This window comes from Pseudomonas sp. NFACC56-3 (genome assembly GCF_900100025.1).
Classification (GTDB): Bacteria; Pseudomonadota; Gammaproteobacteria; order Pseudomonadales; family Pseudomonadaceae; genus Aquipseudomonas; species Aquipseudomonas fluorescens_AA.
Map to the genome: position 1 here is coordinate 277,685 of NZ_FMTK01000004.1, position 57,067 is coordinate 334,751.

Genomic DNA, 57,067 nt, shown 5'->3' on the forward strand with positions numbered 1-57,067 from the left:
GTCGGTGTCGGGGTTTACCCTGCCGGCCGCACCTGTGGCGGATGAGGACAAGGAGTGACTGGCCGCACTTTCCTGGCCGCAGAGATCTTCTGTGGCGAGGGGATTTATCCCCGCTGGGGCGCGAAGCGGCCCCTAGCAATGCAGAACCCAATCTCTATGTACCAGGCTGGCTATTTTGGGACTGCTTTGCAGTCCAGCGGGGATAAATCCCCTCGCCACAGGTTGATTTGGAGTGGTTATGGGTGATCGGCACGACTACGTGGCCCTGGAATGGGTCAAGGGCGAGATTGCCGAAACGCTGAAGCAGGCCCATCTGGCCCTCAACCGCCTGGTGGACGATCCCCAGGCGTCGGACGCCCTCGGGCAATGCCTGGCCTGCATTCACCAGGTCCACGGCGGCCTGCAGATGGTCGAGTTCTACGGTGCGGCGTTGCTGGCCGAGGAGATGGAGCAGCTATGCGCCGCCCTGCAGGACAACCGCGTCACCCATCGCGATGAAGCCATCAGCCTGTTGAGCCAGGCCCTGGGGCAGTTGCCGATCTACCTGGACCGCATACAAGGCGCCCGCCGCGACCTGCCGCTGGTGGTACTGCCCCTGATCAATGACCTGCGCAGTGCCCGGGGCGAGAGCCTGTTGTCGGAAACCAGCCTGTTCAGTCCCGAATTGCCCGATATTGCGCCGCTCAGCGACGAGGCCTTGCAGCGCCTCGAACCCGCTGACCTGCCGAACACCTTGCGCAAATGGCGCCAGACCCTGCAAATGGCCTTGGTGGGCCTGCTGCGCGAACAGGATGACGCGACGCACCTCGGTTACCTGGCCAAGGTTTTCCAGCGCCTGGAAACGTTGTGTGCCGGGGCGCCGCTCAATGCCTTATGGCAAGTGGCCTCAGCGCTGGTCGAAGGCATGCGTGACGGGCGCATCGCCAACAGCCCGGCGTTGCGCAGCCTGTTCAAGGAAGCCGACAAGGAGCTCAAGCGCCTGCTGGACCAAGGCATGCCTGGCATCAATCAACCGGCACCGCCCCACCTGCTCAAGAGCTTGTTGTTCTATATTGCCAAGGCCGAACATCCCAGCGGGCAGATGCAGATCATGAAAGAACGCTACTCACTGGACGACGCGCTGCCCGACAGCGCCATGGTCGACGAAGAACGCGCGCGCCTGGCCGGGCCTGACCGCGATGCCATGCGCTCGGTGCTCGCCGCGCTGTGCGAGGAGTTGGTACGGGTCAAGGAACGCCTGGACCTGTTCGTGCGCAGCGATCGCCAGCACGCCTCGGAACTGGACAGCCTGCTGGCGCCGTTGCGGCAGATCGCCGACACCTTGGCGGTGCTGGGTTTCGGCCAGCCGCGCAAGGTCATCATCGATCAACTGGCCGTGGTCCTGAGCCTCGCCCAGGGCCAGCGCGAGCCGGATGACGCGACCCTCATGGACGTAGCCGGGGCCTTGCTCTATGTCGAGGCGACCCTGGCCGGCATGGTCGGCACCGTCGAGCCCGAGAGCCGCGAAGACACGCACCTGCCCACCACCGACCTGACCCAGATCCACCAGATCGTCATCAAGGAAGCCCACACCTGCCTGCAACAGGCCAAGGATATGATCGTCGACTACATCGACGCGGACTGGAACAGCGAGCAACTGCAACCGTTGCCGGCGCTACTGACCCAGGTGCGCGGTGCGCTGGCGATGATCCCCCTGAGCCGTGCCGCCAGCCTGGTGGAGGCCTGCAACGCGTTCATCCGTGACCATTTGTTGCTGGAGCGGGCCCAGCCGGGTTGGGAAGAGCTCGATCATTTGGCCGACGTGATCACCGGTCTCGAATACTACCTGGAGCGCTTGAGCGAGGACCCGGAAACCCCTGGCGAGCCCTTGCTCGATGGGGTCGAACGGAGCCTGGCCGCGCTCGGTTATTACCCTGACGAAGCGCGGGTACCGGTGCTTGACGATGTGTTGAGTCCCAACGAAGCCCAAGTCATGCAGGACTTGCAGGAACTGGATGACCCGCAGACGGTGCAGTCCTTGGCACAGGTGCTGGCCAGTCCGGTTTCGGCGGTCAATCCACCGGCCAGGAGCACCCCAGGCAGCCTGTTGCCCCCACCACTGGACGAGAGCCCGGTGGACGACGAGTTGCGTGAGGTCTTCCTCGAGGAAACCGCCGAGGTGCTCGACGTCCTGCGTGAATACTTGCCGCGCTGGAGTGCGCATCCCGACGACCACGGCGCCCTGAGCGAACTGCGCCGGGCCTTCCACACCCTCAAGGGCAGTGGTCGGATGGTGCGGGCGCTGGTGCTGGGTGAACTGGCCTGGGCCGTGGAAAACCTGCTCAACCGGGTACTGGAGCGCAGCGTCGAGCCGCAGGCGTCGGTCCGTCAGTTGATCGAAGACACGGTGCCGTTGTTGCCAGCCCTGGTGGCCGAATTCGCGGCCAGTCGGCAGCGCCAGCGCGATGACGTCGACCGCCTGGCCGCCCGCGCCCATGCCCTGGCCAAGGGCGGCGATGAAGACGATGAAGACGACGAGCAGGACGTGGCCGCCCTCGATCCGCTGTTGTTGAAGATCTTCGACAACGAAGCCCAGGGCCACCTCGCCAGTCTCAATCGTTTTCTCGACCAGGCGGCCGACCACCTGCCGTTGCAGGCCAGCGATGAATTGCAGCGGGCTTTGCACACCCTCAAGGGCAGCGCTTCGATGGCCGGCGTGCTACCCATCGCCGAGTTGGCCGGTGCGATGGATGAACTGGCCCGGGAGTACCGGGCGCACCTGATTGCCCTCGACCTGGATGAGGTGGAGTTGCTGCTGGAGGCCGAAGGGCTGTTGCGCCGCGGCCTGCGCCAGTTGCACAGCGAGCCGCTGGCGCCGATCCCCGGCGCCGGGGATCTGATCCAGCGCGCCCAGGCCCTGCTGGCCGAGCGTCTGCATGCCGCCAACAGTGCGCCCGACAAAGCGATGCGGACCAAGCGCGATCCACAGCTGATCAACAACTTCCTCGCCCAGGGCATGGACATCCTGCTGGACGCCGAAAGCCTCTTGCAGCGCTGGCAGCAGCATCCCGGCGAAGGCCAGGAACTGAGTGCGCTGCTGGATGAACTGACGACCCTCGGCGAAGGCGCGCACCTGGCCGACCTGCACCCGGTGGACGAACTCTGCGAAGCGTTGCTGGATCTCTACGGCGCGGTGGAAGAAAGCAGCCTGGCGGTCAGCGATGAATTTTTCCAGCAGGCGCAGCTCGCCCATGAGGCGCTGATCGACATGCTCGATGAGCTGGCGGCCGGGCAGCACGTGCGTCCGCGGCCTGAGCGGGTAGCGGCCCTGCGTCGCCTGCTTCAGGAGAGCCTCGACCCGTCGGCCACTGGCCTGATCCGTAGCGACGGCAGCCGCACGCTGAGTATCCACGAACTGGGCCACGTGACGGCGGAAATGGCACGCGACGCGCCCGCCGAGACCTCGATGGACGATGACCTTGCGTCGATTTTCCTCGAAGAGGCCCAGGACATCCTCGAAAGTGCCGCCCAGGCCTTGCAGCGCTGGTTGGCCGATCCGGACAACGGTGCGCCGCTGTCCTCGCTGCAACGCGACTTGCACACCCTCAAGGGCGGCGCGCGGATGGCCGACATCCGGCCGGTGAGCGACCTGGCCCAGGAGCTGGAAAACCTTTACGAAGGGCTGGTGGACCGGCGCTACAGCTACAGCGAGGAACTGGCGCAACTGCTCGGCAGCAGCCACGAACGCCTCGACCTGTTGCTCGGGCAGTTGCAACAGGGCCAACCGTTGGGCGATCCCGTTGCGCTGATCGACGCTATCCGAAGGTTCCGCCAGGACAAGCCGAATGCCATCGAGACGAGTGCAGCGGCCCAGGCCGACGGTGCCGGCCACGATCCCGAGTTGTTGGAAATCTTCCTTGAAGAAGGCTTCGACATCCTCGACAGCTCAGGCGCGGCGCTGCTGCGCTGGCAGGAAGAACCGTCGAATCGCCAGGCCGTGGAAACCCTGCTGCGGGATTTGCACACCCTCAAGGGCGGTGCGCGGATGGTGGAAATCGTCCCTATCGGCGACCTGGCCCATGAGCTGGAAAACCTCTACGAAGGCCTGTCGGCGGGCCTGCTCCAGCCGACCCCGGCATTGTTTGCCTTGCTGCAAAGCAGTCATGACCGACTGGCGCAGATGCTCGATGCGGTGCGCGCCGGCCATCCGTGCCCGCTGGCCGATCGGCTGATCGCGCAGATCCAGGCGGTGAATCATCCCCAGGCAAGTGCGGTGTCCCAGGCTGCCCCGGCGCCGGAGCCGATCACGCCCCCCATCGCAAGTCCGCCCGCGGCGCCCGCCAGACAAGACCCCGGTGCAGCGGGCGACGGGGCAGACATGGTCAAGGTCTCCGCCGAACTGCTCGACGACCTGGTGAACCTGGCGGGGGAAACGTCGATTTTCCGTGGGCGCATCGAACAACAGGTCAACGACGCACACGTGGCCCTGAGCGAAATGGAAACCACCATCGAGCGCATGCGCGACCAGTTGCGGCGCCTGGATACCGAAACCCAGGGGCGGATTCTCAGTCGTCAACAAGTGGAGGCCGAGCGCCTGGGCTACGAAGAGTTCGACCCGCTGGAGATGGATCGGCATTCCCAGTTGCAGCAGCTGTCCCGGGCGCTGTTCGAGTCTGCCTCGGACTTGCTCGAACTCAAGGAAACCCTGGATCGCAGCAATCACGATGCCGAACTCCTGCTGCAACAGCAGGGGCGGATCAACACCGAGCTCCAGGAAGGCCTGATGCGCACGCGCATGGTGCCGTTCGAGCGCATGCTGCCGCGGCTCAAGCGCATCGTCCGGCAAGTGGCGCAGGAATTGGGCAAGGACGTGGAGTTCGTGGTGGGCAATGCCGACGGCGAGATGGACCGCAACGTCCTGGAACGTATGGCCGCGCCCCTGGAGCACATGCTGCGCAACGCCGTCGACCACGGCCTGGAACCGGCCGATGTGCGCGTCGCCGCTGGCAAGCCGGCGCGAGGACGCATCAGCCTCGACCTGTCGCGGGAAGGCGGCGACATCATTTTCGACATCCGCGACGACGGTGCCGGCGTGCCGCTGGAGGCGGTGCGGACCAAGGCGATCAAGCGGGGCCTGCTGGCGCCGGACAGCGATATCAGCGACCGCGACGTGCTGCAGTTCATCCTGCAGCCGGGGTTTTCCACGGCGGAAAAAATCACCCAGATCTCCGGGCGTGGCGTGGGCATGGACGTGGTCCACGAAGAGGTGCGGCAGTTGGGCGGCAGCATGACCATCGATTCCACGCCGGGGCAGGGCGTGCATTTCCGCATTCGCCTGCCGTTTACCGTGGCGATGAACCGGGCGTTGATGGTGCATTGTCACGAAGACCAGTACGCGATCCCGCTGAACGCCATCGAAAGCATTGTCCGGGTGTTGCCGGCCGAACTGGACGGCTACTACCAACTCGACCCGCCGACCTACACCTACGCCGGACAACGCTATGAACTGTGCTACCTGGGCGAGCTGCTGAAAACCGGCCCCCGGCCGAAGCTGCTGGGCCAGAGCCAGCCGTTGCCGGTGCTGCTGGTGCAGTGCAACGAGCGGCACGTGGCCGTGCAGGTCGACGCTATCGCCGGGACCCGGGAGATCGTGGTCAAGAGCCTTGGCCCGCAATTCTCGGCGGTGCAGGGCCTGTCCGGGGCGACGATCCTGGGGGATGGCCGGGTGGTGTTGATTCTCGACCTGCTGGCGCCGATCCGCGCCTTGCCCCACCAGGTCCCGCGCCGCCAGGTGCCGGCGGAAGGCGAGGGTGAGCCGCAACGGCCACTGCTGGTGCTGGTGGTGGATGACTCGGTGACGGTGCGCAAGGTCACCAGCCGCCTGCTGGAGCGCCATGGCATGCACGTCCTGACCGCCAAGGACGGCGTGGACGCCATGGCGCTGCTGTCCGAGCACGCGCCTGACCTGATGCTGCTGGACATCGAGATGCCGCGCATGGACGGCTTCGAAGTGGCCACGCAAGTGCGCAACGACCCACGCCTGGCGCATCTGCCGATCATCATGATCACCTCCCGCACCGGTCAGAAACACCGCGACCGCGCCATGGCCATCGGTGTCAACGACTACCTGGGCAAGCCGTACCAGGAATCGGTGCTGCTCGACAGCATCGCCCACTGGAGCAGAAGCCATGCATGACCTGCATCACTCACGCGCCAGCCACCTCACTGGCCTGCTGCTGCCACTGGCCGACCGCCACCTGATCCTGCCCAACGTGGCGGTGGCCGAACTGATCGACTACCAGAGCAGCGCCTTCGATATGGACACCCCGCCTTGGTTCCTGGGCTGGGTGAGCTGGCGCGAACGGCAAATCCCGCTACTGAGCTTCGAATCGGCCTGCGGCCAGAAAACCGTGATCGGCGAGCGAGCACGCATCGTCATCCTCAACGCCCTGGGTGGCCGACCGGAGCTGCGCTTCATTGCATTGCTGGTGCAAGGGATCCCGCGGTCCTACAAGCTCGACAGCCAGTTGAGCTACGTTGACGTGCCGCTGTGCGGGCTGGAGCAGGCGGCGGTGCAAGTGGGGGAACATGTGGCGAAAGTGCCGGACTTGCTGGCGTTGGAGGAGTTGGTGGCGGCGGCCGGGTTGGTTCAGCAGCACAAATCCTGAAGTCTATGCAGCGCCCATGTGGGAGCGAGCTTGCTCGCGATAGCGGAGTGTCCGCCGGCTCAGTGTTGACTGATCCACCGTCATCGCGAGCAAGCTCGGCTCCCACAGGGGACTGGGTTCGTTTTTCTCACCATTACTCCAACCGTAACGATCCGCCGCTGAGCTTGATTGATGCACCTGCCACGACACTCCTAAGGTAACCCCCACGACAGCGAACCCGTGGAGTGGTCATGACAACAACAATATCCCCCGACTCGCGCTGGACGCGGCGGCGTAGCGAAAAGCAGCGGCGTCTCGAACGGGTGAAGGGGCTTGCCGACGGTGTGGTGTTGCCCACCGACAAGATCGTCGCGGCGCTGGAGGCGTTGATCCTGCCGGGCGACCGTGTGGTGCTGGAAGGCAATAACCAGAAGCAGGCGGATTTTCTCTCGCGCTCCCTGGTGAAAGCCGATCCGTCGAAGCTCCACGATTTGCACATGATCATGCCCAGTGTCGGTCGTTCCGAACATCTGGACCTGTTCGAACGCGGTATCGCTCGCAAGTTGGATTTTTCCTTCGCCGGCACCCAGAGCCTGCGCATCAGCCAGTTGCTCGAAGACGGCCTGCTGGAAGTTGGGGCGATCCACACCTACATCGAGCTCTACGCCCGGCTGGTGGTGGACCTGATTCCCAACGTGGTGCTCTCGGCCGGTTTCATGGCCGACCGCGCCGGCAACATCTACACCGGCCCCAGCACCGAGGACACGCCGGCGCTGATCGAGCCGGCGGCTTTCAGCGACGGCATCGTCATTGTCCAGGTCAACCAGTTGGTGGACGACGTCAGCGACCTGCCACGGGTGGACATTCCGGCATCCTGGGTGGACTTCGTGGTGGTGGCCGACAAGCCGTTCTACATCGAGCCGCTGTTCACCCGCGACCCGCGCCACATCAAGCCTGTGCACGTGTTGATGGCGATGATGGCGATCCGTGGGATCTACGAAAAGCACAACGTCCAGTCCCTCAACCACGGCATCGGTTTCAACACCGCCGCCATCGAATTGATCCTGCCGACCTACGGCGAATCCCTCGGCCTGAAGGGCAAGATCTGCCGTAACTGGACCCTCAATCCGCACCCAACCCTGATCCCGGCCATCGAAAGCGGCTGGGTCGAAAGCGTGCATTGCTTTGGCACCGAGTTGGGCATGGAAAACTACATCGCCGCCCGCCCCGACGTGTTCTTCACCGGTCACGACGGCTCGCTGCGCTCCAACCGCATGGTCTGCCAACTGGCCGGGCAGTACGCGGTGGACCTATTCATCGGCGCCACCCTGCAAGTGGACGGTGACGGCCATTCCTCCACGGTGACCCGTGGCCGCTTGGCCGGCTTCGGCGGTGCGCCGAACATGGGCCACGACCCACGCGGTCGCCGTCATGGCACGCCAGCCTGGCTCGACATGCGCCATGGCGATGGCGAGGCGCCGTTGCTCGAACGCGGCAAGAAGCTGGTGGTGCAGATGGTCGAGACGTTCCAGGAGGGCGGCAAACCGACCTTCGTCGAGACCCTCGATGCGGTGGACGTGGCGAAGAAAGCCGGCATGCCCCTGGCGCCGATCATGATCTACGGCGACGACGTCACCCACCTGCTGACCGAAGAGGGCATCGCCTACCTGTACAAGGCTCGTTCCCTGGAAGAACGCCAGGCGATGATCGCCGCCGTGGCCGGGGTCACCGCCATCGGTTTGCGCCATGATCCGAAAGACACCGCGCGCATGCGTCGCGAAGGGCTGATCGCCTTGCCCGAAGACCTCGGCATCCGTCGCACCGACGCCACCCGCGAGCTGCTCGCGGCCAAGAGCGTGGCCGATCTGGTGGAATGGTCCGGTGGCCTCTACAACCCGCCCGCCAAGTTCAGGAGCTGGTAAATGCACGCCTTCAACCTGCAACCGAAAAAACTGTCCTTGGCCGAACGTCTGGCGGACATGGCGGTGGATGCGCTGATCGACGAAGCCGACCTGTCGCCTAAACCGGCCTTGGTGGACCGTCGCGGCAATGGCGCCCACACCGACCTGCACCTGGGCCTGATGCATGCGTCGGCGCTGTCGCTGTGGCCGGCGTTCAAGGAAATGGCCGAGGCCGCGCTTGAATGCGGCGAAATCGGCCTGCCGTTGCGCGAAGCCCTTGGGCGGATCGGCCGTGAGGGGGAAGCGGCGATGCTCGCCACCACCGGCGGGGTAAACACCCATCGTGGCGCGATCTGGGCCTTGGGCCTGTTGGTCGCTGCAGCGGCGCTGGCACCTGAATCCAGTGTCGCCAGCGCCGTTACTTTGCGCGCTGCCCGCCTGGCTTTGCTCAACGACCGTCATGCGCCCCAACCCTTGAGCCACGGTGCCCAGGTCGCCCAGCGCTACGGCGTGCGCGGTGCCCGGGAAGAAGCGCAACTGGCGTTTCCGGCGGTGACTGGCCTGGGCCTGCCGCAACTCAAGCGCAGCCGCGCGGCGGGGGCGGGCGAGCAGAACGCCCGACTCGATGCCTTGCTGGCGATCATGACTCGCCTGGCCGACACCTGCGTGCTCTACCGGGCCGGCGAAGCGGGGTTACAGGCCATGCAACAAGGCGCCAGAGCGGTGCTCGATGCCGGTGGCAGTGCGAGCCTGGGCGGTCGTCGCCAATTGCACGCGCTGGACCAACAACTGATTGCCTTGAACGCCTCGCCCGGCGGCGCTGCCGACCTGCTCGCCGCCTGCCTGTTCCTCGATCGTATCGAGCGCGGCGATGGCCTCTTCCCTGGAGTGTGCTGATGGAAACCCTATCTTTTGAATTTCCCGCCGGGCAGCCGCCACGGGGCCGTGCACTGGTGGGCTGCGTCGGCTCGGGCGACCTGGAAGTGCTGATCGAACCTGGCCTGGCGGGCAAGCTGACCATTCAGGTGCAGACCTCGGTCAATGGCAGCGAGCAACGCTGGCAACATCTGTTCGCCCGCATGTTCGACGGCCAGACGCCACCGGCCCTGTCCATCGACATCCATGATTTCGGCGCCACCCCCGGCGTGGTGCGCTTGCGACTGGAGCAAGGTTTCGAGGAGATCGGCCATGACTGACAGCGCAGCGTTGCTCAACAAGCACAGCTTCGTCGAACTCGGCGCCCGGCAGCGGGCCAGGGCCTTGCTCGATGACGGCACTTTCCGTGAATTGCTCGACCCGTTCCAGCGGGTCATGTCGCCGTGGTTGTTGCGTCAGGGCGTGGTGCCGCAAAGCGACGACGGCGTGGTGATCGCCAAAGGCTCGCTCGATGGCCTGCCCGTGGTGATCGCCGCCATCGAAGGCGCGTTCCAGGGCGGCAGCCTCGGCGAAGTCGGCGGGGCGAAGATTGCCGGTGCGCTGGAGCTGGCCGCCGAGGACAACCGCAAAGGCATTCCGACCCGCGCCGTGCTGCTGCTGGAAACCGGTGGCGTGCGGTTGCAGGAGGCCAACCTGGGGCTGGCGGCGATTGCCGAGATTCATTCGGCGATTGTCGATTTGCGTCAGTACCAGCCGGTGGTTGGTGTGGTGGCTGGCAGCGTCGGTTGCTTTGGCGGCATGTCCATCGCCGCCGGGCTGTGCAGTTATCTGCTGGTGACCCGGGAAGCGCGGCTGGGCCTGAACGGTCCACAAGTGATCGAACAGGAAGCCGGCCTCGACGAATACGACTCCCGTGACCGGCCGTTCATCTGGAGCCTGACCGGCGGCGAACAACGTTTCGCCACCGGCCTGGTGGATCGTTACGTCGCCGATGACGTGGCGCGGATCCGCCAGCAGGTCAGCCAATTGCTGCACCTGGGCGTTCCCGTCGAACACCGCAGCGGCCAGGCCGAGCTGTTCTTGCAGCGGCTGGCGCGATTGGATACCGAAGTGCAAATCGAACCGGCCACGGTTCGCCAGCTGTATCAGGGAGAACGCCCATGAGCTCGTATTCATTGAGAGGCTTGCGCTGGTTCGAGGCCTTGAGTGACGGCGCCAAACCATTGGAAGGATTGCCTGCTTCGTTGAAAGTCGCTGACGTCGCGCTGGGCGGGCAACACGTGCGCCTGCTGGCGGTGGTGGCGGATCCCGACAGTCGCTTTCCCCGTGCTCGTAACGGCGAGGTGGGTTTGCTCGAGGGTTGGGGCCTGGCCAAAGCCGTGGACGATACCATTGATGCCGACCGCGATGTCCCCCACAAGCGTGCGTTGATCGCTATTGTCGATGTACCGAGCCAGGCCTATGGCCGGCGCGAAGAAGCCCTGGGCATTCATCAGGCCTTGGCCGGTGCGGCGGACAGCTATGCCCGTGCGCGGCTGGCCGGGCACCCGGTGATTGGCTTGCTGGTGGGCAAGGCGATGTCGGGGGCGTTCCTGGCCCACGGCTACCAGGCCAACCGGCTCATCGCCCTGCGCGACCCGGGGGTGATGGTCCACGCCATGGGCAAGGCCTCGGCGGCGCGGGTGACCTTGCGCAGTGTCGAAGAGCTTGAAGCCTTGGCCGCCAGCGTGCCGCCGATGGCTTACGACATCGACAGTTTTGCCAGCCTGGGGTTGTTGTGGGAAACCTTGTCGGTGGAGCAGATCGAACAACCGACGGCGGCTGATCTGGCCCGGGTGACCGATTGCCTGCAACAAGCGATCAACGATGTTGCCGGTGCACCTCGAGACCTGAGCAGCCGCCTCGGTGCGGCCCATCGGGCAGCCTCCAGCACTGTTCGCCAATTGTTGAGCGCGCAGTGGTGAACGGGTTGCTGGCCCATGACCTGCTCTGGGGAATGACGCCGGAGCACTTGCCGGCGGATGCGCCAGGCTGGGCCGTCGAGAGCCTCGGCCTTGGCCAACCGGTGGTGGTGCGCCGGGCGCTGACCTCGCCCGGGGATGTCGCGGTGGGCGTGCGCGGTCGCGCCAGGGAGCAGCGTTACGCCACGTCGATGCCGGTGGCTGCGGTCCAGCGCAGGGTGCGCCCGGAGGACCTGTGCCAGGTCGAATCGCCGCGCGACCTGCCGGCCCTGCACGCGTTGTCCCGGCTGCGTCCGCTGCTCGATGGCAGTGGCTGGACCTGGGGCGTCAGCGGCAGCGCCGGGTTCGAACTCGCCAGCGGTTTCGAGGCCCTGCACGAACGCAGTGACCTGGATTTGATTCTGCGCACACCGCACGGTCTGGATCGTCTCCAGGCCAGGGATTTGCTGGTGCTACTGGATGCTTCGGTATGCGCCGTGGACATGCAGTTGCAAACGCCTTGCGGCGCCGTGGCCCTGCGCGAATGGGCGGGTTCGTCGCCTCGGGTCTTGCTCAAGGATGACGTCCAGGCCCGGCTGGTGAGCGATCCTTGGCAGCCTTGCGTGGAGCAGGTCGCGTGAGCAGTCTCTTCGTTTTTCCCGGCCAGGGTGCACAGCGCGTGGGCATGCTCCATGGGCTGGCGCCGCTGGTCCTGGACGAGGCGGGGGATGTACTCGGTGAAGACGTCTTGCGGCTGGACAGCGCCGAGGCGTTGCAATCGACCCGCGCCGTGCAGCTATGCCTGTTGATCGCCGGCGTGGCGGCGGCCCGCCGATTGCTGGAGCAAGCTCCGGCGCCGGATTATGTGGCAGGGTTGTCCATCGGTGCGTATCCGGCGGCGGTCGTTGCCGGGGCGCTGGGCTTCGAGGATGCGCTGCGGCTGGTCAGCCTGCGCGGTGAACTGATGCAGCAGGCGTATCCGCACGGCTACGGCATGAGCGCGATCATCGGCCTGGATCTGGCGGCAGTGGAAGCCTTGCTGGAGCAGGTGCACGGTGAAGCAACGCCGGTCTACCTGGCCAATATCAACGCCGATAACCAAGTGGTCATCGCCGGCAGCGACGAAGCCATGGGCCTGGTCGCCGAAAAGGCTCGGCGCCAAGGCGCTGGCAAAGCCTGTCGGTTGGCGGTGAGCGTGCCGTCCCATTGCCCGTTGCTGGAGGCTCCGGCGCGGACATTGGCCCAGGCGTTTGCCGGGGTGCCGTTGAAAGCCCCCACACTGGCCTATCTCAGCGGCAGCCGCGCCCGGCCGGTGATCAGCATTGAGGCCCTGCGCGACGACCTGGCCTTCAACATGTGCCGCGTCGTTGATTGGCGTGGCACCGTGCAAAGCGCCTACGAGCGTGGCGTGCGGCTACAGATCGAACTGCCGCCCGGCGCGGTACTCACCGGGCTGGCGCGCCGGGTGTTCGAGCAGGGCACCGTCATTGCCTTCGACGGTGCCCGGCTCGATACCTTGCAGGCGCTGTTGCGTGAGGAGGGAAACCGCCAACCCTAGACACCGACTCAAGCTGGCGAAGCACAAAAACAACAACTTCGACGATGCACTTTGAGGACTACGACAATGATTATTTACGGTGTGGCGCTGTTGGCGATCTGTACGCTGACAGGGGTGATCCTGGGCGACATGCTCGGCGTGTTGCTGGGCGTCAAATCCAACGTGGGCGGGGTCGGCATTGCGATGATCCTGCTGATCTGCGCACGGCTGTGGACGCAAAAACGTGGCGGCATGACCAAGGACTGTGAGATGGGCGTCGCCTTCTGGGGCGCCATGTACATTCCGGTGGTGGTGGCGATGGCCGCGCAGCAGAACGTGGTTACGGCCCTGCACGGTGGCCCGGTGGCGGTGTTGGCGGCCATCGGTTCGGTGGTGCTCTGTGGTTGTACCATTGCGCTGATCAGCCGGACCCACAAAGGCGAGCCATTGCCCGATGAGCCGGCGGAACTGACCCCGCTGGGCACACCGGCAGGAGGCCGCTGATATGTGGGATCTCATCGAGAAAGGCCTGGAGCATAACGGTCTGATCACGGCATTCGCGTTCGTGGGCGTGATCATGTGGGTGTCAGTGGTGCTGTCCAAGCGCCTGACGTATGGCCGGGTCCACGGTTCGGCGATCGCCATTGTCATCGGCCTGGTGCTGGCTTGGGTGGGTGGCACCATGACTGGCGGGCAGAAAGGCCTGGCGGACCTGTCGCTGTTTTCGGGTATCGGCTTGATGGGCGGCGCCATGTTGCGTGACTTCGCCATCGTTGCCACGGCATTCGAAGTGCAGGCTACCGAAGCGAAGAAGGCCGGGATGATCGGGGCCGTCGCGTTGCTGCTGGGCACGATCCTGCCGTTCATCGTCGGCGCGAGCATTGCCTGGCTGTTCGGTTATCGCGACGCGGTAAGCATGACCACCATCGGCGCGGGTGCGGTGACCTATATCGTCGGGCCCGTGACCGGGGCCGCGATTGGCGCCACGTCCGATGTGATGGCGCTGTCGATTGCCACCGGCTTGATCAAGGCGATCATCGTGATGGTCGGCACCCCCATGGCGGCCCGCTGGATGGGCCTGGATAACCCGCGCTCGGCCATGGTATTCGGTGGCTTGGCCGGGACGGTGAGTGGCGTGACGGCCGGCTTGGCGGCGACGGACCGGCGGCTGGTGCCATATGGCGCGTTGACGGCGACCTTCCATACCGGGCTGGGGTGCTTGCTGGGGCCTTCGTTGTTGTACTTCATTGTTCGCGGGATTGTCGGTTAATCGGCGACTGCTTTCGTGGCGAGGGAGCTTGCTCCCGCTCGGGGGCGCAGCACCCGCTCTTTTGGGGCTGCTGCGCAGCCCAGCGGGAGCAAGCTCCCTCGCCACAATGTCCTATGCCTGGCGATTGGCATACATCCGGCACTCGGCCAACAGCGCCAGCAGGTTCGGATCCCGCTCCTTGGCCTTCAGGAACACCACGCCGATGTGCTGCTGCAACCGGTACTTTTCCTGCAACGGGATCAGTTTCACCCGGTTTTCATACACCGCCGCGATCCGGCCCGGCAGCAAGGCATAGCCCACCCCGGAGCTGACCATGCTCAGCAGGGTGAAGATGTCGTTGACCTGCATCGCCACCTTCGGCTCGAACCCCGCCTGCTTGAACACCCGGTTACCGTCCTGGTGGGTGGCGAAGCCTTGGGTGAGGGTGATGAAGGTTTCGTCGCGCACTTCGGCCAGGTCGACTTCGCTGCGTTGGGCAAAGGGTGAATCAGCTGGCGTGGCGAGGAAGATGTCGTCGGAAAACAGCCCGATATGTTCGCAGTCCGGGTCGTTGACGCTGTCGTCCAGGGAGATCAGGATCGCATCTACCTCCATGTTCTTGAGCTTGTACAGCAGGTCGATGTTCGAGCCCAGGATCAGGTCGATATTGAGTTCGCTGCGGCGGATCTTCAGGCCCATGATCAGCTGCGGCACGGTCTTGACCGTGAGCGAATACAGCGAACCGAGCTTGAAGCGCTCGGCGGAGAACCCGGCGGCCTCACGGGTCAGGCGCACACTTTCGACCACGTCCTGGATCAGCTTCTGCGCCCGCTCCTCCAGCACGTAAGCGCTTTCCAGCGGTGTGAGGTTGCGACCTTCGTGCTTGAACAACGGGCAGCGCAGGGCGCTTTCCAGCGAGTGGATGGCCCGGTGCACACTGACGTTGCTGGTCTGCAACTCGGCCGCCGCCCGCGCCAGGTTGCCGGTGCGCATGAAGGCCAGGAACACCTCCAGTTTCTTCAGGGTCAATTCTTCGTCGATCAGCATGGGGCGGACTCTTATTCGTATGGTTTGATTGTGCCCCAATCGACTCTTTTTGGAGGAGTTAATCAGTGGTGGGCTCAGGAGGTAGCAGCAAACCATTGCACTTTGCAGCGCCAAGCCTGAGCCTGGGCACCTGTTTCTAAATGTGAGGTGGTATTGGATGTATCACGGGGAACGACTCAACGCCTGGACGCATCTGGTAGGGGCGGTGGCGGCGTTTATCGGCGCAGTGTGGTTGCTGGTGATCGCCGGGATGGCGGGCGATCCATGGAAGATCGTCAGCGTGGCGATCTACGGGTTCACCTTGTTGGTGCTGTACAGCGCTTCGACGGTTTATCACAGCGTGCGCGGGCGCAAAAAAGAAATCATGCAGAAGGTCGATCACTTTTCGATCTATCTGTTGATCGCCGGCAGCTATACCCCGTTCTGCCTGGTGACCCTGCGCGGGCCGTGGGGCTGGACGTTGTTCGGGATCGTCTGGGGGCTGGCCGTGATTGGTATCTTGCAGGAAATCAAGCCGCGTTCCGAAGCGCGGATCCTGTCGATCGTGATCTACGCCGTGATGGGCTGGATCGTGCTGGTGGCGGTCAAGCCCCTGCTGGCGGCCCTGGGCAGCACCGGGTTCGTCTGGCTGGCCTCGGGCGGCGTGTTGTACACCGTCGGCATCATCTTCTTCGCCCTCGACCACCGGTTGCGCCACGCCCACGGCATCTGGCACCTGTTCGTGATCGCCGGCAGCCTGCTGCATTTCGTGGCGATTCTGTTTTATGTGCTCTGACCCCCTGAGCAACCTGGATTCAATGTGGGAGCGAGCTTGCTCGCGATAGCGTCGGATCAGTCAGCATCGATGTTGACTGGCCCACCGCAATCGCGAGCAAGCTCGCTCCCACAAGGGCCTGCGGCAGCTCAGAAATCCCCCCACAACTGCTGCGCCACGGCCAGGGCCACCACCGGCGCGGTTTCGGTGCGCAGCACGCGAGGGCCGAGGCGGGCGGCCTGGTAGCCGGCGGTCTTGGCCTGCTCGACCTCGGCATCCGACAAACCGCCTTCGGGACCGATCAGGAAGGCCAGGGTCGACGGTTTTTCATGACTGACCAGCGGCTCGGCCACCGGGTGCAGCACCAGCTTCAGTTCGGCCTCGGCCTGCTTCAACCAGTCAGTCAGCAGCAGCGGCGGATGGATCACCGGCACGGTCGAGCGTCCGCACTGCTCGCAAGCACTGATCGCCACCTGGCGCCAGTGCAGCAGGCGCTTGTCGGCGCGTTCGTCCTTGAGGCGCACTTCGCAGCGCTCGCTGAAAATCGGCGTGATTTCGCTGACCCCCAGCTCCGTGGCTTTCTGGATCGCCCAATCCATGCGCTCGCCTCGGGACAGGCCCTGGCCGAGGTGGATACGCAACGGCGATTCAAGTTGTCCGGCGAACTGCTCGTCCAACTGCACCCGCACGCGCTTTTTGCCGACTTCGGCCAACGTGCCGCGAAACTCCTGACCGGAGCCATCGAATACCTGCACCGCATCGCCCTCGGCCATGCGCAGCACCCGGCCGATATAGTGGGCCTGGGCTTCGGGCAGTTCGTGGTCGCCGAGGCTCAGAGGGGCGTCGATGAAGAAGCGGGACAGTCTCATGTTTTGTTCTCTATTGAATCTGAATTCGACATTTGCTGCGAGGGAGACTTGTTGTCAGCCCGGATCACGGAACCCAGGGTGAAAGTCCTTCGGCACCGCCACGCTGACCTTGTCCCGGGTGGCGATGTCGATGCCTTCACTGGCCACTTCGGCGAGGAAGTCGATCTGCTCGGGGGTGATGACATACGGCGGCAGGAAATACACCACGCTACCCAACGGCCGCAACAACGCACCGCGCTCCAGGGCATGCTGGAACACCGCCAGGCCACGCCGTTCCTGCCACGGATACGCGGTTTTGCTGGCCTTGTCCTTGACCATCTCGATGGCCAGCACCATGCCGGTCTGGCGTACTTCGGCGACGTTCGGGTGATCGGCCAGGTGCGCGGTGGCGCTGGCCATGCGCTGGGCCAGGGCCTGGTTGTTCTCGATGACGTTGTCTTCTTCGAAGATATCCAGCGTCGCCAGGGCCGCCGCGCAGGCCAGCGGGTTGCCGGTGTAGCTGTGGGAGTGCAGGAAGGCGCGCAGGGTCGGGTAGTCGTCGTAGAACGCGCTGTAGACCTCGTCGGTGGTCACGCACGCCGCCAGCGGCAGGTAACCGCCGGTCAGGGCCTTGGACAGGCAGAGAAAATCCGGGGTGATACCGGCCTGCTCACAAGCGAACATCGTCCCGGTGCGGCCAAAGCCGACGGCGATTTCGTCATGGATCAGGTGCACGCCATAGCGGTCGCACGCCTCGCGCAATAACTTCAGGTACACCGGGTGGTACATGCGCATGCCGCCGGCACCCTGGATCAGCGGCTCGACGATCACCGCCGCCACTGTGTCGTGGTGCTCGGCCAGGGTCTGCTCCATGGCGGCGAACAGGTTGCGCGAATGTTCTTCCCAGCCCATGCCTTCGGGACGGTGGTAGCAGTCGGGGCTCGGCACCTTGATCGTGTCCAGCAGCAACGCTTTGTAGGTTTCAGTGAACAGCGGCACATCGCCCACTGACATCGCCGCGATGGTTTCGCCGTGGTAGCTGTTGCTCAGGGTGACGAAGCGCTTCTTGTCCGGCCGGCCGCGATTGATCCAGTAGTGGAAACTCATCTTCATCGCCACTTCGATGCAGGACGAGCCGTTATCGGCATAGAAGCACCGGGTCAGGCCTTCGGGTGTCATCTTCACCAGGCGCTCGGACAGTTCGATCACGGGCTGATGGCTGAAGCCGGCCAGGATCACATGCTCCAGCTGATCGACCTGGTCCTTGATGCGCTGGTTGATGCGCGGGTTGGCATGGCCGAACACGTTGACCCACCAGGAACTGACGGCATCGAGGTAGCGCTTGCCTTCGAAATCTTCCAGCCACACGCCTTCACCGCGCTTGATGGGGATCAGTGGCAGCTGTTCGTGGTCTTTCATCTGGGTGCAGGGATGCCACAGCACCGCGAGGTCGCGTTGCATCCACTGGTTATTCAGGCCCATTTACAGTCTCCTCGAGGCGGCTCGCGGCGGGCGCGGGCAAAACAATCGCGCAAGCCTATGCAATGGCGGCCCTGGGGACAACCCATTGTGTCGTTGACGCTACTTTGAGCGAGGCGATAGACGCCGCTGGCGGCGCTTTGATGGCTGTCGTATTCTTCGCGGCTCTTCTGAGCTGTCTGGCTCGAAAAACTGAAACTACCTACGTTTACTCCGGAGTTCGTTGAATGTCTGCTGGTTGGCTGCGCGCCTGTGCGCTGGTGATGATAGGGCTGTTCAGCGTTTCGGCGCTGGCCAAGGACAAGCAACCGACGGCCATCGTCATCGGCGGCGGCCTGGCGGGACTCACCGCGGCCTATGAGCTGCAGAACAAAGGCTGGGCCGTGACGCTGCTGGAAGCCAAGCCGGACCTGGGCGGTCGCTCGGGCATGGCCACCAGCGAGTGGATCGGCAATGAGAAGACGCAGCCGGTGCTGAACAAATACGTCTCGACCTTCAAGCTGAGCACCACGCCGGCCCCGGAATTCGTGCGTACCCCCAGCTACCTGATCGACGGCACCTACTTCACCGCCGCCGACCTGGCGACCAAGCAGCCGGCCACCGCCGAAGCCCTCAAGCGCTACGAAACCACCCTGGACGACCTGGCGCGCTCCATCGAAGACCCGCAGAACCCGGCGGCCAACAACACGTTGCACGCCCTGGACCAGATCACCGTCTCCAACTGGCTCGATCGTCTGCAACTGCCAGCCACGGCGCGGCAGTTGGTGAACCAGGAGATTCGCACCCGTTATGACGAGCCTTCGCGCTTGTCACTGCTGTATTTCGCACAGCAGAGCCGAGTCTATCGGGGCGTGTCCGACCGCGACCTGCGCGCCTCGCGCCTGCTCGGCGGCAGTCCGGTACTGGCCCAGGCGTTCGTCAAGCAACTGAAAACCATCAAGACCAACTCGCCGGTGTCGGCCATCTCCCAGGACAAGGACGGCGTGACCGTCAAGGTCGGCAGCGTGGGTTACCAGGCTGACTACGTGGTGCTGGCGGTGCCGTTGCGGGCGCTGAGCAAGATCCAGTTGACCCCGGCCCTGGACGCCCAGCATCAAGGCGCGATCAAGGGCACCAACTACGGTTGGCGCGACCAGATCATGCTCAAGTTCAAGAACCCCGTCTGGGACAGCAAGGCACGCATGTCGGGCGAAATCTACAGCAACGCCGGCCTGGGCATGATGTGGATCGAGCCGGCCATGAAGGGCGGCGCCAACGTGGTCATCAACCTGTCCGGCGACAACGCCCGGGTGATGCAGGCCTTCGGCGACAAGCAGATGGTCGATCAGGTGCTGATCCGCCTGCACGCGTTTTATCCACAGGCCCGTGGCGCGTTCACCGGCTATGAAATCCGCCGCTACAGCACCGACCCGTCCACGGGCGGCGCGTACCTGGCCTTTGGCCCGGGCCAGATCAGCAAGTACTGGCGCCTGTGGGAAAAACCGTTGCAGCGTGTAGCCTTTGCCGGCGAACACACCGACACCCTGTATCCGGGCACCCTGGAAGGCGCATTGCGCAGCGGCCAGCGGGCCGCCAGCCAGGTTGAAGACCTGGCGGCCGGCAAGTCGTTCGAGCCGGCCAAGGTCGCGCCGGCGGCAACGGCCGCAGCTGCCGGTGCGGTGGCGGCGAAGAAGGGCAACTTCTTCAGCAACTTGTTTGGTGGCTCGGATGACGACAAGAAGCCGGAGCCGGTCAAGGCGCCAGAGCCGGTAACACCTGCTCCGGCCCCAACCCCTGCGCCGGTACCCGCTCCAGCGCCGGTTGCGCCAACAGTACCCGCGGCTCCGGCGAAGGTTGAGCCCGCCAAGAAAACCACAACCAAACCGGCCGCGAAAAAACCTGCCGCCAAGACCCCGGCTAAAAAAGCGCCGGTGAAGAAAGCCGCGCCGGCGAAGAAACCGGCTGCGACAACCCCGGCAGCGACTGAGACCAAGGCTCAGTAAGGCTCGGTGACGAAAAAGCGCGGCGTGTCAGCCGCGCTTTTTTTTTGCCTGTGAGTCGCCATCGCGAGCAAGCTCGCTCCCACATGGGGCGGCGGTGGCAGGCCGAACGCAGTCCTTGTGGGAGCGAGCTTGCTCGCGATGAGGACTCCAGATGCAACTGATATCACACACCGTATTGGCTTTAATCTTTCCTTAACCCACCCCTTCCAGACTGATGATCGTATTTCTCGATATTTCAAAGCGAAAATTTCCGCTTTAAATCGATAGATAACTCGCTAGTCTTGATCTCAGTTTTTACAGGATATGAGCAATGCAGCTTCGCAACTCTTCTTCTCGCTATGGCTGGGTCAGTATCGCTGTGCACTGGGGCGTTGCGCTGGTGGTGTACGGGCTGTTCGCCCTGGGCCTGTGGATGGTCGGCCTGGATTACTACAGCACCTGGCGCAAAGACGCGCCGGACCTGCACAAGAGCATTGGCCTGGTGCTGCTGGCGGTCATGTTGCTGCGGGTGGTCTGGCGGTTTGTCAGCCCGCCGCCGCCGACCCTGCCGACCTATGGCCGCCTGACCCGCGTCGGCGCCAAGCTTGGCCATAGCGCACTGTATCTCGGGTTGTTCGCCGTGATGATTGCCGGTTACCTGATTTCCACCGCAGACGGTGTCGGGATTCCGGTGTTTGGTTTGTTTGAAGTGCCCGCGCTGGTATCCGGACTGCCCGATCAGGCAGACGTCGCCGGTGAGATCCACTTCTACCTGGCATGGGCGCTGGTCATTTTTTCCGGCCTTCATGCGTTGGCAGCATTGAAACACCACTTTATCGACCGTGACGCGACCCTCAAGCGAATGCTGGGGCGCCAAGCCTGATGTTCAACCTCGACTCCAAAGGAATAGAAAGCATGTTGAAAAAGACGCTCGCCGCCCTGGCAATCGGTTCTGCCCTGCTGTCTGCCGGCCAGGCCATGGCTGCCGACTACGTGGTCGACAAGGAAGGCCAGCACGCCTTCGTCGACTTCAAGATCAGCCACCTGGGCTATAGCTACATCACGGGTACCTTCAAGGACATCGACGGCAAGTTCAGCTTCGACGCCGCCAAGCCTGAAGCCAGCAAGATCGAGTTCAACGTGAATACCGCCAGTGTGTTCACCAACCACGCCGAGCGCGACAAGCACATCGCCAGCGCTGACTTCCTGAACGCCAGCAAATTCGGCAAGGCCACCTTCGTTTCCACCAGCGTCAAGCCTACTGGCAAGAACGCTGATGGCAAGGAAACCGCCGATGTGACCGGTGACCTGACCCTGCTGGGCGTGACCAAGCCGGTCGTGGTCAAGGCCACCTTCCTGGGTGAAGGCAAGGACCCGTGGGGCGGCTACCGTGCTGGCTTCGAAGGCACCACCAGCATCAAGCGTTCGGACTTCGGCAAGCAGAAAGACCTGGGTCCAACCTCCGACGCGGTCGAACTGTACGTCTCGTTTGAAGGTGTCAAAGCGAAGTAATCTTCGCGCCTGACAAAAAACGCCCCTGGTCTTGGGACCAGGGGCGTTTTTTATTACGCGGATTTGGCAACACAGAGAACCCTGTGGGAGCGAGCTTGCTCGCGATGGCGTCTTACCAGTCGACTTGATGTTGACTGACATACCGCTATCGCGAGCAAGCTCGCTCCCACATTTGGAATGTTTCGGCCAAAAAAAGCCCCGGGTCGCGAGACCCGGGGCTTTTTCATAGCTTGGGAAAACTCAGCGATTGCGCGTCAGCAATGCCGGTTTCTCGCCCCGTGGACGGCTTGGCAGTTGATCCAGCTGTTCAGGTGTCGGGAAGCGATCGGCTTTCGATTCCTTGTGCATGATCTTCGGCTGGTTGCTGCGTGGGTTCTGCACGGCGGGTTCCTGGCGAGGCTGGTCGTCACGGGCCGGACGGCGTGGGCGGGTGTCGTCGCGACGGGCCTGGCCGTCACGGGGGGCGCCGTTGCGTGGGCCACTGCGCTTGGCCGGTGGTGTGCCGGTAGACGAGCCGTTGCTGTTGCGCGGACCGTTCTGGCGACCCTGTGGCTGGCCACTGCGCGGTGCGCCTGCACCTGCGCCCTGTGCCGGGGCACCCGGACGGCGACCGCGGCCCTGGGCCGGTTTCTGTTGTGGCACGTAGTCGACGCGGTTACCGAAGTTATCGACATCGTCATCCAGGAACTCGTCCGGGGCACGATCGGCTGCGGCGCGCGGAGCCGGGCGCTGCTGCTCACGGGCCGGGGTGCCTTCGCGGGGCTTCTGCTCGCGGGCAGGGCGTTCGCCACGGCCATTGCTGTTGCTGGCCGATTTTTCCTTGCCCTTGTCCTTGCCTTTGTCTTTGCGACCACCGCCGCCACCGCCGCCGTTCGGACCGTCGCCCCGTGGGCCACGGGCATTACGCGGATTACGCACATCCGGACGTTCGCGTACTTCAGGCTTCTCGGCTTCGATGGTGCTGGCATCGAAGCCCATCAGGTCGCCGTCGGCAATTTTCTGCTTGGTCATGCGCTCGATGCTTTTGAGCAGCTTTTCTTCGTCCGGCGCGACCAGCGAGATCGCTTCGCCCGAACGACCGGCCCGGCCGGTACGGCCGATACGGTGAACGTAATCTTCATCGACGTTCGGCAGCTCGAAGTTGACCACGTGGGGCAACTGGTCGATGTCCAGGCCACGGGCCGCGATATCGGTGGCCACCAGAATGCGCACTTCGCCAGCCTTGAAGTCGGCCAGGGCCTTGGTGCGGGCGTTCTGGCTCTTGTTGCCGTGGATCGCCACGGCTGGCAGGCCGTGCTTGTCCAGGTACTCGGCCAGGCGATTGGCGCCGTGCTTGGTGCGGGTGAAGACCAGGACCTGTTCCCAGGCGCCGGCGGTAATCAGGTGCGCCAGCAGGGCACGCTTGTGGCTGGCCGCCAGGCGGAACACCCGCTGCTCGATACGCTCGACCGTGGTGTTCGGCGGCGTGACTTCGATGCGCTCCGGGTTGTGCAGCAGCTTGCCGGCCAGGTCGGTGATGTCCTTGGAGAACGTCGCCGAAAACAGCAGGTTCTGACGCTTGGCGGGCAGGCGGGCGAGGACTTTCTTCACGTCATGGACGAAGCCCATGTCGAGCATGCGGTCGGCTTCGTCCAGCACGAGGATTTCAACGTGGGACAAATCGACGCTGCCCTGGCCGGCCAGGTCCAGCAGGCGACCGGGGCAGGCCACCAGTACATCGACGCCACGGGACATGGCCTGGACCTGGGGGTTCATGCCGACGCCGCCAAAAATGCAGGCGCTGACGAACTTCAGGTCGCGAGCGTAGACCTTGAAGCTCTCGTGTACCTGGGCCGCCAGTTCGCGGGTGGGGGTCAGGACCAGTACGCGCGGTTGGCGCGGGCCATGACGCTGGGATTTGTCTGGGTGACCGTTGGGAAACAACCGCTCCAGGATCGGAAGGGCGAAACCACCGGTTTTACCAGTGCCTGTCTGCGCCGCGACCATCAGGTCGCGACCTTGCAACACGGCGGGAATGGCCCGCTGTTGCACCGGGGTAGGCTGGGTATAGCCGGCGGCTTCGATGGCGCCGACTAAAGCCTCGGAGAGACCGAGGGAAGCAAAGGACATGAGTAATCCTGTTTTAGTGAGGGCCTGGCCCAATGGGATAGTCTTGCCGGGCGCGAATGACGTTCAACCAAAAGACGTCATCCCGTCCGGTCCTGCCGGGCCTCGAAGGCGGGTCCGGACAAGGCTCGCGCGGGCCGTAGGCGGCGCTGTAGCGGTGTCGGGATGCCTTTTGCAAGGCCGGGCGTCCGGGCGTGAGCCTGGCGGGAAGGCCGGAGTATAACAGAGCAAACGCCTCGCGCCGCTTTCCTGCTGCTCAACGGTTTATTTCAGTGCTGGCCCGGCCGGGCGAGGTGGCCTTGGCCATAGCGCCTGCGCCGTAGCGGGCGCTCAGTTCGGCATAGGCTGGTTCGCGCTTGAAACGCTTGAGTTCGGCACTGAAGCGCTGCACCAGCAAATCCATCCCGGCATTGCGCCGCACCGCCAGGTATTGGCTTTGACGGCTCACCACCACCGGGTTTTCGGTGATCTGATCGCCCAACTGCATTTGTTCGAGTACATGTCGGCCGACCCTGCGGTCGGTGATGAGCAGGTCGATCCGACCCAGTTGCAACTTGCCGAAGTTGGCTTCGTGGGTGGGCGCGGCTTCACGTTTGAACAGGGTCGACTCACTGAAGGCCTGGCTGTACAGGTAACCGGGCGACGTACCAACGGTCAGGCCGCCCAGGTCGTCGAGCGTGCGAAACGGATGGGGGCGGGCGTTGGCGTAGAACATCACGAATTCCACGTCCGACAGCGGTTCGCTGGGGTAAAGCAACAGGGCATCGCGCTCATCGCTGTGGAAAATGTCCAGCGCACCGTCCGCCAACCCTTGTTCCAGCATCGCCAGGCACCGCTTCCAGGGCAGGAACTGCCATTCCACATCGATGCCCAGGCGCTTGAACACAATGGCCGTGGTTTCGTAGTCCAGGCCGAGCATCTTGCCGTTCTCTTCGTAGACATAAGGCGCCCAGGGTTCGGTGACAATGCGCAACTTTTCGGCCTGGGCGGTCACGCTCAGGCACAAGAGAAGAAGGGTGGTCAGCAGCTGGACAATGACGGGCATGGGCCTGAGGTTACGACGAGAGCTCATCAAATAGCTAGAGCGCTCTGGCCTGTGCTCTGGTGGCCTGTTTGGTGAGTGAGTCGACTTCTGCGAATTTGAACTGACGACTCACCATGCAGGCCACTAGTTGCCTTTTGCCTGCATCAGGTGCGCATAGATGGCTTCGCGGCGCTCACCCAGCACGAGGCGAATCAGCGGATGATCGAGCCAGCGTTTGAGCTCATGGTCCTGCAGCGATTTTTCCAGGCGATGTTCGACATTCTCCAGGGCTTTTTCCCACCAGACCGGGGCGCAGGCCTGGTCGAACTCGTTGGTATGGCGATAGCAGCCATAGAGGATCTCACGCATGAACTGGCGTTTATGGCTGGGCAGCCCCAGGGTGATGAACTTATAGGCCAGGCGTTGGAAGGCCGGCGGCCGAGGCAGGGTGGCAGTGACTTGGCCGGTTTCATCCAGGGCCTGGTGGCACGTGGGTGCGGCACCGTGTTTGTCGAGCCAGGCTTTGGTCTTGGCGCGGAACAGCTGCTTGCGGCTCCAATAGTGGTGGATCAGGTCCGGGCACTCGCGCACCCGCACCGAGCGATAGGCCGCCACCGAAAGGCAGAATTCTTCCAGCGTGTAGGCACCCTTCGCCAATGGATACAGCTCATCCATCAGGGCGATCGAGCGATCCAGGACTGATGCATCGACGCAGTTGAGACCAATGACCCCGGAGTTCAGCAAGGGCGTGTCGTCGTCCGCCAGCTGACGCTGGCGCAGTGTGTCGGCCAGTGCCAGGTAAAGCCCGGCGTCTTTGTTGGCGCCATACGTCAGGCCGAAGGCGTTGCACAGCAACGTGCCAGGCTGGATGCGGCGAAACAGTTCGAGGGGGGAGCAATGGAAAAAAGTGTCGGTGTCGATCAGCAGCGCCACTTCGGCTTCTTCGAGCACTTTGCGCATCACCACGTGCTTGGCACGGAAGTGATACCCGTGGGGTTCGATCCAGGCCTGGCGGGTTTCATTGTCCAGCGGGCGCAAACGCACTGGCAGCCCTGCGTACGGTGCGCGATTGTCGGTGAACACCTGGATATCCAAGGCTTCGTCCGGTGTCTTGCGCAGACCGGCCAACGCGCTTGCGATGCTGAACAACGCTTCCTGGTGATAGGTTTCGGCCCCGTAGACCAGATAAATGAGTTGTGGGGTCGTTAGCCTGTGACCATTGGGCATCTACTGCGATCCTCCAGATGTCTATACTTAAAAAAAAGGCCTTGGTTTTCGCCAAGGCCTCTTTGTACCACCGCATTAAGTCAATTCAGCGCGGCAGCTTGAGGTTGTTCCATACCGCGAGGCTGGGCTCGGCCTGGTTAAGGGTATAGAAATGCAGCCCCGGTGCGCCGCCCTGCAACAAACGCTCACACATTTGTGTGATGACTTCCTCGCCGAAGCTTTGGATGCTTAAGGAGTCATCGCCATAGGCTTCCAGTTGTTTGCGAATCCAGCGTGGGATTTCTGCACCGCACGCGTCCGAGAAGCGCGCCAGCTTGCTGTAGTTGGTGATCGGCATGATTCCCGGCACGACAGGAATGTCGACGCCCAGCTTGCGGATACGTTCGACGAAGTAGAAATAACTGTCGGCGTTGAAGAAATACTGAGTGATGGCACTGTCGGCGCCAGCGTTGGCCTTGCGCACGAAATTGCGCAGATCGTCTTCGAAGTTGCGCGCTTGCGGGTGCATTTCCGGATACGCAGCCACTTCGACGTGGAAGTGTTCGCCGGTTTCCTCACGAATGAAGCTCACCAGTTCGTTGGCGTGGCGCAGCTCACCGCTGGCCATGCCCATGCCCGACGGCAGGTCGCCACGCAGGGCAACGATGCGCTTGATGCCGGCGGCCTTGTACTGGGTCAACAGGCTGCGCAGGTCGTCCTTGCTGTCGCCGACGCAGGACAGGTGAGGGGCCGCGGGAACTTTGACTTCGCTTTCGAGCTGCAACACGGTGTTCAGGGTGCGATCACGGGTCGAACCGCCGGCGCCATAGGTGCAGGAGAAGAAGTCGGGGTTGTAGCTGGCCAACTGGCGGGCAGTGGCAATCAGTTTTTCATGCCCAGCATCGGTCTTCGTCGGGAAGAACTCGAAGCTGTAGCGACGGTCTTGGGACATGGTCATATCCTTGGAAAACTCGTAAGCCGGAGAGGCCTGCACATGCCTTGAGAGGCGGGCTTGTGTGGGAGCGAGCCTGCTCGCGATTAGTATCACCTCGGTCCGACAGCCAGATCGAGGTGTCTGCATCGCGAGCAGGCTCGCTCCCACAAAAAAGCCTGCTCCCGTGGGGGAGCAGTGCCGATCAGTAGCGGTAAGCGTGCGGCTTGAACGGGCCTTCGACGGTGACGCCGATGTAGTCAGCCTGTTGCTTGGTCAGCTTGGTGACCACGCCGCCGAAACCGCGGACCATTTCCAGGGCCACTTCTTCGTCGAGTTTCTTGGGCAGTACTTCCACGGTCAGGCGCTCGGCTTTCTGGGCCGGCGACAGGTCGGCGTATTTCTGGCCGAACAGGAAGATCTGGGCCAGGACCTGGTTGGCGAACGAACCGTCCATGATACGGCTTGGGTGACCGGTGGCGTTGCCCAGGTTAACCAGGCGGCCTTCGGCCAGCAGGATCAGGTAGTCGTCGTTCTGTGGGTCGAAGCTGCCGGTGCCGGTGCGGTGCACCTTGTGGACCTGTGGCTTCACTTCTTCCCATGCCCAGTTCTTGCGCATGAAAGCGGTGTCGATTTCGTTGTCGAAGTGACCGATGTTGCAGACCACGGCGCGCTTCTTCAGGGCCTTGAGCATGTTGGCATCGCAGACATTGACGTTGCCGGTGGTGGTCACGATCAGGTCGATCTTGCCCAGCAGCGCCTTGTCGATGCTGGCTTCGGTGCCGTCGTTGATCCCGTCGATGAACGGCGAAACCAGCTCGAAACCGTCCATGCAAGCCTGCATGGCGCAGATCGGGTCGACTTCGGACACCTTGACGATCATGCCTTCCTGGCGCAGGGACTGGGACGAACCCTTGCCCACGTCACCGTAGCCGATCACCAGCGCCTGCTTGCCCGACAACAGGTGGTCGGTGCCGCGCTTGATGGCATCGTTGAGGCTGTGACGGCAGCCGTACTTGTTGTCGTTCTTGCTCTTGGTCACCGAGTCGTTGACGTTGATGGCCGGGATCTTCAGTTCGCCCTTGGCCAGCATGTCCAGCAGGCGGTGAACGCCGGTGGTGGTCTCTTCGGTGACGCCATGGACCTTGTCCAGTACCGCGGCATACTTCTTGTGCAGCAGCTCGGTCAGGTCGCCGCCGTCGTCGAGGATCATGTTGGCATCCCATGGCTGGCCATCCTTGAGGATGGTCTGCTCCAGGCACCACTCGTACTCCTGCTCGGTCTCGCCTTTCCAGGCGAATACCGGGATACCGGCGGCGGCGATGGCGGCAGCGGCCTGGTCCTGGGTCGAGAAGATGTTGCAGGACGACCAGCGCACTTCGGCACCCAGGGCAACCAGGGTTTCGATCAGCACAGCGGTCTGGATGGTCATGTGGATGCAGCCGAGGATTTTTGCGCCTTTCAATGGCTGTTCGCCAGAGTACTTGCGACGCAGACCCATCAGGGCTGGCATTTCGGATTCGGCGATGATGATTTCGCGACGGCCCCAGGCAGCCAGGGACATGTCGGCGACTTTGTAATCGGTAAAAGCTGCGGGCGTGATAACAGCGCTCATGAAGAGTCTCCATTCGTAATGTATGCGAATGGGCGCCGTTGTGCGTTTAGTGTCCGTGCGGGCAGGCCCGTACAAACAACGCCCCATCCGAGCCTGACAGGTCGAGCCTGCTGCAGCGCCCCTCGGACAGGTGGCGGGAACGGTCCAACGGGTGGACCGGGTAAAGCGGGGCGATTATAACGGGCTAATCGGATCTTCCAAAAGGGTTTCTGTCGGCAAATCGAAATTGCCGATGACCGTCATAGGGGCCGCGACGTAGAGCCTGGCCGTGCGGTCTGCCATGATGCAGCAATCCATCGACCAGACGCTCAGGAGTGATCATGAATTTCCACACCCGCAAATGGGTCAAGCCCGAAGACCTCAACCCCAACGGCACGCTGTTCGGCGGCAGCCTGTTGCGCTGGATCGACGAGGAGGCGGCGATCTACGCCATTGTCCAACTGGGCAACCAGCGCGTGGTCACCAAGTACATTTCGGAAATCAATTTCGTCAGCGCTTCACGCCAGGGCGACATCATCGAGCTGGGCATCACCGCCACCGAGTTTGGCCGCACCTCCATCACCCTGACCTGCGAGGTGCGCAACAAGATCACCCGCAAGAGCATCCTGACCGTGGAGAAAATGGTCTTCGTCAACCTCGGCGAAGACGGCTTGCCCGCGCCCCATGGCCGGACCGAGATCAAGTACGTCAAGGACCAGTTCAAGGATGATGTCGTCGAGTGAGATCGGCGGCGCTGTCATCGCGAGCAAGCTCGCTCCCACAAGGGTTCTGCGGTGAGGTCGAGATTCAGGTTTGCCACCAATTCCCCTGTGGGAGCGAGCTTGCTCGCGATGACGATTGCACATTCACCACCGATGCAAACAGACCCACCGCTATCGCGAGCAAGCTCGCTCCCACATTTTGTATTCGGGCACCACTGAACAGCTCCGGGCGCCGCGTGTCGTAGGTACATCACGCCACGGCTTCAGGAGTTGCATGGACACTCATAAAGACGGCAAGACCCCTGACCTTTCGGCTCAGGAGCAGCACGAAGTCGACCGTAACCAGCCGCCGCGGGCGGCCGTGTTGCATGAAATCATCCGCACCCAAGGCGATCTGGAGCTGGAACGCAGTATCGCCGCGCTCTGGTGGTCGGCCCTGGCGGCGGGGCTGACCATGGGGTTGTCGCTGATGGCGATGGGCTTGCTCAGCTCCCGGCTGCCGGATCACGAGGGCTTCAAGGTCATCGCCAGTTTCGGTTACTGCGCCGGCTTTCTCGCGGTGATCCTGGCCCGCCAGCAACTGTTCACCGAAAACACCCTGACCGCCGTGCTGCCGATCATGAGCAAACCCACGTTGGCAAACTTCGGTCGGTTGCTGCGGCTCTGGGGCGTGGTGCTGGTGGGTAACCTGTGCGGCACCTTGCTGGTGGCCTACGTGATGCTGCATCTGCCCATTTTCGACCCGCGCACCGACCAGGCTTTCCTGGAAATCGGCCGCAAGGTCATGGAGAACGACACCGGCCAGATGTTCGCCAAGGGCATCATTTCCGGCTGGATGATCGCCACCATGGTCTGGATGATCCCCTCCATGGAAAGCGCCAAGATGTGGATCATCATTCTGATCACCTACCTCATGGCGCTGGGGGATTTCACCCACATCGTCGTCGGCTCGGCCGAAGTGTCCTACCTGGTGTTCGCCGGCCAGTTGTCCTGGGAGGACTTCTGGATGGTCTTTGCCGGGCCGACGCTGGCCGGCAACATCGTCGGCGGCAGCTTCATCTTCGCTTTGATCAGCCATGCACAGATCCGCAGCGAAGTCGGCCTGCCCAAAGATAAACGCCCGGATAAGCCTGCGCGGCGCGGCGATTCGGAATAGGCGGGAACCTGGTCCCAGGCTCCCGGCGTGAGCGGCGGTTATTTGAATTGCATGTTGCGCAGTGTCTTGCGGGTTGTCGACTCCGGATCGAGCATCCCCGTGTAGCGCGACCTGTAGTTGGCGATGACCCGTTCGAGTGAATTGTTGAACGCGATCTTCTGCTCCAGTGAGTTTTTGCGGGCTTTTGGATCTTGCACTTCCTGCAGGTCCCGAATGGCCCCTTTTATCAGCTTGATGTTCGCATCGGGCTGGCCGCCGATAAAGCGCGAGGGATTCAGCACGTTTTGCACGACGTTATGGATGCGCGTGCCAATGTCGTGCAGGTGCATTTGCTCGACGGCGTGACGGGTCACCTCGGAAATGGCGCTGGTCGCGCCTCTGTCCCACTCGGCGGCAGCCTGCAGGAACTGCATGAAGTCCGGGTCATTGCCGTGGTTGAGGCGTTTTGCCAACCAATCCAGCTTGCCGGGCTGATCCGCAAGCTGGTCGAGGGCGCAGATGGCCATGTGCATTTGTGAAGTGGGTTCAAGCTTGGAGGACGTTTCGTTGGCCACCTGGATCGCTTCCTTCAATTGCGTCAACGCCAGTAGTGCGTGGCGCCTGAAGGCGACTACCTCGGCGCAGGCTTCGTCGCCTTCCAGTTCTGCGCTCAGCGGCTCGAAGTCCTTGTCGCTCAACGCCAACAGGGCGTCCTCGACCGAGGCAAACGAAAAGGTCTGCTGCGTGGCGTTGCGCTCGTCCACGTGGGTTTGAACAGCCTTGCGCAGTTCTTCCTGGAGGTGGTTCTTGGTCTCCTTGGACATGCCGAAGTTGATCGTTCCACTCACCAGGCCAGAGTAATTGCCTTTATCGGTTATCAGCGGCACGACGACGGTCTTGTCGGCAAAGCGCTTCAGTTGTTCGGCATGCCATGCAGCGCTGGCTGTATGGGGAGCCTTGAGCAACCGATCGATCAGGGCCGAGATGCCGGTGCCTCGCGGGTTTTCCTGGGCCGACTCTTCAGCCTCGAATACCAGAATCAAAGGCTCGCCGTCCGGGATCGGGCTCATGGAGGTGGCCGGGTTGTAGATGGCAGGTACCGGTGTGTTGTTCAGGATGCCGCCATCGGCAAATGCCGTGGTGGCGCCCATCGCTTGGAACGGCTGTCCTTGCAGGGTCGGCTGGCTGAATACCACCGGCAGCGACGCGGAGATATGCGCGGCCACGGCAATGTCCATATCGGGGGTCAGGTCCGCGCTGAAGACCACCAATTGCGTGCCTTCCTCGAACATGGCGGTGCCGGTGATTTCCACGGATTTGATTTGCGGGACCTCTTTGCTCAGGACGGCCAGGTCGGCAAAAGTGACGTATTGGTTCCTTTCCACATTGGCAACGGCTTGTTGCGCGTCTTCGGAAAGGGGCTCCGGGTGTTCTTTGCAACGCTGCAACAGCGATGTGCAAGCCTCCTCCCTGATCAGTTTCTCCAGTGGCATCCCTTTGGAACCCAGGCGTGGCAGCAAATCACACAACAGTTGCGCCAGCGGGAGTTTTTCCAGTTTCTCGCCCAGCTTCGACAATCCGCTCTGGATTTTCTGAACAGTAACGTTGGTGCTGTCGAGCAAGGAAATGAGAGGGATATCGTCAGAAATCCTGTCGAAGCCGGCATGATTCATACCGCTGGCGAGCAACGCTGCCGATATGGCCCCGGCAGAGGAGCCTGAAATCGTTCTGATATTGTCCATGATGCCGTTGGTTTCGAGCGTATCGACGAAGCCGGAATATGCCACCCCCTTGGCGCCACCGCCGCTCAGGACCAGTTCCGTGATGGGAGGCCGATTGATACTGACTTGAGCGCTACCGTCTTCATTTCGAACGAGGGTGATCGACCGGTCTGTCGCGCCGCATGCCAATTGTTGGGGGCATTCAGGGATGGCTTGCTTTGCGAGCTGGCCTGCGTTTTCAAACGTGTGAAGGGAGGGGGTGTGTTGCGAGATTGCTAGCATTGGTTCGTTCCGTGTGCCCGGGAGGGAGGGGGCCGAACTGTAAGCAAGATCTGAAGGCGAATTGCGTTGTGACTCAATTGGACAAATATCCGCCGGCTGCGAACGGCAGTCGGCGGATCTCAATGAAAGCCCTCTGGAACAAGGCTTCTGGAAGGTTGGTAAAACAGCTCGCAGGGATGGGGGCAAAGTCTTACTGACCGCGTTGCCCATTCGCTCACCGGCAGGGCATATTTCTCAGTTCCTCAAACAGCGACTGCCGCCAAGCGTCGTTGTCGATGGATAAAGAACAGGGCGGTCAATACCGTGAGGCCGCCGACCGCTGCTCCGGTCCAGGGTAGATCCGCCAGGTCGGCACCACTGGCCACCACCAACCCACCCATCCAGGCCCCGGCGGCGTTGCCCAGGTTGAATGCGCTCTGGTTGAGTGTGGAGCCGAGGTTCGGTGCTTCGTGGGCCTGGTCGATGATCAGCAATTGCAGGATCGGGCACAGGGCGAAGGCGAAGATGCCCCATAGCACCAGGGTGATTGCCGCCGGGATCACCGACCGGCTGGTCTGGCTGAACGCGGCCAGCACCAGCACCACGGCCAGGGCCATGCCCACCAGCGCAGGCAGCAGGCGCCGGTCCGCCAGGCGTCCACCGAGGAAGCTGCCGGCCGTCAGGCCGACGCCGAACAACAGCAGCATGACGGTGATGCCGTGGGGGCTGACACCGGTGATGTCCTGCAGGATCGGCGCGATGTAGGTGAACACGCTGAACAGACTGGTAGAGGCCAGTACGCTCATGCCCAGGGCGAGCAACACGTTGACCTTGCCCAGGACCTTGAACTCACTGGCCAGGTTGGCTTTGTCCATGGGGATTTCCTTGGGCAGCCAGATCCATTGGGCAATGGCCGCGATCACGCCGATGATCGAGACCGCCCAGAAGGTCGAGCGCCAGCCGGCGTATTGTCCCAGGGCCGTGCCCAACGGGACGCCCAGCACGTTGGCCAGGGTCAGGCCGGTGAACATCATGGCAATCGCCTGGGCCCGTTTGTTCGGCGCCACCAGCCCGGCCGCCACCACCGAACCAATGCCAAAGAATGCACCGTGGCACAGCGCAGTAATGACCCGGGCGGCCATCAGCGTGGTGTAGTTCGGCGCCAGGGCGCAAAGCATATTGCCGAGAATGAACATCAGGGTCATGCCCAGCAGCGTGGCCTTGCGCGGCATGTTGGCGGTGCCGATCGCCAGGATCGGTGCGCCGAACACCACGCCCAGGGCGTAGCCGGTGATCAGCAGCCCGGCCTGGGGGATGCTCACGGCCAGGTCCCGGGCGACATCGGGCAACAGCCCCATGATGACGAATTCAGTCGTGCCGATGCCAAAAGCGGCAACGGCCAAAGCAAGCAAGGCGAGTGGCATGCGCAGGGTCTCTGTCTGTAGTCTTGACGCTCTGATCAGGCATACGCATGCCGGCGCCCCTGTTCGAGTGAACGGGACAACCGCGAGATTATTGGAATTAGGGGTATGCGCAACTGAGTGCGGCGTGGTCGGCTTGAAGTATAAACGATCGCGAATCAATTCATGAGCCCCGCTGATCGTAGGCGCTGTCGAATGCAGCGAGGCTGCGATCTTTCCACTGACAATTGAGTCTGGCGTGAAAGATCAAAAGATCGCTGCCTTCGGCAGCTCCTACGGGTGGGGGGACAAGACAAGGAGCGTGCCGTGCTTGCGACGGCCTTGGTGTTGGTAGCGGCGCTGTTGCACGCGGCGTGGAATACCCTGATCAAATTCAGTGGCGAGCGTTTGCTGGTGGTGGCGTGCATGGACAGCGTCGCCCTGCTGTTCGTCGCGTTGACCCTGGGTTTCGTGGCATTGCCGCCGTTGGAGATCTGGCCATGGGTCCTGGCCTCGGCGGCGTTCGAGCTGTTGTACCGTTATTTGCTGATCCAGGCTTATCGGGTCGGTGACCTGGGGTTGGTCTATCCACTGATGCGTGGCCTGTCGCCGCTGGTGGTGCTGGCCCTGACGTTTATTTTCGCTGGCGAAGCGCTGACGACCCAGCAGGTCATCGGTATTTTGCTGATCCCGTTCGGCATGCTTTGCCTGTTGTGGCAGGGCGGTGGCGGCGACCGGCTGCCCTGGTCGATGCTGCCGGTGGTGGCGTTGATCGGCCTGTGCATCGGTTGCTACACCTTTATCGACGGCCACGCCCTGCGGCGTTGGTCCCATCCGCTGGATTACCTGGTCTGGGTCACGCTGCTCAGCGCCTGGCCCTTCCCCTTGCTGGCGTTGGTAAGCAAACGACCGGCGTTCATGCGGTTCTGGCACGAACAGTGGCGGCTGGGGTTGGCGGTCGGATTCTGCGTATTGTTCAGCTACGCTCTGGTGCTATGGGCCATGCAACTGGGGTCGATCGCCGAAGCGGCGGCGCTGCGGGAGATCAGCGTGATCCTGGTGGTGTTGTTTGGCATGCGCTACCTGAAAGAACCTTTTGGCCGTCCGCGGCTCTTAGCCTGCGCACTGGTGCTGATCGGCATGCTGGTGATGAAGGCCTGACCGGCGCCTGGCGCTCGATTCTCTATAAAACTCAAAAAGGAAGTGCGGTATGACGGTTGCCCTGTGGTGTGTGTTGATTGCTTTTCTCCTGCCTTACCTGTGTATCGCGATCGCCAAGGCCGGTGGGAAATACCGGTTGCAGGATAATCACGATCCGCGGGATTTTCTCGATTCACTCGACGGCGCTCCCCGGCGTGCCTACGCAGCGCAACTGAACAGCTTTGAAATCAGCCCGTTTTTCGCCGCCGCCGTGATCGTCGCGCACCTGGCCGGCAACGCCGAACTGGTCACCATCAACGTGCTGGCGGTGCTGTTCATCACCAGCCGCCTGCTCTACATCATTTGCTATCTGGCGGACTGGGCGATTCTGCGTTCGCTGGTGTGGTTCGTGGGGGTAGGGTTGGTGGCGAGTTTCTTCTTCGTTTCGATTTGAACCTGGCGGCTGAATCGTCGGCGTCTGTGCTGGCCCTATCGCGAGCAAGCTCGCTCCCACAGTTGATCGCCAGTGGACACATAGCTTGTGTGCGGCTAGATCCAATGTGGGAGCGAGCTTGCTCGCGATGGGGCCGGAACAATCAGCGCCTCTCTTCAGGGAGTGGCGGCCACTGCATTCGCCACCTGAGGCACTTGCGGCAACGCCATGCCCTTGGGCCAGAGCATCCAGATCTGCCCCTGCTGTTTCATGTCCCCGGCCAGTTGGCCCGCCGCTTCACCCGTGCCCCAGAACAGGTCCGCCCGTACTTCGCCGGTAATCGCACCACCAGTGTCCTGGGCGGCGACGGGGCGGTTCAAGGCGCTGCCGTCGGGACGAGTGGTGGATAACCACAACAGGCTGCCCAGCGGAATCACCTTGCGGTCCACCGCCACGCTGTAGCCGGCGGTCAGAGGTACATTCAGCGAGCCTCGCGGGCCTTCGTTGCTATCGGGGTTGCGGTTGAAGAACACGTAGCTGGGGTTGCTGGCGAGCAGTTCGGGAATGCGGTTCGGGTTGGCCTTGGCCCAGGCACTGATGGTGCCCATGGTCACGTCTTCTTTCTTGAGTTCGCCTTGTTCGACCAGCCAGCGTCCGATGGGGCGGTAAGGATGGCCGTTCTGGTCGGCATAGCCGATGCGCAGTTGGCGGCCGTCAGCCAATTGAATACGTCCCGAGCCCTGGATTTGCAGGAATTGCAGGTTCATGGGGTCGGTCAGCCAAGCAATGACCGGCGCCTTCACGCCGTTGGTCTCGATGGTGGCCGCGTCGTCGTACGGCTTGAGCACCCGGCCTTCGAGGCGGCCGCGCAGGCGTTTACCCTTGAGCTCAGGGTAGAGGCTGTCCAGCGACACGATGATCATGTCCTCAGGTACGCCGTAAACCGGGATATTCGCCGTGGCGGTCTGGGTGAGGCTGCCGGGGTAGACCGGCTCGTAATAGCCGGTAATCAGGCCGTTGGGGCTGTTGTCCCCTGAGCGCAGGCCATAGACGTCGAGGTTCTGTTTCAGGAAGTTGCGTATATCCTGTGGGGTTTGCGGCACATTGGCCGCTGCTGCGCAGGTCGGGCCCCAGGTCGCATCGGCTTTGAGCCGGGTGCACGCGCTGCGCCAGGAACCGAAACCGGCCAGCAGGTCTGCATCGGACACCGCCGGCAGCGCCTCCCAGGGGGCGCTGACATAGGTGGCGAGGGCGTGGGTCTGAGGTTCTTCGACCTTTTCGCCGCGGTTGCAACCGGCCAACAGTGCCATCAGCGGTAGGGTCAATGCCAGGCCTTTGTGCCAGGGCTTGATGCGGCTGTTCATGAAGATTTCCTTTGCAGCCATTCGGACGCTGTCAGGCGCTCGAACAACCCGTATTGTTGATAGGGCCATTGGTCTTTACCGATGACCCGAGGATACTAACCGCCGTTTCCTGCCCCGAGGCCAAGATGTTTGTAAAACGATTTTCCATGGCCGTGCTGGCCTGCCTGATGTTGTCCGCTTGTGGCGGCGTCGATCCCAATTCTCCCCTGGGCCAGCGCAAGACGATTTTCAAGCAGATGCTCAAGACCAATGAAGAGCTGGGTGGCATGTTGCGCGGCCGAGTCCCGTTTGACGGCGCGCGTTTCGCCGAGGGCGCGGCGCAACTGGACCAATTGTCCCATGAGCCGTGGAAGCACTTCCCGCAAGTGCGCGAGCAAGACCACACCAGCGCCCGGGATGACGTCTGGCAAAAACAGGCGCGCTTCCAGGAGCTGGCCCGCAACCTTGAAGCGGCCACCGGTGAGTTGGTGACCGCCAGCAAAGTCCAACCGTACAGGGCCAGTTACCTGGGGCCGGCGGTGCAGAAGGTCGAAGATGCGTGCAGTGCCTGTCATAAAGAGTTTCGGGATTATTGACTTGCCTTGAAGGATCGCAGGGTTCGCCAGCCAGCGCCTACGGATTGGATGGGATCCTTGTAGGCGCTGGCGAAGCCTGTGATCTTTTCAATGTTCACTTATCCAACTCATCCACCGCTTCCTGCAATTCCTTGCGGGAGGCTGCCAGCTTGTCCTTGCGTTTGTTGATCCGCTCGGCGTCGCCTTTCTTCATGGCCTTTTCCAGGTCGGCCTGACGCCGGCTGACCTCGTGCTTGGCATCGAGCACCTTGTTTTCACGCTCCTTGCGCAAGGACGCATCGGTGCAATGGGTGGTGACTTCACTCAATGCGGTTTCCAGGCCTGCCTGCTGGTCCTGGTTGCCACGGGTCTTGGCCAGTTCGATCTGGTTGATGATGCCCTGGCGCTTGGCCGCGCAGCCAGTGAGTTCCGGGGTTTGCTCGTCCGCCAACAAAGGGGCGGCCATGGCGCTGCATAAGACCAGCAGGGCAACGGGGGACAGGAAATTCATAGCAACTCCGTAAAAAAATCGCGAGCGGTCGGTACAGATGCGCTGTTGGAACGCATGTTCGCCCCTTGGGTTCAACCGCACGGGGGGCGGATTAAAAACCGTCGACCCCGGCGGAGCGTAATACGTCACTCAAGGCCAGCACCTGCGGCTCGCGAAAAAAGGCGCTCAATTGCGCGGCGCGTCCCGGTCCGATGCCGGCTTCGGCTTGCCATTGTTCAGTGCTGCGCTCGGCCAGCGCCTGCCATGGCCCTTCCAGCCGGGCCTCACCGATGGGTGGCAGGCCCAAGGCCTTGAGCCATTGCCCGAAAGGGCGTTGTCGGGCGCTGTCGAGGCTGGCGAGCAGGCGCGCGCTGGTGCGTTCGCCGAAGCCGTCAATGTTAGCAAGCTCGGCGGCATCGAGGGTCAACCAATCCAATAATCCGTGAAGCCTGCCGGCAGCCAGGAGTTTTTCCCAGGTGCCGGGGCCAACATGGGGCAGGGCGAGCCCGTGCTTGCCGCTGAGCCAGTTCAGGCGTGCGAGGAATTGGCTTTCACAGCCGGGCGTCGCTTGCCAGCAACTCAAGAAGTGGTGGTCGCTCGCCGCGGGAGCATTGACGTCCTGGCGCTCGAGGCTGCGCAGCACCACCTCGTCGAGTCGTGGAATGGTCAGCCCGGCCAGGCTGATGGCGACCCGATCGCCGGGACGGATGTCCATCTCCTCCCAGCGCTTGAGGGAACTGACGCTGACCCGGCGAATCCGCCGGTCGTCGAGCAGGGTCGGTTCAAGTTCCAGCACGGGGGTGATGCGCCCGGTACGTCCGACCTTGAAGCGCACCTTGCGCACTTCGGCCAGGGCCTGGGCATACGGGTATTTCCAGGCCACGCTCCAGAACGGCGTCCTGGCCTGCCAACGGTCGGCGGGTGGGCGGCGGCTCTGGCGCAGGACGATCCCGTCGCTGGCGAAGGGCAGCGGCGTGCGATACCAGTGGTCGCGCCACCGCTCGGCATCCTTCAGTGTCCGGACAGGCTGGTTGTAGTCGCGGGTGTCAGCGAAGCCCAGCGCGTTCAGCGCGGCCATCCGCTCTGGCAGGGTGTCGGGCCCGTCAGGCCAGTCCCAGACGAACAGGCCAATGGCGGATGCCTCCTGCGCCGTCAAATTGTTGCGCGCCATTAAACCCGCCACGGTTGCGCGGGCGTTCAGGCTGCCGCGGCTGGCTTGGACATGGGCGTCCAGGCGCCAGTACAATTCGCCTTGGACGACCAGGTCCACTGGCTGGCGCAATCGCTGCGCGATGGCGCCGATCTGGCGCGCACTCGCGGTCCAGTCATGCCCCTGGACGCCATCGCCGCGGCTGATCGCCTGATGCAGGCGGCCCTTGCGGTAAACCAGGGAGATCGCCACGCCATCGACTTTCGGTTGCACCCAGACGTCCTCTCGCCCGAGCAGCCAGGCCTCCACGGCGTTGGCGTCCTTCAGTTTTTCCAGGCCGGTATGGACGACAGGGTGCCGCACCTTTCCGCCCGCTGAGCGTAGGGGATCGTCGGGCGCCGCGAGATTGAAGCAGCGGCGCCATTGGCCCAGCTGTATGCGGGATTGATCATAAAGCTCATCGGCCACCAGCGATTGGCCGAGGCGGTGGTAACGGTCGTCCCAGGTGTCGATGTGTTGTTGCAGCGCGGCGATCTCCGCCCGGGCCCGTTCAGCAGCCCAGTCGGGACAGGGTGCGGCTACCGCGGGGAGGGCCATGAATGCGAGACAGGCGAGGGCATAGAGGAACGGTGGCATCGAAGCATCCTTGCTCGGTTGAGTATCTGAAGGCTAGTCCGCGTCCGGGCTGTTGCGAGGGGTGGAGCGTTACCGGATTTTGCGGCGCCTGGTGGCAAAGTCGCGGCGGTACAGTCCCGCGGGATTTCGGCATGCAACTGTCCCTTGAACCCCTCAATGACCGGTGCAGAATGAGCCTTCGATCCACCTCTGCCTGGAACGCCCGAATGGACCTGCCGACACTCGCTGTTTTCATTCCGGCCTGCTTTGCGCTGAACATGGCGCCGGGGCCGAACAACCTGCTCTCCATCAGCAACGCCTCGCGTTATGGCTTCGTCCGGGCGTGCAGCGGCGGCATCGGTCGGTTGCTGGCGTTCGCGATCATGATCGCCCTGGCCGCGGTGGGGCTCACCGCCGTGTTGCACACATCGGAGCTGCTGTTCCTGGGGATCAAGCTCGTCGGTGCCGGTTACCTGTTCTATCTGGCCGTGCAGTTGTGGCGAGCCCGGCCCGAGGCCGACAGCGAAGCCGGGCTCGCATCGATGACCCGGGCCGGCCTGGCGCGCCAGGAGTTCCTGGTGGCGATTGGCAATCCGAAGGCAATCTTGTTGTTCACTGCGTTCCTGCCGCAATTCGTCGACCGTACAGGTACCGTCACCCAACAATTCGCCGTGCTGGGTGGCTTGTTCCTGGCGTTGGAGTGCATCGCCATCGGGTTGTATTGCTACATGGGCATCTACGCGCGGCGGCTGTTCGCCCGGCCCAGTGGCAAACGCCTGTTCAATCGGATGTGTGCGGGGCTGCTCGCCAGTGCGGCTTCGTTTTTGCTGGTGGCGCGGCGGGCCTAGACTTCTGAAGGTATCTGTTGGAACCGAGGACATGGTCCCCCTGTGGCGAGGGGATTTATCCCCGCTGGCTGCGTAGCGGCCCCAAATCAGTTGCCTCGGTGTGTCAGGTTAACGATGCTTGACCATATTGGGGCTGCTTCGCAGCCCAACGGGGATACATCTCCTCGCCACAGAAGCGGTGCCTGACTTTGATTTTTTAATAAAAAAAGCCCCTGACGACCCAGTCGCCAGGGGCTTTTCCTTACACGCGGGTGTTACAGGCCGGCAGCGGCGCGCAGGGCGTCCGCGCGGTCGGTCTTTTCCCAGGTGAACGTGGTAAAGGTATCGCCATCGACGGTCTTGGTCTCTGGCGTACGACCGAAGTGACCGTAGGCGGCGGTGTCCTGGTACATCGGGTGCAGCAGGTCGAGCATGGTGGTGATGGCGTATGGACGCAGGTCGAACACTTCGCGGACCAGGTTGATGATCTTGTCATCGCCGATCTTGCCGGTGCCGAAGGTGTTCAGCGAGATTGACGTAGGCTGGGCGACGCCAATGGCGTAGGACACCTGGATCTCGCAGCGCTCGGCCAGGCCGGCGGCCACGATGTTCTTGGCGACATAACGACCGGCGTAGGCGGCCGAGCGGTCAACCTTGGAAGGGTCCTTGCCGGAGAACGCGCCACCGCCATGACGGGCCATGCCGCCGTAGCTGTCGACGATGATCTTGCGACCGGTCAGGCCGCAGTCGCCCACCGGGCCGCCGATGATGAACTGGCCGGTCGGGTTGATGTGGAACTGGGTGTCCTTGGACAGCAACTCGGCAGGCAGCACGTGCTTGACGATCAATTCCATCACGCCTTCGCGCAGGTCTTTGTAGGACACCTCAGGGTTGTGCTGGGTCGACAGGACGACGGCGTCGATACCGACCACCTTGCCGCCTTCGTAGCGGCAGGTCACCTGGGACTTGGCATCCGGGCGCAGCCAAGGCAGCAGGCCGGATTTACGGGCCTCGGCCTGGCGTTGAACCAACTGGTGCGAGAAGGTGATCGGGGCCGGCATCAGTACGTCGGTCTCGTTGCTGGCGTAGCCGAACATCAGGCCCTGGTCGCCTGCGCCCTGGTCTTCAGGCTTGGCCCGGTCAACGCCCTGGTTGATGTCCGGGGACTGCTTGCCAATGATATTCATCACGCCGCAGGTCGCGCCGTCGAAGCCGACGTCGGAGCTGTTGTAGCCGATGCCCAGGATGACGTCGCGAACGATCTGTTCCAGGTCGACCCAGGCCGACGTGGTGACTTCGCCAGCGATGATCGCCACGCCCGTTTTCACCAGAGTCTCGCACGCCACCCGGGCGAACTTGTCTTCAGCAATGATGGCGTCCAGCACCGCATCAGAAATCTGGTCGGCGATTTTGTCCGGATGCCCTTCAGACACGGACTCGGAGGTGAAAAGGGAGTATTCGCTCATCTCGATGTTTTCCTACAAGTTACCGTTGGTGAGTGTCGCCAGTGGGTCGCTGAAAGTGGCGAACCTGGATCTGGAAACCATTACGTAAGCCTACATAGAGGCTTTCCCCGGGCACGAGGCCCGCTGCGGTGGCCCAGCGGGCCAGGTCGTCCTGTTCAAAGCCGAGCCAGAGGTCGCCACAGGCTTCCCTGGCCCAGCTCTGGTTGTGGCTGCATAACTCGGTCACCAGCAGGCTGCCGCCCGGTTGCAGCAGGTGGGCCATGTGCTTGAGTGCATCGGCCGGCGCGGCGAAATGATGCAGCACCATGTTCAATACCACGCAGTCGGCCTGCAGGCTCATGCCGTCCAGTGCATCGGCCAGTTGCAGGCGTACATTAGCCAGGGCCTCGCGCTCACACACCTGGCGGGCCAGTTCGAGCATGGCCGGGCTGTTGTCCAGCGCCGTCACCTGGCTGAAGCGCCGCGCCAGCTCTGGCAGAAAGGCGCCATCGCCGGGGCCGACTTCGATCGCCGTGGCCGCAGGCTCGAAGCTCAATTTGTCGAGCAGCGCCACCACGCTTTCACGGTATTGCGGCAAGCCGGCGATCAGGTCTTGCTGGGCGCGAAATTTTTCGGCGACCCGTGCGAAGAAGTCCTGGCTGGCGGCCGCCCGTTGTCCGTGAACCTGGGCGATGCGAGCCTGTACGTCGGTCGGCAGGCTCAGTGCGTCCACTTCGTCCAGCAGCGCCGCGTGCAGTTTGCCGCCCAGCAGGTCGGTGTGGGGCAGGGCACGGCGATAGAAAATGGCGTTGCCTTCCCGGCGGGTCGCCACCAGGTCGGCCTGGGCCAGGACCTTGAGGTGGTGACTCATGCCGGACTGGCCGATGCCGAAGATCTGCGCCAGTTCCAGCACGCCGAACGAATCGTTGGCCAGGGCGCGCAATACATTGAGCCGCAACGGATCGCCGCCGGCCTTGCAAAGGGCCGCCAGCTCATCGCAGTTGTCTTGGCGAATGGAGGGCGCGGGCAGGTTCATATAGTGGCGCAGTCTGTTTCATTTTAGTGGCGCGGTCCGTCCCCAGGGAGGGCGGTCTAGTTGAGGGCAGTCTAGTGAGGGGTTTGGATCCTCGCAAGTTCAATATCAAAAAGTTTTGATATTGGATGATAAATGGCACTTCCCGATCCGTGCTTGACTCTACAGGTCATCAGCGGAAAGGTTTCACCCGGCGAATGCGACTTTATCCACCGGAAAAACGCTCAAGGATGACTATCTGTCATTGCCCCGGGGCGGGTGGGTGAGGGAAAATGCTCGCCTTTTTCAGTTTCGTTTTATTCATTCTCGATTCAATACCCGCAGGAGAACAGCGATGCCCAGCCGTCGTGAGCGTGCCAATGCCATTCGTGCCCTCAGCATGGATGCCGTGCAGAAAGCCAACAGCGGCCATCCCGGTGCCCCCATGGGTATGGCGGATATCGCCGAGGTGCTTTGGCGCGACTACCTCAAGCACAGCCCGAGCAACCCCTCGTTCGCCGACCGTGACCGCTTCGTGCTGTCCAACGGCCACGGCTCGATGTTGATCTACTCGCTGCTGCACCTGACCGGCTATGACCTGTCGATCGATGACCTGAAGAACTTCCGTCAGTTGCACAGCCGCACCCCGGGCCACCCGGAATACGGCTACACCCCAGGCGTGGAAACCACCACCGGCCCGTTGGGCCAGGGCCTCGCCAACGCGGTGGGCTTTGCCCTTGCCGAGAAAGTCCTGGCGGCGCAGTTCAACCGCCCAGGTCATAACGTCGTCGACCACCACACCTACGTATTCCTGGGCGATGGCTGCATGATGGAAGGCATTTCCCATGAAGTCGCCTCCCTGGCCGGCACCCTGGGCCTGGACAAGCTGATCGCGTTCTACGACGACAATGGCATCTCCATCGACGGCGAAGTCGAAGGCTGGTTCACCGATGACACCCCCAAGCGCTTCGAAGCCTACAACTGGCTGGTGATCCGCAACGTCGACGGTCACGACCCGGAAGAGATCAAGACTGCCATCGAGACCGCTCGCAAAAGCGCCCAGCCGACCCTGATCTGCTGCAAGACCACCATCGGTTTCGGCTCGCCGAACAAGCAAGGCAAGGAAGACTGCCACGGCGCGCCGTTGGGGGCCGAGGAAATCGCCCTGACCCGTGCCGCGCTGAAGTGGAACCATGGCCCGTTCGAAATTCCGGCTGACATCTACGCCGAATGGGATGCCAAGGAAAAGGGCCGTGCGCTCGAAGCCGATTGGGACCAGCGCTTCGCTGCCTATTCCGCCGAATTCCCCGAGCTGGCAAACGAGCTGGTGCGTCGCCTCAGCGGCGAGCTGCCGGCCGACTTCGCCGAAAAAGCCTCGGCGTACATCGCTGAAGTCGCCGCCAAGGGCGAAACCATCGCCAGCCGCAAGGCCAGCCAGAACACCCTGAACGCCTTCGGCCCATTGCTGCCTGAATTGCTGGGCGGTTCGGCCGACCTGGCCGGTTCCAACCTGACCCTGTGGAAAGGCTGCAAGGGCGTCAGCGCCGAAGACGCCAGCGGCAACTATATGTACTACGGCGTTCGCGAGTTCGGCATGAGCGCAATCATGAACGGCGTCGCGCTGCACGGCGGCCTGGTGCCTTACGGCGCCACCTTCCTGATGTTCATGGAATATGCCCGCAACGCCGTGCGCATGTCGGCGCTGATGAAAAAGCGCATTCTGTATGTGTTCACCCACGACTCCATCGGCCTGGGCGAAGACGGCCCGACGCACCAGCCGATCGAGCAACTGGCGAGCCTGCGTTGCACGCCGAACCTGGACACCTGGCGTCCGTGCGATGCGGTGGAGTCGGCGGTGGCCTGGAAATACGCCATCGAGCGTAATGACGGCCCATCGGCGCTGATCTTCTCCCGTCAGAACCTGCAGCACCAGAACCGCGATGCCGACCAGATCGGCGACATCACGCGCGGCGGCTACGTGCTCAAGGACTGCATCGGCGAGCCGGAACTGATCCTGATCGCCACCGGCTCCGAAGTCGGCCTGGCCGTCCAGGCCTACGACAAGCTGACCGAGCAGGGCCGCAACGTACGCGTCGTGTCCATGCCGTGCACCAGCGTGTTCGATGCCCAGGATGCTGCCTACAAGCAGGCGGTGTTGCCGCTGCAAGTCAGCGCGCGGATCGCCATCGAGGCTGCCCATGCCGATTACTGGTACAAGTACGTGGGCCTGGAAGGCCGCGTGATCGGCATGACCACCTACGGCGAATCGGCGCCTGCGCCGGCGCTGTTCGAGGAGTTCGGCTTCACCCTGGAAAACATCCTGGGTCAGGCTGAAGAGCTGCTGGAAGACTGATCCGAACGTTGCATCGTCCGGGCTGACGCCATCGCGAGCAAGCTCGCTCCCACAAGGTTCTCCACCGATCCTGTGGGAGCGAGCTTGCTCGCGATAGCGCAGGCTCAGGCAATACTGGACTGCAGGATTCACCACGGTAATCGAGAACCCCATGCCCCAACCGCGTCCCTACAAAGTTGCACTCAACGGCTACGGCCGGATAGGTCGTTGCGTCTTGCGTGCGTTGTTCGAACGAGGGGTCAAGGCCGATTTCGAAATCGTGGCGATCAATGATCTGGCCGACATGGCCAGCATCGAATACCTGACACGCTTTGACTCCACCCACGGCCGGTTTCCCGGCGAAGTGCGGGTCGAGGGCGATTGTCTGCATATCAATGGCGACTGCGTGAAAATCCTGCGCAGTGCCACCCCCGAAGGCATCGATTGGGCGTCCCTGGATGTCGATCTGGTGCTCGAGTGTTCCGGTGCCTACCACACCCGCGAAGATGGCCAGCGTTTTCTCGCGGCCGGCGCGCCGCGGGTGCTGTTCTCCCAGCCGATGGCCAGCGAAGCGGATGTCGACGCCACCATCGTCTACGGTGTGAACCAGGATTGCCTGACCGGCGAAGAGCTGCTGGTGTCCAACGCGTCCTGCACCACCAACTGCGGCGTGCCGCTGTTGCGCCTGCTGGACCAGGCCATTGGTCTGGAATACGTGTCGATCACTACGATCCACTCGGCAATGAACGACCAGCCGGTGATCGACGCCTACCATCATGAGGACTTGCGCCGCACCCGTTCGGCGTTCCAATCGGTGATTCCGGTGTCCACTGGTCTGGCGCGCGGCATCGAACGCCTGCTGCCGGAACTTGCCGGGCGAATTCAGGCCAAAGCCGTGCGGGTGCCGACGGTCAACGTGTCCTGCCTCGACATCACGATGCAGACCGTGAGCGATACCGACGCCACCGAGGTCAACCGGATCCTGCGCGAAGCCGCCACCAGCGGCCCGCTCAAAGGCCTCCTGGCTTACACCGAGTTGCCTCACGCCAGTTGTGATTTTAACCATGACCCCCATTCGGCCATTGTCGATGCCAGCCAGACCCGTGTTTCCGGGCCGCGGCTTGTGAACATCCTGGCCTGGTTCGACAACGAATGGGGGTTCGCCAACCGAATGCTGGACGTTGCCGAGCATTACCTGCAAACCGCTTCGAAAAAACCTGCTCTCTAAACAGTTACCCAGGAATTGCGACCCATGACCGTGTTGAAGATGTCCGACCTCGATCTGCAAGGTAAGCGCGTACTGATCCGCGAAGACCTCAACGTCCCCGTCAAGGACGGTGTTGTCACCAGCGACGCGCGTATCCTGGCTTCGCTGCCGACCATCAAGCTGGCCTTGGAAAAAGGCGCGGCCGTGATGGTCTGCTCTCACCTGGGCCGTCCGACCGAAGGCGAGTTCTCTGCGGAAAACAGCCTCAAGCCGGTAGCCGATTACTTGAGCCGTGCCCTGGGCCGCGACGTGCCGTTGGTCGCTGACTACCTGGGCGGTGTCGATGTGAAGGCCGGTGATGTCGTGCTGTTCGAAAACGTGCGCTTCAACAAGGGCGAGAAAAAGAACGCCGATGAATTGGCCCAGCAATACGCCGCCCTGTGCGACGTATTCGTGATGGACGCCTTCGGCACCGCTCACCGCGCCGAGGGTTCGACCCACGGCGTGGCGAAATTCGCCAAAATCGCCGCCGCAGGCCCGTTGCTGGCGGCCGAGCTGGACGCACTGGGCAAGGCCCTGGGCTCGCCGGCCCAGCCGATGGCCGCCATTGTTGCCGGCTCCAAAGTCTCCACCAAGCTGGACGTGCTCAACAGCCTGAGCCAGGTGTGCAACCAGTTGATCGTCGGTGGCGGCATCGCCAACACGTTCCTCGCCGCCGCCGGTCACCCGGTCGGCAAATCCCTGTACGAGCCGGACCTGCTGGACACCGCCCGGGAAATCGCCGCCAAGGTCAGCGTACCGTTGCCGGTGGACGTGGTCGTGGCCAAGGAATTCGCTGAAAGCGCGACGGCCACTGTCAAGCTGGTGGCCGACGTGGCCGACGATGACATGATCCTCGACATCGGCCCGCAAACCGCAGCCAACTTCGCCCAATTGCTGAAATCCTCCCAGACGATCCTGTGGAACGGCCCGGTCGGTGTGTTCGAGTTCGACCAGTTCGGCAACGGCACCAAGGTGTTGGCCCAGGCCATCGCTGAAAGCTCCGCGTTCTCTATCGCTGGCGGCGGCGACACCTTGGCGGCCATCGACAAATATGGCGTGGCCGACCAGATCTCCTACATTTCCACCGGTGGTGGCGCGTTCCTCGAATTCGTCGAAGGCAAGGTGCTGCCGGCCGTGGAAGTCCTGGAAAGCCGGGCCAAGGCCTGAGGCTGCGTTGACCAGGCAAAGGAGTGTTCTGATGGTCAAGACGTTCACGTTGTTGCTGGCGGCAACGATGCTGGTGGCTTGCTCGAGCAGCCCGCAGGCTCCGGCTCCGCAAACCGGCACACCGACGCCCGAAGAAGGCTGTTACCAGGCCGACTGGCAGGCCGAGACGAATCCGGTGCTGAACAAGCGTTCCGGACCGGACGGCCTGGACAAATACGAGACGCAAACCCCGGCCAAGGAACATGGTTGTCCTTGACGGGTCTGACTCTTAACTCATGGCGGGCGGCGTGTGCCGTCCGTCGAGGAACATGGATGAAAGGCTTGATCGCCGTTATGGCGTTGGCATGGCTGGCCGGTTGTTCGCAACTGGGTTTTTTGCAGTCGTCCGAGCCCGTGGCAGAGGGCTGGACGAGCTGGACCTGTGACAGCGAGGCCAAAGTGCTCTGGCGCTACACCGATGCCGCCCGCAAGGAAGTCGATGTACGCCTGGGCGGCGCCGATAAGGTTTATCGCCTCAAGCTTGAGCCGGGTGCCGAAGGTTCGCTGTACAGCGACGACATGCTGGCTTTTCACGTCAAGGGTGAGGAAGGCCTGGTGTATTGGGTCGCCACCAATGACTTGATTGGGCGTGGCTGCAAGGCGCAGTAAATACGATTGAACTGATCCACAGAGATCCAGATGTGGGAGCAGATCCAGTGTGGGAGCGAGCTTGCTCGCGATAGCGGTGTATCAGGCAACAGTGATGTTGAATGTACCGCCCTCATCGCGAGCAAGCTCGCTCCCACAGGGATCGCGTCAGTATTTGGGTTTAGCGATATCGACCACGCGGCTCGGGCCAACCCCCGATCCGCAATGACTTGAATAGCCGCCGCCGCTCCGGCAGGCTGGCACGATTAACGACCCTCGACCGGGAGAGAGACACAATGGCACTTATCAGCATGCGTCAGATGCTGGACCACGCAGCCGAATTCGGCTACGGCGTTCCAGCCTTTAACGTCAACAACCTTGAGCAGATGCGCGCCATCATGGAAGCCGCTGACAAGACTGACTCTCCGGTGATCGTCCAGGCTTCGGCCGGTGCCCGCAAATACGCCGGCGCGCCGTTCCTGCGTCACCTGATCCTGGCGGCGATCGAAGAATTCCCGCACATCCCGGTGTGCATGCACCAGGACCACGGCACCAGCCCGGACGTCTGCCAGCGCTCCATCCAACTGGGCTTCAGCTCGGTGATGATGGACGGTTCCCTGGGCGAAGACGGCAAGACCCCGACCGACTACGAATACAACGTCCGCGTCACCCAGCAGACTGTGGCCATGGCCCACGCCTGCGGTGTGTCGGTGGAAGGTGAGCTGGGTTGCCTGGGTTCGCTGGAAACCGGCATGGCCGGTGAAGAAGACGGCATCGGCGCCGAAGGCATGCTGGACCACAGCCAGATGCTGACCGACCCGGAAGAAGCGGCGGACTTCGTCAAGAAAACCCAGGTCGACGCCCTGGCCATCGCCATCGGCACCAGCCACGGCGCCTACAAGTTCACCAAGCCACCGACCGGCGACGTGCTGGCCATCGACCGCATCAAGGAAATCCACAAGCGCATTCCCAACACCCACCTGGTGATGCACGGTTCGTCCTCGGTGCCGCAGGAATGGCTGGCGATCATCAACCAGTATGGTGGCGACATCAAGGAAACCTACGGCGTGCCGGTTGAGGAAATCGTCGAAGGCATCAAGTACGGCGTGCGCAAGGTCAACATCGACACTGACCTGCGCCTGGCCTCTACCGGTGCCATGCGTCGTTTGATGGCGACCAATCCTAGCGAGTTCGATCCGCGTAAGTTCTTCGGCGCCACTGTGACGGCCATGCGTGATGTGTGCATTGCGCGTTATGAGGCGTTTGGGACTGCGGGTAATGCGTCGAAGATCAAGCCGATTTCGTTGGAAGCGATGTATCAGCGGTATTTGAAGGGTGAGTTGAACGCTAAGGTCAACTAAGGCTTCAGTGGTGTGAGAAAACCCGCAGTGATGCGGGTTTTTTTATGGGTGAGATGTGTGCAGGTGGAGTGGGATGCTGGACGTAATACTGTGCTCCTTGATTCGGTTGCGCTGCGATTCAAGCGCAGTCATTGGTGTAAATACGATGGGGTGGGCGGCATGTATTAATGTCGGTTAGTCCAGAATTGCTATTCGTGGAGGTTATGAGGCGGATGCCATTCCGAATAAACTCCGGGGTTGCCGTAAGAGTAAGATCTGGCGGTGATGGAGTACCATTGGTTTGCCGGTAGGGGCACGTGAACCTCCCAGTATCCATTACCGCCAGCAACGGCAACTGCGATGGGAGTAAGGCCATAGTCAACCATCCATATTTCGACGCCATGGTTTGCTTCGGCAGTTCCGGTAACGAGCGGAGTTCGACCGAGACCAGATGTGTTGTTCAAGGGGCTGTCAATTGTGGGTATGCTTGGCATGTTGTTTTTCCTGCTTGATGAGTGCCAAAGCCCAAAGATTTTAATAATCTTTGTCCATGCTTTGGCTCTGGGGACCAACGTTAAAAACTTGGGGGAACTTTCTCTACTGTAATAAATGACAGTTTTTTAGAGTTTTTCGGATTTATTTCATGTTTGCATTTTATTAAATGCGAATAAGCAATTGGTCGCCCAGCTCCACATGCCGAATGCAGACCTGTGTGAGCGAGCTTGCTCGCGATGGCGGTGATTTGGTCACGGGATGTCGGGCTTGCAGGCCTCATCGCGAGCAGGCTCGCTCCCACAGGGGAACGCGGTCCCCATCAAGAATCAGGTCGGCTGCGGCCGCCTCGCGACGAGTAAAAAGGGGCTGAACGTATTTTATTAAATAAAACCAGCCCCCTTGTGGTTGTCCTTGGGCTTCAGCGTTATTGAAGTGTTATTCCTTTTTCGCAACTTAAAGATTTAATCTCATTGTCCTCGTTAACGAAGATGGTAAGGCGATCTGGGACAACACCTTTGGGCACTATAAATGGTGGTGAGATTGTTCTAGCGGTGCTTGCGTTCGCAGTTTTAATGGCATCGTCGACGGTTGCGGGATCGGCTTTCTTGCCCACGAAGCTCTTGACGAGAGACTCATCGCAAGCCGCGTGTGTTTGAGCTATGGCACCAAGCAATAGTGGCAATGCCAGGAATAAAGATTTGCTGATCATGGTTTAAACTCCCTGTATCTGTGGTTGCCCGTGTGGGTCAGCATAGTCTGGAGAGGTCAGGCTTTGGGGGCTACTGTAGTAAATGACAGTTCTTTAGAGTTTTTTGGATTTGTTCCATGCTTGCATTTTATTCAATTCGAATAAAAATTTTTGCTCGCCCAGTTCCATAGCAGAATGCAGACTTGTGGGAGCGAGGTCACTCGCGATGATGCAGTCACAGGATGTCGGGCCTGCAAGCCTCATCGCGAGCAAGCTTGCTCCTACCAAGGGAGCCTTATTGCCCTTCGAGCCCGCGCTGTTCAATCACCCCAAAGACATCCGCCACATCCTGGACCATGATCCGGGCGATGTTGGTGATGGTGTTGATGTCGGTCTCAGCCGAATCGCGCAGTGTGGTGCAGGCCATCAGCGTCAGGTAGTCGAGGGTGGCGTGCAGGCGTTCGCTGGCGCAGGCGTGGAGTTCGGGCAGTGGGGCGGTTTTATCGATGAACAGGACGGGGTGGGTGGTGGCGATTGGGGTTAGCGGGGTGAAGCGGCGGAACGATTGTTCGGTAGACATAGTAAATCCCTAACTCAAGAGAAAATTTGCCACCGTTTTGCTGCGAAACAATTGGGTGGCAGCCATGTGCGGGTTCGCAGACCGAGGAGTTAGGACTCGGCAGACCCGAAGATCTCCCACACACAGCCGCCATGAAAAGCCGAACGTAGGTGCGTATGCCTATGCCGATTTTTTTGACGGTTGTGATTCTAACTCACCAGGGCTGCGAAACCCTCCCACCGACCAAAGCCAGCAGGTGAACCAAACTATAGAAGGGGATTTTTGAGGCAACAACCGACCTGTAGGACGCCGACAACCCCTGTGGCGAGGGAGCTTGCTCCCGCTCGGTGGCGCAGCCGCCGTAAATCCTGGGTATGGGGATGGTCTGACGAAAAGAGGGGCTGCTTCGCAGCCCAGCGGGGATAAATCCCCTCGCCACAAAAGGGGGGATTCCTACGAGATTTTCAGAAGGCCAGGGGGGGCGAACAAAATCTCCGGCCATCCCACCAATCCTAGTCGGCTGTCAGGTCGCCATCGCGAGCAAGCTCGCTCCCACAATTGGATCGGAGTACGACCGTGAGAGCCAGGCCGGCTGGCAGGCCGCCTCGCGCCGGCTTTTGATCTGGGGCGCCCCGTTAACCACGATGGCCGAACGTAGGTATTGCGCAGTGGGCACCTCGGCATGGATGCCGAGGTAGCCGCGCTGGGCCATGGATGGCCCTTCGCGGCGGCCCACGGAGCAATGCCTGCGTTCGGGCACACCGAGCCTAGGCGAGGTGCCGAGTGGTGGGGCAAAAGCGCTTTTGGTTACTTTTGGCGCTCTTCCAAAAGTGACCCGCTGTAAGAGCGGAACCGCCAGCAGCCGTTACCGCAGCAACGGATATACACACGGTATCTCTCTATCGAAAGCACCCAGTCAAGTGTTGTGATCGATATCCAACTTGCTGAACGTCACCTTCCCACCTTCGCTGGTATAGCCACTGTTGTCCTGCACATACACGCCAGCCTTGAAGTACAACGGCTTGACCTTCCATTTGGAACTGATGGTGGTGTACCAACTACGACCCGCCGCAGTAATACCCAGGTCACCCGTACGATCGAGGTGGAGCCGGTAACTGAAGGACTGAGCCAGCTTCACGCCGGTCGCGACGGTGATAACCCGACCCTCATCGTCATCGGGGCGCATGCGGACTTTGGCAACGATGTCGCCAGTCTTGCCGTCATCCTTGTACTGGTACTCCAGTTTCACCATGGGTTTGCTGCTGTCCTTGGCATGAATCTGCCCGATCACGATCTTGCCGCTGCTGGGCACCTGGTTGACCACCAGGGTCGCGCTCAATTTATTGTCGGCGTCAGGGTAGACCCAGTTGCGCAAGGTGCCGTCCTTGTAGGTTTCCCGTAATTCACTGCGCGGGTAGATCGCGTTTTCGGTCTTGGTGCCGGTGACAGGCGACCAGAAGTACACCGTGCTGCCTTCTGAGTTGAAGTACTTATCCTTGAATCCATCCACCAGCCGAGGGGTTTCGATGGTCTTCGGCGGGCTGCCTTCGGGAATGCTCAGGTTCCAGGTTGCAAGATCGACCATGTTCGGATCCTTTCTGAGAAGAAGAAATGATTACGCCACAGCCGGAGGGCTCTAAGACGCGCTTTTGCTGAGGCCAAAAGAGGGCGCGAACGAGTATTTGGCACGTTCGTGCGGCGGGGGGTTGGCGTCAACAGTCCGTCAGAGTTGCGTTTGCCGGTTTGGTGCCCGAAACAGTTGACCGTTAGTCGGCTAGTAGGAATTTTCCGGGAACATGGCGATATGGCATCTGTCTATGGCGCCCTGTTGTGGGGCGTCAAGCAGCGGATAGGGAGATTTTTGTCGCACGAGGCAAGCAGCGTCCCTGCTGCTATGGCGCTACGAGAAGGCGCAATCACAGGTTGTGATCGATATCCAGCATGCTGAAGGTCACTTTCCCGCCTTCGGTGACGTAGCCGGTGTTGTCTTGCACATACACACCGGCCTTGAAGTACAGCGGCTTGTCGCTCCAGGTGTTGCTGATGTTGGTATTCCACTGATACCCGGCACCGTTGATGGTCAGCACGCCAGCGGGGCTGAGGTGAATCAGGTAGGAGAACGACTGGTTCAGCTTGATACCCGTGGCGATGGTGATGACCTGACCCGATTCGTCATCGGGGCGCATGCGGACCTTGGCGACGATGTTGCCGGTGGAACTGTAGGTCTTGTACTGGTATTCCAGCTTCACCATGGGGCTGGTGCTGTCCTTGGCGTGGATCTGGCCGATCACGATCTTGCCGCTGCTGGGCACTTGGTTGACGGTCAGGGTCGCGGCCAGTTTGTTGTCCGCCGCCGAGTACAGCCAGTTGCGCAACGTACCGTTGCTGTAGGTCTCCCGCAGTTCGCTGCGCGGGTAGATCGCGTTTTCCGTCTTGGCGCCGGTCACCGGTGCCCAGAAGAACAGGGTCCCGGTTTCGGAGTTGAAGTATTGGTCCTTGAACCCCTGTACCAGCAGCGGGGTTGAAATGGTTGCCGGTGGGCTGCCTTCGGGGATGCTCAAGTTCCAGGTTGCGAGATCGATCATGTCCAGGTCCTGCGTGTCGAGATGTAAGGGTGGACGCCGTAGCGGGAGGCTTTAAACCGCCCTTTTGAAGCGTTTCAGAACGCTGGACTGGGCTTTTTCTTGTTGACCGTTCGGCGAATGTTTGACGTCAATTGTTCGTCGATTGGGTCTTTGCAGTTTCTGTGCCTGAAGAGGGTGACCGTTAGTCGGCTATTTCGGGCTTTGTCCGGGTGATGGCGTGATGACACCTACTGCTTTTCAAAATCCCGGTCTAGAGTGAGGGGACAGTATTTGTCCGCTTTGCTACGTAAAAACGGACGTGGCGCCCGATAAGAGAAGCAGCATGGAATGCGCGCAACCAACGCCCGGCGAAGACACCTCTGTCCTTTTGATTGTTGATGATTACCCTGAAAACCTGCTCAGCATGAGGGCTTTGTTGCAGCGGCAGGATTGGCGGGTGATGACTGCGTCCTCGGGGGTCGAGGCGCTTAACCTGCTGCTGGAACACGACATCGATCTGGTTCTGCTGGATGTGCAGATGCCTGACATGAACGGTTTCGAAGTCGCGCGCCTGATGCGTGGCAGCCAGCGCACGCGGCTCACGCCGATCATTTTCCTGACCGCCAACGAGCAATCCCAGGACGCGGTCATCAAGGGCTACGCCAGTGGCGCGGTGGACTACCTGTTCAAGCCCTTCGATCCGCAAATCCTCAAGCCCAAGGTCCAGGCATTGCTCGAGCACCAGCGCAATCGCCGGGCCTTGCAGCGCCTGAGCCAGGATCTCGAAGCGGCCAGGGCCTTCAATGCCTCGGTGCTGGACAACGCCGCCGAAGGCATCCTGGTGGTGGATGAGGATGGGTGTATCCGCTTCGCCAACCCGTCGACCTGCCGTTTGCTCAATGCCACCGCCGACCAGCTGCAGGGGATGCCGTTCCTGGATTTCCTGCAGAAACCCCATATTCCCGAGTGGGTCGATTCCGATATCCACAACGCCTATCGGCGTGGTGAAACCTGGCGACTGCATGACGCGGTGCTGCGCACGGCACCCGGCCAGCAGGTGTCGGTGGCCTTGTCCTGCGCGCCGCTGCCCTCGGAGCAGAAGGCGATGGTGGTAACGCTCCAGGACATGTCCGTGGTTCGCCACTTGCACCAGCAGCTCGAATACCAGGCCGTCACGGACCCGCTGACCGGCTTGCTCAACCGCCGGGGCTTCTACCAGACCGCGGAAAACCTGTTGATGCGCAGCGAGCGGCTGGAAAGCAACTGGGTGCTGCTGTACCTGGACCTCGATGGCTTCAAGCGGGTCAATGACTCGCTGGGCCATGATGCCGGGGACCGGGTATTGCGCTGGGTGTCGGAGCAGTTGAAGGCCAGCCTGCGCCCGTTCGATATCCTGGCGCGGCTGGGCGGTGACGAGTTCACGGCGTTGCTGGATCTGGAATTCCCGGAGCAAGCGGCCAAGATCGCGGAGAAACTCATCGAGCGCGTCGCGATCTGCCAGCAGATCGAAGGCATGGACGTGGCGCTTGGCGCCAGCATCGGCATCGCCACGTATCCGGACTGTGGCGCCAACCTCGACGGGTTGTTACGGGCGTCCGACATCGCCATGTACGAAGCCAAGCGTGCCGGTCGCCAGCAGTACCGTTTTTACGATCACGAAATGAACGGTCGAGCCCGTTCACGGCTGATGCTGGAAGAGAGTGTGCGCTCGGCCATCGAGAACCGCGATTTCAATTTGGTCTACCAGCCGCAGGTGAGCATCGTCGACGGGCGGATCCGTGGGTTCGAGGCGCTGTTGCGCTGGCAGCACCCGAGCGTCGGCGATGTGCCGCCGGGCCTGTTCCTGCCGTTGCTGGAAGAGGCGCGATTGATCAGTCGGCTGGGCAGTTGGATTTATCATTGCAGCGCGGCCCAGCGCAAAGTCTGGGAACGCTTGTTCGCTGACGACCTGGTGTTGGGGGTAAGCCTGAGCAGCACTCAGTTCGGCATGCCGAACCTGGTGACCGAGTTGCGCCAGGTCCTGGAACGCCATGGCTTGGAACCGCGGCAACTGGAGGTCGAGGTGACTGAGGATGCGCTGATGCGCAACCCCGATGAAACCCGTAAGCAATTGCGGCTGCTCCGTCACCTCGGGGTGCGCGTGGCGTTGGATGACTTCGGTTCGGGGCCGTGTTCGCTGACGCATCTGCGCGACCTTGAACTCGACACCCTCAAGCTGGATCGGCACTTGATCGCCTGTCTGCCAGGGTCGCCCCGGGATGCCGCGCTGGCCGCCTCGGTCATCGACCTGTGTACGCAGTTGGGCTTGCGGGTCATTGCCGAAGGGGTGGAAACCCGCGAGCAGTATCTGTGGCTACACGCCCACGGCTGCGAGTTCGTGCAGGGGTTCCTGGTGGCGCGCCCGTTGATGGCCGAAGACACCAGCGCCTTCGCCACGCCCTTCGACTGGAGCGCGGTGCAGGCCTGAATTCGCTACACTGGCGACCTCTTGTGACTGTGTTGCCGCCAATGACCGCGCTCAAATACCTCCAGGCCTACCCCGCCGCCCTGCAAGCCCAAGTGCAGCAACTGATCGCCCAGGACCGCCTGGGCGATTACCTGCAACAGCGCTACCCGGGGCGGCATCCGATCCAGAGCGACAAGGCCCTGTACGGTTATGCGCTGGACCTCAAGCAGCAATACCTGCGTAACGCGCCGGCCATCGACAAGGTGTTGTTCGACAATCGCCTGGACCTGACCCACCGCGCCCTCGGCCTGCACACCGCGGTGTCGCGGGTGCAGGGCGGCAAGCTCAAGGCCAAGAAGGAAATCCGCATCGCGGCGCTGTTCAAGGACGCGGCGCCCGAGTTCCTGAAGATGATCGTGGTGCACGAGTTGGCCCACTTCAAGGAGTCGGACCACAACAAGGCCTTCTACCAACTCTGCGAACACATGCTGCCGGGCTATCACCAACTGGAATTCGACCTGCGGGTGTACCTGACCTGGCGTGACCTGCAACCTCACAAGGACTGACCGGATGGACGTGAGCAAGACCAAGACCAGTTTCTACCGTCGCCTGTACGTGGCCTACCTGATCGACAGCGGCGCGGCCAGCAACGTCCCGGCGCTCACTGAAGTCACCGGCATGCCGCGACGCACTGCCCAGGACACGGTCGCGGCGCTGGCGGACCTGGATATCGTGTGTGA

49 protein-coding genes, 2 pseudogenes and 1 riboswitch (2 of these 52 cut by a window edge) are annotated in these 57,067 nt (G+C 62.2%); of the genes and pseudogenes, 31 read left to right on the top strand and 20 right to left on the bottom strand.

What is annotated here, in order from left to right; translation table 11 throughout:
* The 12 genes from BLO80_RS08730 to madM form a co-directional block, all read left to right on the top strand.
* On the top strand, positions 1-58 hold the end of the coding sequence (locus tag BLO80_RS08730) for a methyl-accepting chemotaxis protein (RefSeq protein ID WP_092329709.1). The gene continues 2,003 nt to the left of window position 1, outside the view; the window shows 58 of its 2,061 coding nt (coding positions 2,004-2,061); its start codon lies off the left edge, out of view; it ends in the stop codon at positions 56-58.
* A gap of 180 nt (positions 59-238) precedes the next feature.
* The gene (locus BLO80_RS08735; protein ID WP_092329712.1) at positions 239-6,175 is read left to right on the top strand and encodes an Hpt domain-containing protein; all 5,937 of its coding nucleotides are present in this window, start codon (positions 239-241) and stop codon (positions 6,173-6,175) included.
* Positions 6,168-6,647, top strand: coding sequence for a chemotaxis protein CheW (locus BLO80_RS08740; RefSeq protein WP_092329715.1), 480 nt, complete (start codon positions 6,168-6,170; stop codon positions 6,645-6,647). The genes BLO80_RS08735 and BLO80_RS08740 overlap by 8 nt, the downstream gene beginning before the upstream one ends.
* A gap of 230 nt (positions 6,648-6,877) precedes the next feature.
* The gene (mdcA, locus tag BLO80_RS08745; RefSeq protein ID WP_092329718.1) at positions 6,878-8,548 is read left to right on the top strand and encodes a malonate decarboxylase subunit alpha; all 1,671 of its coding nucleotides are present in this window, start codon (positions 6,878-6,880) and stop codon (positions 8,546-8,548) included.
* Positions 8,549-9,424: a triphosphoribosyl-dephospho-CoA synthase gene (locus tag BLO80_RS08750; protein ID WP_092329721.1), complete on the top strand. Its 876-nt coding sequence runs from the start codon at positions 8,549-8,551 to the stop codon at positions 9,422-9,424.
* Positions 9,424-9,723: a malonate decarboxylase subunit delta gene (locus BLO80_RS08755; protein WP_003206454.1), complete on the top strand. Its 300-nt coding sequence runs from the start codon at positions 9,424-9,426 to the stop codon at positions 9,721-9,723. Before BLO80_RS08750 ends, BLO80_RS08755 begins: the two co-directional genes overlap by 1 nt.
* A complete protein-coding gene (locus BLO80_RS08760) occupies positions 9,716-10,567 on the top strand; it encodes a biotin-independent malonate decarboxylase subunit beta (RefSeq protein ID WP_092329724.1) in 852 nt (283 codons plus the stop codon). Before BLO80_RS08755 ends, BLO80_RS08760 begins: the two co-directional genes overlap by 8 nt.
* On the top strand, positions 10,564-11,367 hold the full coding sequence (gene mdcE, locus BLO80_RS08765) for a biotin-independent malonate decarboxylase subunit gamma (RefSeq protein WP_092329726.1): 804 nt from the start codon (positions 10,564-10,566) through the stop codon (positions 11,365-11,367). The genes BLO80_RS08760 and mdcE overlap by 4 nt, the downstream gene beginning before the upstream one ends.
* The gene (locus tag BLO80_RS08770; RefSeq protein ID WP_175459466.1) at positions 11,361-11,984 is read left to right on the top strand and encodes a malonate decarboxylase holo-ACP synthase; all 624 of its coding nucleotides are present in this window, start codon (positions 11,361-11,363) and stop codon (positions 11,982-11,984) included. Before mdcE ends, BLO80_RS08770 begins: the two co-directional genes overlap by 7 nt.
* Positions 11,981-12,901: a malonate decarboxylase subunit epsilon gene (gene mdcH, locus BLO80_RS08775; RefSeq protein ID WP_092329728.1), complete on the top strand. Its 921-nt coding sequence runs from the start codon at positions 11,981-11,983 to the stop codon at positions 12,899-12,901. Before BLO80_RS08770 ends, mdcH begins: the two co-directional genes overlap by 4 nt.
* Positions 12,902-12,967: 66 nt before the next feature.
* Positions 12,968-13,384, top strand: coding sequence for a malonate transporter subunit MadL (gene madL / locus BLO80_RS08780; RefSeq protein ID WP_072405887.1), 417 nt, complete (start codon positions 12,968-12,970; stop codon positions 13,382-13,384).
* A 1-nt stretch (position 13,385) separates the two neighbouring features.
* Positions 13,386-14,150 (top strand): malonate transporter subunit MadM, encoded by a 765-nt coding sequence (gene madM / locus BLO80_RS08785; RefSeq protein ID WP_072405886.1) that lies wholly within the window; start codon positions 13,386-13,388, stop codon positions 14,148-14,150.
* Positions 14,151-14,261: 111 nt separating this feature from the next.
* Here madM and BLO80_RS08790 read toward each other — a convergent pair whose 3' ends face one another.
* On the bottom strand, positions 14,262-15,176 hold the full coding sequence (locus BLO80_RS08790) for a LysR family transcriptional regulator (protein ID WP_092329730.1): 915 nt from the start codon (positions 15,174-15,176) through the stop codon (positions 14,262-14,264).
* 157 nt (positions 15,177-15,333) lie between these two features.
* Between BLO80_RS08790 and BLO80_RS08795 the strand changes: the two genes are divergently transcribed.
* Positions 15,334-15,951, top strand: a complete 618-nt coding sequence (locus tag BLO80_RS08795; protein ID WP_092329732.1) for a PAQR family membrane homeostasis protein TrhA — start codon at positions 15,334-15,336, stop codon at positions 15,949-15,951.
* Between the two features lie 128 nt (positions 15,952-16,079).
* Here BLO80_RS08795 and BLO80_RS08800 read toward each other — a convergent pair whose 3' ends face one another.
* Entirely contained in the window at positions 16,080-16,799 is a 720-nt protein-coding gene (locus BLO80_RS08800; RefSeq protein ID WP_072405885.1) for a 16S rRNA (uracil(1498)-N(3))-methyltransferase, read from the bottom strand.
* Positions 16,800-16,853: 54 nt separating this feature from the next.
* On the bottom strand, positions 16,854-18,260 hold the full coding sequence (locus tag BLO80_RS08805) for an adenosylmethionine--8-amino-7-oxononanoate transaminase (protein WP_092329734.1): 1,407 nt from the start codon (positions 18,258-18,260) through the stop codon (positions 16,854-16,856).
* A gap of 224 nt (positions 18,261-18,484) precedes the next feature.
* On the opposite strand from BLO80_RS08805, the gene BLO80_RS08810 reads away from it, so the two are divergent.
* The 3 genes from BLO80_RS08810 (at position 18,485) to BLO80_RS08820 (ending at position 21,730) form a co-directional block, all read left to right on the top strand.
* Positions 18,485-20,239 carry a flavin monoamine oxidase family protein gene (locus tag BLO80_RS08810; protein ID WP_092329737.1) on the top strand — a complete coding sequence of 585 codons (1,755 nt, stop codon included), beginning with the start codon at positions 18,485-18,487 and terminating at the stop codon, positions 20,237-20,239.
* 310 nt (positions 20,240-20,549) lie between these two features.
* Positions 20,550-21,101, top strand: a complete 552-nt coding sequence (locus BLO80_RS08815) for a cytochrome b (RefSeq protein WP_072405882.1) — start codon at positions 20,550-20,552, stop codon at positions 21,099-21,101.
* A 32-nt stretch (positions 21,102-21,133) separates the two neighbouring features.
* Positions 21,134-21,730 carry a YceI family protein gene (locus BLO80_RS08820; RefSeq protein ID WP_072405881.1) on the top strand — a complete coding sequence of 199 codons (597 nt, stop codon included), beginning with the start codon at positions 21,134-21,136 and terminating at the stop codon, positions 21,728-21,730.
* A gap of 240 nt (positions 21,731-21,970) precedes the next feature.
* Here BLO80_RS08820 and BLO80_RS08825 read toward each other — a convergent pair whose 3' ends face one another.
* From BLO80_RS08825 to ahcY, 5 genes and pseudogenes are all read right to left on the bottom strand, one after another.
* Positions 21,971-23,839 (bottom strand): RNA helicase RhlE2, encoded by a 1,869-nt coding sequence (locus BLO80_RS08825; protein ID WP_092204931.1) that lies wholly within the window; start codon positions 23,837-23,839, stop codon positions 21,971-21,973.
* A gap of 231 nt (positions 23,840-24,070) precedes the next feature.
* A pseudogene (locus BLO80_RS08830) lies at positions 24,071-24,881 on the bottom strand (substrate-binding periplasmic protein); the annotation flags it as partial.
* Positions 24,882-25,004: 123 nt separating this feature from the next.
* Positions 25,005-26,087, bottom strand: coding sequence for a hypothetical protein (locus BLO80_RS08835; RefSeq protein WP_092329740.1), 1,083 nt, complete (start codon positions 26,085-26,087; stop codon positions 25,005-25,007).
* A gap of 85 nt (positions 26,088-26,172) precedes the next feature.
* A complete protein-coding gene (gene metF / locus BLO80_RS08840) occupies positions 26,173-27,018 on the bottom strand; it encodes a methylenetetrahydrofolate reductase [NAD(P)H] (RefSeq protein WP_092329741.1) in 846 nt (281 codons plus the stop codon).
* A 184-nt stretch (positions 27,019-27,202) separates the two neighbouring features.
* Positions 27,203-28,612: an adenosylhomocysteinase gene (ahcY, locus tag BLO80_RS08845; RefSeq protein ID WP_092204927.1), complete on the bottom strand. Its 1,410-nt coding sequence runs from the start codon at positions 28,610-28,612 to the stop codon at positions 27,203-27,205.
* Positions 28,613-28,635: 23 nt separating this feature from the next.
* A riboswitch (S-adenosyl-L-homocysteine riboswitch) is annotated at positions 28,636-28,742 on the bottom strand.
* 190 nt (positions 28,743-28,932) lie between these two features.
* On the opposite strand from ahcY, the gene BLO80_RS08850 reads away from it, so the two are divergent.
* The gene (locus BLO80_RS08850; protein ID WP_072346269.1) at positions 28,933-29,334 is read left to right on the top strand and encodes an acyl-CoA thioesterase; all 402 of its coding nucleotides are present in this window, start codon (positions 28,933-28,935) and stop codon (positions 29,332-29,334) included.
* A gap of 253 nt (positions 29,335-29,587) precedes the next feature.
* Entirely contained in the window at positions 29,588-30,469 is an 882-nt protein-coding gene (locus BLO80_RS08860; protein ID WP_092329745.1) for a formate/nitrite transporter family protein, read from the top strand.
* A 38-nt stretch (positions 30,470-30,507) separates the two neighbouring features.
* Here the strand turns inward: BLO80_RS08860 and BLO80_RS08865 are convergent, their stop codons facing one another.
* Positions 30,508-32,661, bottom strand: a complete 2,154-nt coding sequence (locus tag BLO80_RS08865; protein ID WP_256574167.1) for a patatin-like phospholipase family protein — start codon at positions 32,659-32,661, stop codon at positions 30,508-30,510.
* A gap of 32 nt (positions 32,662-32,693) precedes the next feature.
* Positions 32,694-33,854 (bottom strand): MFS transporter, encoded by a 1,161-nt coding sequence (locus tag BLO80_RS08870; RefSeq protein ID WP_092329749.1) that lies wholly within the window; start codon positions 33,852-33,854, stop codon positions 32,694-32,696.
* Between the two features lie 303 nt (positions 33,855-34,157).
* Between BLO80_RS08870 and BLO80_RS08875 the strand changes: the two genes are divergently transcribed.
* Positions 34,158-34,991, top strand: coding sequence for an EamA family transporter (locus BLO80_RS08875; RefSeq protein WP_092329760.1), 834 nt, complete (start codon positions 34,158-34,160; stop codon positions 34,989-34,991).
* Positions 34,992-35,040: 49 nt separating this feature from the next.
* Positions 35,041-35,424: an MAPEG family protein gene (locus BLO80_RS08880; protein ID WP_092329763.1), complete on the top strand. Its 384-nt coding sequence runs from the start codon at positions 35,041-35,043 to the stop codon at positions 35,422-35,424.
* A gap of 155 nt (positions 35,425-35,579) precedes the next feature.
* Here the strand turns inward: BLO80_RS08880 and BLO80_RS08885 are convergent, their stop codons facing one another.
* Complete coding sequence (locus BLO80_RS08885; RefSeq protein WP_092329765.1) at positions 35,580-36,767, bottom strand: murein transglycosylase A; 1,188 nt, start codon at positions 36,765-36,767, stop codon at positions 35,580-35,582.
* Positions 36,768-36,892: 125 nt separating this feature from the next.
* On the opposite strand from BLO80_RS08885, the gene BLO80_RS08890 reads away from it, so the two are divergent.
* Positions 36,893-37,342, top strand: coding sequence for a c-type cytochrome (locus BLO80_RS08890; protein ID WP_060740241.1), 450 nt, complete (start codon positions 36,893-36,895; stop codon positions 37,340-37,342).
* A 94-nt stretch (positions 37,343-37,436) separates the two neighbouring features.
* Here the strand turns inward: BLO80_RS08890 and BLO80_RS08895 are convergent, their stop codons facing one another.
* Both BLO80_RS08895 and ligB read right to left on the bottom strand, forming a co-directional pair.
* Positions 37,437-37,832 carry a DUF1090 domain-containing protein gene (locus BLO80_RS08895; RefSeq protein WP_092329767.1) on the bottom strand — a complete coding sequence of 132 codons (396 nt, stop codon included), beginning with the start codon at positions 37,830-37,832 and terminating at the stop codon, positions 37,437-37,439.
* A 91-nt stretch (positions 37,833-37,923) separates the two neighbouring features.
* Positions 37,924-39,597, bottom strand: coding sequence for an NAD-dependent DNA ligase LigB (gene ligB, locus BLO80_RS08900; protein WP_092329771.1), 1,674 nt, complete (start codon positions 39,595-39,597; stop codon positions 37,924-37,926).
* A 206-nt stretch (positions 39,598-39,803) separates the two neighbouring features.
* Here ligB and BLO80_RS08905 point away from each other — a divergent pair, with 206 nt between their 5' ends.
* Positions 39,804-40,424: a LysE family translocator gene (locus BLO80_RS08905; RefSeq protein ID WP_092258186.1), complete on the top strand. Its 621-nt coding sequence runs from the start codon at positions 39,804-39,806 to the stop codon at positions 40,422-40,424.
* 254 nt (positions 40,425-40,678) lie between these two features.
* On the opposite strand, the gene metK is transcribed toward BLO80_RS08905, so the two are convergent.
* Positions 40,679-41,869 (bottom strand): methionine adenosyltransferase, encoded by a 1,191-nt coding sequence (gene metK / locus BLO80_RS08910; protein ID WP_092329774.1) that lies wholly within the window; start codon positions 41,867-41,869, stop codon positions 40,679-40,681.
* A 19-nt stretch (positions 41,870-41,888) separates the two neighbouring features.
* Positions 41,889-42,884, bottom strand: a complete 996-nt coding sequence (locus tag BLO80_RS08915; RefSeq protein WP_092329777.1) for an ArsR/SmtB family transcription factor — start codon at positions 42,882-42,884, stop codon at positions 41,889-41,891.
* A gap of 331 nt (positions 42,885-43,215) precedes the next feature.
* On the opposite strand from BLO80_RS08915, the gene tkt reads away from it, so the two are divergent.
* From tkt to fba, 6 genes are all read left to right on the top strand, one after another.
* Complete coding sequence (tkt, locus tag BLO80_RS08920; RefSeq protein WP_092329780.1) at positions 43,216-45,213, top strand: transketolase; 1,998 nt, start codon at positions 43,216-43,218, stop codon at positions 45,211-45,213.
* Positions 45,214-45,364: 151 nt separating this feature from the next.
* The gene (gene epd / locus BLO80_RS08925; protein WP_092329783.1) at positions 45,365-46,420 is read left to right on the top strand and encodes an erythrose-4-phosphate dehydrogenase; all 1,056 of its coding nucleotides are present in this window, start codon (positions 45,365-45,367) and stop codon (positions 46,418-46,420) included.
* Positions 46,421-46,444: 24 nt separating this feature from the next.
* Positions 46,445-47,608 carry a phosphoglycerate kinase gene (locus BLO80_RS08930; protein ID WP_092204913.1) on the top strand — a complete coding sequence of 388 codons (1,164 nt, stop codon included), beginning with the start codon at positions 46,445-46,447 and terminating at the stop codon, positions 47,606-47,608.
* A 31-nt stretch (positions 47,609-47,639) separates the two neighbouring features.
* Positions 47,640-47,864, top strand: coding sequence for a hypothetical protein (locus BLO80_RS08935; protein WP_092176548.1), 225 nt, complete (start codon positions 47,640-47,642; stop codon positions 47,862-47,864).
* 56 nt (positions 47,865-47,920) lie between these two features.
* Entirely contained in the window at positions 47,921-48,256 is a 336-nt protein-coding gene (locus BLO80_RS08940; RefSeq protein WP_092329794.1) for an MliC family protein, read from the top strand.
* A 275-nt stretch (positions 48,257-48,531) separates the two neighbouring features.
* The gene (gene fba / locus BLO80_RS08950; RefSeq protein ID WP_072346296.1) at positions 48,532-49,596 is read left to right on the top strand and encodes a class II fructose-bisphosphate aldolase; all 1,065 of its coding nucleotides are present in this window, start codon (positions 48,532-48,534) and stop codon (positions 49,594-49,596) included.
* Positions 49,597-50,494: 898 nt separating this feature from the next.
* On the opposite strand, the gene BLO80_RS08955 is transcribed toward fba, so the two are convergent.
* The 5 genes and pseudogenes from BLO80_RS08955 to BLO80_RS08975 form a co-directional block, all read right to left on the bottom strand.
* Positions 50,495-50,779 (bottom strand): I78 family peptidase inhibitor, encoded by a 285-nt coding sequence (locus BLO80_RS08955; protein ID WP_092329806.1) that lies wholly within the window; start codon positions 50,777-50,779, stop codon positions 50,495-50,497.
* 274 nt (positions 50,780-51,053) lie between these two features.
* Entirely contained in the window at positions 51,054-51,338 is a 285-nt protein-coding gene (locus tag BLO80_RS08960) for a fructose-bisphosphate aldolase (protein ID WP_092259536.1), read from the bottom strand.
* A gap of 577 nt (positions 51,339-51,915) precedes the next feature.
* Positions 51,916-52,029: pseudogene (locus BLO80_RS30210) on the bottom strand (nucleoid-structuring protein H-NS); the annotation flags it as partial.
* Positions 52,030-52,233: 204 nt separating this feature from the next.
* The gene (locus tag BLO80_RS08970) at positions 52,234-52,902 is read right to left on the bottom strand and encodes a polysaccharide lyase family 7 protein (RefSeq protein WP_092333404.1); all 669 of its coding nucleotides are present in this window, start codon (positions 52,900-52,902) and stop codon (positions 52,234-52,236) included.
* 331 nt (positions 52,903-53,233) lie between these two features.
* On the bottom strand, positions 53,234-53,902 hold the full coding sequence (locus BLO80_RS08975; protein WP_092333402.1) for a polysaccharide lyase family 7 protein: 669 nt from the start codon (positions 53,900-53,902) through the stop codon (positions 53,234-53,236).
* 322 nt (positions 53,903-54,224) lie between these two features.
* On the opposite strand from BLO80_RS08975, the gene BLO80_RS08980 reads away from it, so the two are divergent.
* The 3 genes in view from BLO80_RS08980 to BLO80_RS08990 are tightly spaced (at most 41 nt apart) and all read left to right on the top strand, a layout consistent with a single transcriptional unit that may run on beyond the window.
* Complete coding sequence (locus BLO80_RS08980; protein ID WP_092333400.1) at positions 54,225-56,348, top strand: putative bifunctional diguanylate cyclase/phosphodiesterase; 2,124 nt, start codon at positions 54,225-54,227, stop codon at positions 56,346-56,348.
* A gap of 41 nt (positions 56,349-56,389) precedes the next feature.
* Positions 56,390-56,893 carry a M48 metallopeptidase family protein gene (locus BLO80_RS08985; protein WP_092202844.1) on the top strand — a complete coding sequence of 168 codons (504 nt, stop codon included), beginning with the start codon at positions 56,390-56,392 and terminating at the stop codon, positions 56,891-56,893.
* Positions 56,894-56,897: 4 nt separating this feature from the next.
* On the top strand, positions 56,898-57,067 hold the 5' portion of the coding sequence (locus BLO80_RS08990) for a winged helix-turn-helix domain-containing protein (RefSeq protein ID WP_092333398.1). The gene runs 127 nt beyond the window's last position; only the first 170 of its 297 coding nucleotides appear in the window; its start codon is at positions 56,898-56,900; its stop codon lies off the right edge, out of view.

Excerpts from the sequence above, each read along its gene's own strand:
- BLO80_RS08735 (WP_092329712.1), top strand. The coding sequence starts at position 239 with ATGGGTGATCGGCACGACTACGTGGCCCTGGAATGGGTCAAGGGCGAG.
- BLO80_RS08740 (WP_092329715.1), top strand. The coding sequence starts at position 6,168 with ATGCATGACCTGCATCACTCACGCGCCAGCCACCTCACTGGCCTGCTG.
- mdcA (WP_092329718.1), top strand. The coding sequence starts at position 6,878 with ATGACAACAACAATATCCCCCGACTCGCGCTGGACGCGGCGGCGTAGC.
- BLO80_RS08750 (WP_092329721.1), top strand. The coding sequence starts at position 8,549 with ATGCACGCCTTCAACCTGCAACCGAAAAAACTGTCCTTGGCCGAACGT.
- BLO80_RS08755 (WP_003206454.1), top strand. The coding sequence starts at position 9,424 with ATGGAAACCCTATCTTTTGAATTTCCCGCCGGGCAGCCGCCACGGGGC.
- BLO80_RS08760 (WP_092329724.1), top strand. The coding sequence starts at position 9,716 with ATGACTGACAGCGCAGCGTTGCTCAACAAGCACAGCTTCGTCGAACTC.
- mdcE (WP_092329726.1), top strand. The coding sequence starts at position 10,564 with ATGAGCTCGTATTCATTGAGAGGCTTGCGCTGGTTCGAGGCCTTGAGT.
- madL (WP_072405887.1), top strand. The coding sequence starts at position 12,968 with ATGATTATTTACGGTGTGGCGCTGTTGGCGATCTGTACGCTGACAGGG.
- madM (WP_072405886.1), top strand. The coding sequence starts at position 13,386 with ATGTGGGATCTCATCGAGAAAGGCCTGGAGCATAACGGTCTGATCACG.
- BLO80_RS08790 (WP_092329730.1), bottom strand. The coding sequence starts at position 15,176 with ATGCTGATCGACGAAGAATTGACCCTGAAGAAACTGGAGGTGTTCCTG.
- BLO80_RS08795 (WP_092329732.1), top strand. The coding sequence starts at position 15,334 with ATGTATCACGGGGAACGACTCAACGCCTGGACGCATCTGGTAGGGGCG.
- BLO80_RS08800 (WP_072405885.1), bottom strand. The coding sequence starts at position 16,799 with ATGAGACTGTCCCGCTTCTTCATCGACGCCCCTCTGAGCCTCGGCGAC.
- BLO80_RS08805 (WP_092329734.1), bottom strand. The coding sequence starts at position 18,260 with ATGGGCCTGAATAACCAGTGGATGCAACGCGACCTCGCGGTGCTGTGG.
- BLO80_RS08810 (WP_092329737.1), top strand. The coding sequence starts at position 18,485 with ATGTCTGCTGGTTGGCTGCGCGCCTGTGCGCTGGTGATGATAGGGCTG.
- BLO80_RS08815 (WP_072405882.1), top strand. The coding sequence starts at position 20,550 with ATGCAGCTTCGCAACTCTTCTTCTCGCTATGGCTGGGTCAGTATCGCT.
- BLO80_RS08820 (WP_072405881.1), top strand. The coding sequence starts at position 21,134 with ATGTTGAAAAAGACGCTCGCCGCCCTGGCAATCGGTTCTGCCCTGCTG.
- BLO80_RS08825 (WP_092204931.1), bottom strand. The coding sequence starts at position 23,839 with ATGTCCTTTGCTTCCCTCGGTCTCTCCGAGGCTTTAGTCGGCGCCATC.
- BLO80_RS08835 (WP_092329740.1), bottom strand. The coding sequence starts at position 26,087 with ATGCCCAATGGTCACAGGCTAACGACCCCACAACTCATTTATCTGGTC.
- metF (WP_092329741.1), bottom strand. The coding sequence starts at position 27,018 with ATGTCCCAAGACCGTCGCTACAGCTTCGAGTTCTTCCCGACGAAGACC.
- ahcY (WP_092204927.1), bottom strand. The coding sequence starts at position 28,612 with ATGAGCGCTGTTATCACGCCCGCAGCTTTTACCGATTACAAAGTCGCC.
- BLO80_RS08850 (WP_072346269.1), top strand. The coding sequence starts at position 28,933 with ATGAATTTCCACACCCGCAAATGGGTCAAGCCCGAAGACCTCAACCCC.
- BLO80_RS08860 (WP_092329745.1), top strand. The coding sequence starts at position 29,588 with ATGGACACTCATAAAGACGGCAAGACCCCTGACCTTTCGGCTCAGGAG.
- BLO80_RS08865 (WP_256574167.1), bottom strand. The coding sequence starts at position 32,661 with ATGGGCAACGCGGTCAGTAAGACTTTGCCCCCATCCCTGCGAGCTGTT.
- BLO80_RS08870 (WP_092329749.1), bottom strand. The coding sequence starts at position 33,854 with ATGCCACTCGCCTTGCTTGCTTTGGCCGTTGCCGCTTTTGGCATCGGC.
- BLO80_RS08880 (WP_092329763.1), top strand. The coding sequence starts at position 35,041 with ATGACGGTTGCCCTGTGGTGTGTGTTGATTGCTTTTCTCCTGCCTTAC.
- BLO80_RS08885 (WP_092329765.1), bottom strand. The coding sequence starts at position 36,767 with ATGAACAGCCGCATCAAGCCCTGGCACAAAGGCCTGGCATTGACCCTA.
- BLO80_RS08890 (WP_060740241.1), top strand. The coding sequence starts at position 36,893 with ATGTTTGTAAAACGATTTTCCATGGCCGTGCTGGCCTGCCTGATGTTG.
- BLO80_RS08895 (WP_092329767.1), bottom strand. The coding sequence starts at position 37,832 with ATGAATTTCCTGTCCCCCGTTGCCCTGCTGGTCTTATGCAGCGCCATG.
- ligB (WP_092329771.1), bottom strand. The coding sequence starts at position 39,597 with ATGCCACCGTTCCTCTATGCCCTCGCCTGTCTCGCATTCATGGCCCTC.
- BLO80_RS08905 (WP_092258186.1), top strand. The coding sequence starts at position 39,804 with ATGGACCTGCCGACACTCGCTGTTTTCATTCCGGCCTGCTTTGCGCTG.
- metK (WP_092329774.1), bottom strand. The coding sequence starts at position 41,869 with ATGAGCGAATACTCCCTTTTCACCTCCGAGTCCGTGTCTGAAGGGCAT.
- BLO80_RS08915 (WP_092329777.1), bottom strand. The coding sequence starts at position 42,884 with ATGAACCTGCCCGCGCCCTCCATTCGCCAAGACAACTGCGATGAGCTG.
- tkt (WP_092329780.1), top strand. The coding sequence starts at position 43,216 with ATGCCCAGCCGTCGTGAGCGTGCCAATGCCATTCGTGCCCTCAGCATG.
- epd (WP_092329783.1), top strand. The coding sequence starts at position 45,365 with ATGCCCCAACCGCGTCCCTACAAAGTTGCACTCAACGGCTACGGCCGG.
- BLO80_RS08930 (WP_092204913.1), top strand. The coding sequence starts at position 46,445 with ATGACCGTGTTGAAGATGTCCGACCTCGATCTGCAAGGTAAGCGCGTA.
- BLO80_RS08935 (WP_092176548.1), top strand. The coding sequence starts at position 47,640 with ATGGTCAAGACGTTCACGTTGTTGCTGGCGGCAACGATGCTGGTGGCT.
- BLO80_RS08940 (WP_092329794.1), top strand. The coding sequence starts at position 47,921 with ATGAAAGGCTTGATCGCCGTTATGGCGTTGGCATGGCTGGCCGGTTGT.
- fba (WP_072346296.1), top strand. The coding sequence starts at position 48,532 with ATGGCACTTATCAGCATGCGTCAGATGCTGGACCACGCAGCCGAATTC.
- BLO80_RS08955 (WP_092329806.1), bottom strand. The coding sequence starts at position 50,779 with ATGATCAGCAAATCTTTATTCCTGGCATTGCCACTATTGCTTGGTGCC.
- BLO80_RS08960 (WP_092259536.1), bottom strand. The coding sequence starts at position 51,338 with ATGTCTACCGAACAATCGTTCCGCCGCTTCACCCCGCTAACCCCAATC.
- BLO80_RS08970 (WP_092333404.1), bottom strand. The coding sequence starts at position 52,902 with ATGGTCGATCTTGCAACCTGGAACCTGAGCATTCCCGAAGGCAGCCCG.
- BLO80_RS08975 (WP_092333402.1), bottom strand. The coding sequence starts at position 53,902 with ATGATCGATCTCGCAACCTGGAACTTGAGCATCCCCGAAGGCAGCCCA.
- BLO80_RS08980 (WP_092333400.1), top strand. The coding sequence starts at position 54,225 with ATGGAATGCGCGCAACCAACGCCCGGCGAAGACACCTCTGTCCTTTTG.
- BLO80_RS08985 (WP_092202844.1), top strand. The coding sequence starts at position 56,390 with ATGACCGCGCTCAAATACCTCCAGGCCTACCCCGCCGCCCTGCAAGCC.